57 protein-coding genes and 5 pseudogenes (1 of these 62 running past the window's edge) are annotated in these 57,671 nt (G+C 39.4%); 42 read left to right on the forward strand and 20 right to left on the reverse strand.

Annotated features, from left to right (window positions below; all coding sequences use genetic code 11):
- A partial coding sequence (locus H540_RS29380) for a zinc ribbon domain-containing protein (protein WP_155890996.1) occupies positions 1-482 on the forward strand: 482 nt, incomplete at its 5' end.
- Positions 483-564: 82 nt separating this feature from the next.
- On the opposite strand, the gene H540_RS0109820 is transcribed toward H540_RS29380, so the two are convergent.
- From H540_RS0109820 to H540_RS0109835, 4 genes are all read right to left on the reverse strand, one after another.
- Positions 565-810, reverse strand: coding sequence for a hypothetical protein (locus H540_RS0109820; protein WP_028400498.1), 246 nt, complete (start codon positions 808-810; stop codon positions 565-567).
- A gap of 42 nt (positions 811-852) precedes the next feature.
- The gene (locus H540_RS0109825; RefSeq protein WP_155890997.1) at positions 853-2,022 is read right to left on the reverse strand and encodes an LL-diaminopimelate aminotransferase; all 1,170 of its coding nucleotides are present in this window, start codon (positions 2,020-2,022) and stop codon (positions 853-855) included.
- Positions 2,023-2,091: 69 nt separating this feature from the next.
- A complete protein-coding gene (locus H540_RS0109830) occupies positions 2,092-3,300 on the reverse strand; it encodes an MFS transporter (protein WP_028400500.1) in 1,209 nt (402 codons plus the stop codon).
- A 40-nt stretch (positions 3,301-3,340) separates the two neighbouring features.
- Complete coding sequence (locus tag H540_RS0109835; protein WP_028400501.1) at positions 3,341-3,622, reverse strand: late competence development ComFB family protein; 282 nt, start codon at positions 3,620-3,622, stop codon at positions 3,341-3,343.
- A 216-nt stretch (positions 3,623-3,838) separates the two neighbouring features.
- On the opposite strand from H540_RS0109835, the gene H540_RS0109840 reads away from it, so the two are divergent.
- Together H540_RS0109840 and H540_RS0109845 are read left to right on the forward strand one after the other, a co-directional pair.
- Positions 3,839-6,349 (forward strand): U32 family peptidase, encoded by a 2,511-nt coding sequence (locus tag H540_RS0109840; protein WP_028400502.1) that lies wholly within the window; start codon positions 3,839-3,841, stop codon positions 6,347-6,349.
- Positions 6,350-6,476: 127 nt separating this feature from the next.
- Positions 6,477-7,538, forward strand: a complete 1,062-nt coding sequence (locus tag H540_RS0109845) for a tyrosine-type recombinase/integrase (protein ID WP_028400503.1) — start codon at positions 6,477-6,479, stop codon at positions 7,536-7,538.
- A gap of 365 nt (positions 7,539-7,903) precedes the next feature.
- On the opposite strand, the gene H540_RS0109850 is transcribed toward H540_RS0109845, so the two are convergent.
- A complete protein-coding gene (locus H540_RS0109850; protein ID WP_028400504.1) occupies positions 7,904-8,869 on the reverse strand; it encodes a M23 family metallopeptidase in 966 nt (321 codons plus the stop codon).
- Between the two features lie 905 nt (positions 8,870-9,774).
- Here H540_RS0109850 and H540_RS0109855 point away from each other — a divergent pair.
- The 4 genes from H540_RS0109855 to H540_RS34190 all read left to right on the forward strand — a co-directional run bounded on the left by H540_RS0109855 (position 9,775) and on the right by H540_RS34190 (position 13,385).
- Complete coding sequence (locus tag H540_RS0109855; protein ID WP_028400505.1) at positions 9,775-9,996, forward strand: helix-turn-helix transcriptional regulator; 222 nt, start codon at positions 9,775-9,777, stop codon at positions 9,994-9,996.
- Between the two features lie 72 nt (positions 9,997-10,068).
- A complete protein-coding gene (locus tag H540_RS31365; RefSeq protein WP_028400506.1) occupies positions 10,069-10,827 on the forward strand; it encodes an HNH endonuclease signature motif containing protein in 759 nt (252 codons plus the stop codon).
- Between the two features lie 281 nt (positions 10,828-11,108).
- Positions 11,109-11,813, forward strand: coding sequence for a sigma-70 RNA polymerase sigma factor region 4 domain-containing protein (locus H540_RS0109865; RefSeq protein ID WP_028400507.1), 705 nt, complete (start codon positions 11,109-11,111; stop codon positions 11,811-11,813).
- Positions 11,814-12,332: 519 nt separating this feature from the next.
- The gene (locus H540_RS34190; RefSeq protein ID WP_051317052.1) at positions 12,333-13,385 is read left to right on the forward strand and encodes a hypothetical protein; all 1,053 of its coding nucleotides are present in this window, start codon (positions 12,333-12,335) and stop codon (positions 13,383-13,385) included.
- 67 nt (positions 13,386-13,452) lie between these two features.
- Here the strand turns inward: H540_RS34190 and H540_RS34490 are convergent.
- Positions 13,453-13,665 (reverse strand): annotated as a pseudogene (locus H540_RS34490) (tyrosine-type recombinase/integrase); the annotation flags it as partial.
- A 113-nt stretch (positions 13,666-13,778) separates the two neighbouring features.
- On the opposite strand from H540_RS34490, the gene H540_RS0109875 reads away from it, so the two are divergent.
- A complete protein-coding gene (locus tag H540_RS0109875) occupies positions 13,779-14,267 on the forward strand; it encodes a YiiX/YebB-like N1pC/P60 family cysteine hydrolase (RefSeq protein WP_028400508.1) in 489 nt (162 codons plus the stop codon).
- Between the two features lie 345 nt (positions 14,268-14,612).
- Positions 14,613-15,185, forward strand: coding sequence for a recombinase family protein (locus H540_RS0109880; protein ID WP_245592208.1), 573 nt, complete (start codon positions 14,613-14,615; stop codon positions 15,183-15,185).
- Positions 15,186-15,754: 569 nt separating this feature from the next.
- Here the strand turns inward: H540_RS0109880 and H540_RS0109885 are convergent.
- Positions 15,755-16,693, reverse strand: coding sequence for a HEAT repeat domain-containing protein (locus tag H540_RS0109885; protein ID WP_028400510.1), 939 nt, complete (start codon positions 16,691-16,693; stop codon positions 15,755-15,757).
- Between the two features lie 320 nt (positions 16,694-17,013).
- On the opposite strand from H540_RS0109885, the gene H540_RS0109890 reads away from it, so the two are divergent.
- Positions 17,014-17,628 carry a recombinase family protein gene (locus H540_RS0109890; protein WP_028400511.1) on the forward strand — a complete coding sequence of 205 codons (615 nt, stop codon included), beginning with the start codon at positions 17,014-17,016 and terminating at the stop codon, positions 17,626-17,628.
- 984 nt (positions 17,629-18,612) lie between these two features.
- Here the strand turns inward: H540_RS0109890 and H540_RS0109895 are convergent.
- The gene (locus tag H540_RS0109895; protein ID WP_028400512.1) at positions 18,613-20,616 is read right to left on the reverse strand and encodes a hypothetical protein; all 2,004 of its coding nucleotides are present in this window, start codon (positions 20,614-20,616) and stop codon (positions 18,613-18,615) included.
- A gap of 803 nt (positions 20,617-21,419) precedes the next feature.
- The gene (locus tag H540_RS0109900; RefSeq protein ID WP_028400513.1) at positions 21,420-22,304 is read right to left on the reverse strand and encodes a tyrosine-type recombinase/integrase; all 885 of its coding nucleotides are present in this window, start codon (positions 22,302-22,304) and stop codon (positions 21,420-21,422) included.
- 878 nt (positions 22,305-23,182) lie between these two features.
- Between H540_RS0109900 and H540_RS0109905 the strand changes: the two genes are divergently transcribed.
- The gene (locus tag H540_RS0109905) at positions 23,183-24,349 is read left to right on the forward strand and encodes an LAGLIDADG family homing endonuclease (RefSeq protein WP_162144531.1); all 1,167 of its coding nucleotides are present in this window, start codon (positions 23,183-23,185) and stop codon (positions 24,347-24,349) included.
- A gap of 35 nt (positions 24,350-24,384) precedes the next feature.
- Here H540_RS0109905 and H540_RS32005 read toward each other — a convergent pair whose 3' ends face one another.
- The gene (locus H540_RS32005) at positions 24,385-24,534 is read right to left on the reverse strand and encodes a hypothetical protein (RefSeq protein WP_211241889.1); all 150 of its coding nucleotides are present in this window, start codon (positions 24,532-24,534) and stop codon (positions 24,385-24,387) included.
- Between the two features lie 765 nt (positions 24,535-25,299).
- Between H540_RS32005 and H540_RS33105 the strand changes: the two are divergent.
- Together H540_RS33105 and H540_RS35520 are read left to right on the forward strand one after the other, a co-directional pair.
- A pseudogene (locus H540_RS33105) lies at positions 25,300-25,386 on the forward strand (transposase); the annotation flags it as partial.
- Entirely contained in the window at positions 25,360-25,488 is a 129-nt protein-coding gene (locus H540_RS35520; RefSeq protein ID WP_425388096.1) for a hypothetical protein, read from the forward strand. The pseudogene H540_RS33105 and the gene H540_RS35520, both read left to right, overlap by 27 nt.
- A gap of 494 nt (positions 25,489-25,982) precedes the next feature.
- Here the strand turns inward: H540_RS35520 and H540_RS29395 are convergent, their stop codons facing one another.
- Positions 25,983-27,449 carry an exo-alpha-sialidase gene (locus H540_RS29395; RefSeq protein WP_245592209.1) on the reverse strand — a complete coding sequence of 489 codons (1,467 nt, stop codon included), beginning with the start codon at positions 27,447-27,449 and terminating at the stop codon, positions 25,983-25,985.
- Between the two features lie 1,193 nt (positions 27,450-28,642).
- Here H540_RS29395 and H540_RS0109920 point away from each other — a divergent pair.
- On the forward strand, positions 28,643-28,894 hold the full coding sequence (locus H540_RS0109920) for a hypothetical protein (protein ID WP_155890998.1): 252 nt from the start codon (positions 28,643-28,645) through the stop codon (positions 28,892-28,894).
- Positions 28,895-29,806: 912 nt separating this feature from the next.
- Here H540_RS0109920 and H540_RS32015 read toward each other — a convergent pair.
- The gene (locus H540_RS32015) at positions 29,807-30,157 is read right to left on the reverse strand and encodes a tyrosine-type recombinase/integrase (protein ID WP_081415090.1); all 351 of its coding nucleotides are present in this window, start codon (positions 30,155-30,157) and stop codon (positions 29,807-29,809) included.
- Positions 30,158-30,897: 740 nt separating this feature from the next.
- The gene (locus tag H540_RS0109935; protein ID WP_028400518.1) at positions 30,898-31,077 is read right to left on the reverse strand and encodes a small acid-soluble spore protein H; all 180 of its coding nucleotides are present in this window, start codon (positions 31,075-31,077) and stop codon (positions 30,898-30,900) included.
- A 230-nt stretch (positions 31,078-31,307) separates the two neighbouring features.
- Between H540_RS0109935 and H540_RS0109940 the strand changes: the two genes are divergently transcribed.
- Together H540_RS0109940 and H540_RS0109945 are read left to right on the forward strand one after the other, a co-directional pair.
- The gene (locus H540_RS0109940) at positions 31,308-31,496 is read left to right on the forward strand and encodes a hypothetical protein (RefSeq protein ID WP_028400519.1); all 189 of its coding nucleotides are present in this window, start codon (positions 31,308-31,310) and stop codon (positions 31,494-31,496) included.
- Between the two features lie 105 nt (positions 31,497-31,601).
- Positions 31,602-32,165, forward strand: a complete 564-nt coding sequence (locus H540_RS0109945; protein WP_028400520.1) for a mismatch-specific DNA-glycosylase — start codon at positions 31,602-31,604, stop codon at positions 32,163-32,165.
- 15 nt (positions 32,166-32,180) lie between these two features.
- On the opposite strand, the gene H540_RS0109950 is transcribed toward H540_RS0109945, so the two are convergent.
- On the reverse strand, positions 32,181-32,501 hold the full coding sequence (locus H540_RS0109950; RefSeq protein WP_028400521.1) for a hypothetical protein: 321 nt from the start codon (positions 32,499-32,501) through the stop codon (positions 32,181-32,183).
- Positions 32,502-32,917: 416 nt separating this feature from the next.
- Positions 32,918-33,757: an oxidoreductase gene (locus H540_RS0109955; protein WP_028400522.1), complete on the reverse strand. Its 840-nt coding sequence runs from the start codon at positions 33,755-33,757 to the stop codon at positions 32,918-32,920.
- Between the two features lie 69 nt (positions 33,758-33,826).
- Here H540_RS0109955 and H540_RS0109960 point away from each other — a divergent pair, with 69 nt between their 5' ends.
- The 4 genes and pseudogenes from H540_RS0109960 to H540_RS0109970 all read left to right on the forward strand — a co-directional run bounded on the left by H540_RS0109960 (position 33,827) and on the right by H540_RS0109970 (position 35,993).
- Positions 33,827-34,015, forward strand: coding sequence for a hypothetical protein (locus H540_RS0109960; RefSeq protein WP_028400523.1), 189 nt, complete (start codon positions 33,827-33,829; stop codon positions 34,013-34,015).
- Positions 34,016-34,054: 39 nt separating this feature from the next.
- A complete protein-coding gene (locus H540_RS0109965) occupies positions 34,055-34,882 on the forward strand; it encodes an alpha/beta hydrolase (RefSeq protein ID WP_028400524.1) in 828 nt (275 codons plus the stop codon).
- A 43-nt stretch (positions 34,883-34,925) separates the two neighbouring features.
- Positions 34,926-35,009: pseudogene (locus H540_RS34495) on the forward strand (chemotaxis protein); the annotation flags it as partial.
- Between the two features lie 315 nt (positions 35,010-35,324).
- Positions 35,325-35,993: a hypothetical protein gene (locus H540_RS0109970; protein WP_028400525.1), complete on the forward strand. Its 669-nt coding sequence runs from the start codon at positions 35,325-35,327 to the stop codon at positions 35,991-35,993.
- Between the two features lie 312 nt (positions 35,994-36,305).
- Here the strand turns inward: H540_RS0109970 and H540_RS0109975 are convergent, their stop codons facing one another.
- Together H540_RS0109975 and H540_RS32020 are read right to left on the reverse strand one after the other, a co-directional pair.
- Positions 36,306-37,595: an esterase/lipase family protein gene (locus tag H540_RS0109975; RefSeq protein WP_028400526.1), complete on the reverse strand. Its 1,290-nt coding sequence runs from the start codon at positions 37,593-37,595 to the stop codon at positions 36,306-36,308.
- 174 nt (positions 37,596-37,769) lie between these two features.
- A pseudogene (locus H540_RS32020) lies at positions 37,770-37,931 on the reverse strand (recombinase family protein); the annotation flags it as partial.
- Positions 37,932-38,203: 272 nt separating this feature from the next.
- Here H540_RS32020 and H540_RS0109980 point away from each other — a divergent pair.
- The 8 genes and pseudogenes from H540_RS0109980 (at position 38,204) to cypC (ending at position 43,653) form a co-directional block, all read left to right on the forward strand.
- The gene (locus tag H540_RS0109980; RefSeq protein WP_028400527.1) at positions 38,204-38,431 is read left to right on the forward strand and encodes a sulfurtransferase TusA family protein; all 228 of its coding nucleotides are present in this window, start codon (positions 38,204-38,206) and stop codon (positions 38,429-38,431) included.
- A 56-nt stretch (positions 38,432-38,487) separates the two neighbouring features.
- The gene (locus tag H540_RS0109985) at positions 38,488-38,970 is read left to right on the forward strand and encodes a DsrE/DsrF/DrsH-like family protein (protein ID WP_028400528.1); all 483 of its coding nucleotides are present in this window, start codon (positions 38,488-38,490) and stop codon (positions 38,968-38,970) included.
- 36 nt (positions 38,971-39,006) lie between these two features.
- Positions 39,007-39,210, forward strand: a pseudogene (locus tag H540_RS29400) (rhodanese-like domain-containing protein); the annotation flags it as partial.
- Positions 39,211-39,268: 58 nt separating this feature from the next.
- Positions 39,269-39,838 (forward strand): sulfurtransferase TusA family protein, encoded by a 570-nt coding sequence (locus tag H540_RS0109995; protein WP_028400529.1) that lies wholly within the window; start codon positions 39,269-39,271, stop codon positions 39,836-39,838.
- A 20-nt stretch (positions 39,839-39,858) separates the two neighbouring features.
- On the forward strand, positions 39,859-40,986 hold the full coding sequence (locus tag H540_RS0110000) for an MBL fold metallo-hydrolase (RefSeq protein ID WP_028400530.1): 1,128 nt from the start codon (positions 39,859-39,861) through the stop codon (positions 40,984-40,986).
- Positions 40,987-41,036: 50 nt separating this feature from the next.
- Complete coding sequence (locus tag H540_RS0110005; RefSeq protein WP_028400531.1) at positions 41,037-41,264, forward strand: sulfurtransferase TusA family protein; 228 nt, start codon at positions 41,037-41,039, stop codon at positions 41,262-41,264.
- A 56-nt stretch (positions 41,265-41,320) separates the two neighbouring features.
- Positions 41,321-42,097, forward strand: coding sequence for a sulfite exporter TauE/SafE family protein (locus tag H540_RS0110010; RefSeq protein WP_028400532.1), 777 nt, complete (start codon positions 41,321-41,323; stop codon positions 42,095-42,097).
- A gap of 296 nt (positions 42,098-42,393) precedes the next feature.
- Complete coding sequence (gene cypC / locus H540_RS0110015) at positions 42,394-43,653, forward strand: CYP152 family fatty-acid peroxygenase CypC (RefSeq protein WP_028400533.1); 1,260 nt, start codon at positions 42,394-42,396, stop codon at positions 43,651-43,653.
- A 196-nt stretch (positions 43,654-43,849) separates the two neighbouring features.
- On the opposite strand, the gene H540_RS0110020 is transcribed toward cypC, so the two are convergent.
- Positions 43,850-44,629 (reverse strand): DUF1836 domain-containing protein, encoded by a 780-nt coding sequence (locus H540_RS0110020; RefSeq protein WP_028400534.1) that lies wholly within the window; start codon positions 44,627-44,629, stop codon positions 43,850-43,852.
- Between the two features lie 344 nt (positions 44,630-44,973).
- Between H540_RS0110020 and H540_RS0110025 the strand changes: the two genes are divergently transcribed.
- A complete protein-coding gene (locus H540_RS0110025; protein ID WP_028400535.1) occupies positions 44,974-45,414 on the forward strand; it encodes a hypothetical protein in 441 nt (146 codons plus the stop codon).
- A complete protein-coding gene (locus tag H540_RS0110030; protein WP_028400536.1) occupies positions 45,402-45,704 on the forward strand; it encodes a YxcD family protein in 303 nt (100 codons plus the stop codon). Before H540_RS0110025 ends, H540_RS0110030 begins: the two co-directional genes overlap by 13 nt.
- A 40-nt stretch (positions 45,705-45,744) precedes the next feature.
- Here the strand turns inward: H540_RS0110030 and H540_RS31375 are convergent, their stop codons facing one another.
- A complete protein-coding gene (locus H540_RS31375) occupies positions 45,745-46,596 on the reverse strand; it encodes a helicase-related protein (protein ID WP_028400537.1) in 852 nt (283 codons plus the stop codon).
- Positions 46,597-47,316: a DEAD/DEAH box helicase gene (locus H540_RS31380; protein WP_028400538.1), complete on the reverse strand. Its 720-nt coding sequence runs from the start codon at positions 47,314-47,316 to the stop codon at positions 46,597-46,599.
- Between the two features lie 207 nt (positions 47,317-47,523).
- Here H540_RS31380 and recQ point away from each other — a divergent pair, with 207 nt between their 5' ends.
- The 12 genes from recQ to H540_RS0110095 form a co-directional block, all read left to right on the forward strand.
- Positions 47,524-49,653: a DNA helicase RecQ gene (gene recQ, locus H540_RS0110045; RefSeq protein WP_028400539.1), complete on the forward strand. Its 2,130-nt coding sequence runs from the start codon at positions 47,524-47,526 to the stop codon at positions 49,651-49,653.
- Between the two features lie 401 nt (positions 49,654-50,054).
- Positions 50,055-50,357, forward strand: a complete 303-nt coding sequence (locus H540_RS0110050; protein WP_028400540.1) for an urease subunit gamma — start codon at positions 50,055-50,057, stop codon at positions 50,355-50,357.
- 14 nt (positions 50,358-50,371) lie between these two features.
- The gene (locus H540_RS0110055; RefSeq protein WP_028400541.1) at positions 50,372-50,695 is read left to right on the forward strand and encodes an urease subunit beta; all 324 of its coding nucleotides are present in this window, start codon (positions 50,372-50,374) and stop codon (positions 50,693-50,695) included.
- A complete protein-coding gene (gene ureC / locus H540_RS0110060) occupies positions 50,692-52,401 on the forward strand; it encodes an urease subunit alpha (protein WP_028400542.1) in 1,710 nt (569 codons plus the stop codon). Before H540_RS0110055 ends, ureC begins: the two co-directional genes overlap by 4 nt.
- Before the next feature lie 11 nt (positions 52,402-52,412).
- Positions 52,413-52,859 carry an urease accessory protein UreE gene (gene ureE / locus H540_RS0110065; protein ID WP_028400543.1) on the forward strand — a complete coding sequence of 149 codons (447 nt, stop codon included), beginning with the start codon at positions 52,413-52,415 and terminating at the stop codon, positions 52,857-52,859.
- Positions 52,852-53,538 carry an urease accessory protein UreF gene (locus H540_RS0110070; protein WP_028400544.1) on the forward strand — a complete coding sequence of 229 codons (687 nt, stop codon included), beginning with the start codon at positions 52,852-52,854 and terminating at the stop codon, positions 53,536-53,538. Before ureE ends, H540_RS0110070 begins: the two co-directional genes overlap by 8 nt.
- Positions 53,539-53,604: 66 nt before the next feature.
- Positions 53,605-54,213, forward strand: coding sequence for an urease accessory protein UreG (ureG, locus tag H540_RS0110075; protein ID WP_028400545.1), 609 nt, complete (start codon positions 53,605-53,607; stop codon positions 54,211-54,213).
- Between the two features lie 3 nt (positions 54,214-54,216).
- Positions 54,217-55,032: an urease accessory protein UreD gene (locus H540_RS0110080; RefSeq protein WP_028400546.1), complete on the forward strand. Its 816-nt coding sequence runs from the start codon at positions 54,217-54,219 to the stop codon at positions 55,030-55,032.
- A gap of 17 nt (positions 55,033-55,049) precedes the next feature.
- Complete coding sequence (locus tag H540_RS35370) at positions 55,050-55,289, forward strand: HoxN/HupN/NixA family nickel/cobalt transporter (RefSeq protein WP_342666037.1); 240 nt, start codon at positions 55,050-55,052, stop codon at positions 55,287-55,289.
- Between the two features lie 17 nt (positions 55,290-55,306).
- Complete coding sequence (locus tag H540_RS35375; RefSeq protein ID WP_425388097.1) at positions 55,307-55,687, forward strand: hypothetical protein; 381 nt, start codon at positions 55,307-55,309, stop codon at positions 55,685-55,687.
- Between the two features lie 668 nt (positions 55,688-56,355).
- Positions 56,356-56,898 (forward strand): site-specific integrase, encoded by a 543-nt coding sequence (locus H540_RS0110090; RefSeq protein WP_028400547.1) that lies wholly within the window; start codon positions 56,356-56,358, stop codon positions 56,896-56,898.
- A gap of 191 nt (positions 56,899-57,089) precedes the next feature.
- Positions 57,090-57,671, forward strand: partial view of a dynamin family protein gene (locus tag H540_RS0110095; protein WP_028400548.1) — the 5' end (the start) only. The gene runs 2,196 nt beyond the window's last position; only the first 582 of its 2,778 coding nucleotides appear in the window; it begins with the start codon at positions 57,090-57,092; its stop codon lies beyond the right edge, outside the window.

Below are 57,671 nucleotides of genomic sequence, written 5' to 3' on the forward strand. Positions count from 1 at the left end.
AAAAGAAAGCGCAGACGTTTCATCTCCTTCATTGTATGACTAGAAAAGTGGTTGACTTGGCACTCCAACAAGGCGTCGAAACGATTGTGATTGGAGACATCACCGGGATTCGTGAAAAAGCAAATTTGGGAAAAGTAAACAATCAAACATTTCATGCCCTGCCGTTTCGCAAAATCATAGAGATGATTACTTATAAAGCAGAAGAAGTCGGAATATCGGTCAACTCAACTATTACAGAAGAGTATACATCGCAAACCTGTGCCTTTTGTAAACCCATACCGTCAAAAGAATACGCGAAAAAGAAGAATCGCAAACATAGAGGCCTCTATCACTGTGAGGATTGTAATGTCGTTGTGAACGCTGATGTAAATGGTGCGATAAACATAAGTAAAAAGTATCTGAACGTGCTTAGAGCACAATCAGTAGTGGTGTTGGGCACGCCAAAAGTGTATACGTTCAATGGACAACAGTTCATAGCGTAGAACCTGAAGCTCGCCATTTCAATGGCGATGTAGTTCACATCAATTGAATAATAAAAAAACCGTCATGTAGACATGACGGTTTTTAAATGGATTGGCTCTGAGCCATTTTTACGAACATCTCCATATTTTCAACTAAACCGCAAGCTGCGCATTGCACTCGATAATCAGGACCTTGGTACGGCATATGAAACGGTCCTGCGTTATCACTTGTATATTCTTCCTCAATGCTTCCTGATTGAGGATCTATTTTAACAGGACGTACATTTTGTTCAATTAAATTAAACCGCGTGCGATTTGTTTTGCAAGCCGGACAAAGCATAGGCTCCATGATACTCACCTCCATTTTTTAGGATGGCGATAATAGGGAGATTTATGCAAATATACCGCTGTTCTTCAAACGAACTACTGCTTCTTTTATTATTTTTTCATCTTGTACAAGTGCAATGCGCACAAAACCTTCTCCTGAAGGCCCGAAAGCCTGACCGGGCGTGACTACTACACTTGCTTTATCCATTAAAGCATATGCGAATTGAGTGGAAGTCCAGCCTGCCGGTATCTCTGCCCAAATAAACATGCCGCCTTCTGATTTTTGAACTTGCCAGCCGATGGAACATAATCCCTCTGCAAGCACATTTCTGCGGTGCTCATACATCATTCGGTTTTGTTCACAAAACGCTGCGCCATTACGTAAAGCAGCAATGGCTGCTTTTTGAATCGGAAGAAATACCCCGTAGTCGATGTTTGACTTAAAATGTTTTATGGTTTCAATAATGGATTCATTACCCGCTAAATAACCGATGCGGCAGCCAGCCAAATTAAAACTTTTGGAAAGCGAGTTAATTTCAACACCGATTTCCTTTGCGCCAGGAACAGACAGGAAGCTGATAGGCTTGTTATTATCAAAATATAGCTCTCCATATGCAAAGTCGTGAATTACGATGATATCATATCGTTTTGCGAATGCAATAACTTCATGGAAAAATGCTTCATCAGCCATAACAGGTACTGGATTGCCTGGAAAATTTAAAATCATAAGCTTCGTTTGCCGCGCTACGTGTTCCGGAATTTGGCTTAAATCAGGCAGGAATCCATTTTCTTTTGTTAAAGGCATAAAATAGGGTGTTGCGCCAGCCATAGCAATGCCGGTTGCATATGCCGTATATCCTGGGTCGGGAACAAGAATATAGTCACCTGGATCAGCAAATACCATAGGGAGATGGACAAGCCCATCCTGTGACCCCATTAACATAACAATTTCATGTAATGAATTTAAAGAAATTTTATAATTATTTTCATAATAAGAAGCAACAGCTTCATGAAACTCCTGCGTGCCGGTCAGTGTGTAGCCGTAGCACTCTTTTTGTACAGCTGCCTCGGTTAAACAGTCTACAACAAAATCGGGAGGAGGCATGTCAGGACTTCCAATGCTTAAATCAATCATGTCACAGCCGTGTTCTATTTTTCTCTTTTTGTAGGCGGCAAGCTCGCTGAAAATGGAAGGCTGAAACGCCTGCATCCGCTTGGATAATAGTTTGTTCAAGATGAATACTCCTCCATTCCTAAAAATATAACAGTTACATTTTTGTTACAATGACAGAGAAACCGTTGGTTACATAGATTGAGAATTATTTACTTCCGTAGTGTTTGCAGCACTTTTTTGTCTGAGAAGCGAAAATAGAAGGATGCATAATGAAACGACGCCAAAGATTAGAACCATATATTGCAATCCGATCGTATCCAGGAATAAGCCCGTTGTAAGGAGTACGATTTGGAACATGACACGTTCGAACATGTTGCGGAATGAGAATAATCGTCCGTGATAGCTTTTGGCAATTTTCGTTTGAAAAATCGTAGAAGCGACCGGGAAGAAACCGCCGACACTAAAACCGAATAAAGCAAACGAGAAGAGAGACATCCATTTCAAATCGCTGAAGAAAAGTGACAGATGCGCCCCGGCAATGAGAAAACCATAGAAATACATGAGCCTGTGCGGAGAAGCCGTTTTTGATACATACTTAATAATAAACGCACCTATCATAAAGGATACTCCTTCAACCGTATACAACAAACCTTTAATTGAAGGGTCATGCTGCAGTTCGCTGATATCAATTACCATAAGGTTAAAGCCGCCGATAAAGAGTAAGGGAATGATATAAAGCACTAATGCATTTGAAGCAATCGGCACTTCTTTTAAAATTTGAAACACTTCTGCGAAGCCGGCTCCCTTTGTTTGTTTTTTTGTATTTGTTTCTTTTGCTGTATCTTGGAAGTCTAATAGATAAGTAGACACGAGTAAAAGCGCATAGGCTATCATTGAAAAGGCATACAAGTATTCCAGACTCATGATGACGAGCAGCGCTCCACCGACGGACGTCCCTGCAATACGGCCAATCGTCGCAACGTTCATATGAATGCCGTTCATTTGCAGCAGCTCTTGATCTCTGACGATGAGCGGAATAACGGCCTGCAGAGCAGGGAAGTAAAATGCTGCAGAGATTTGGATGGAAATCATAAATAAAACCATGAACCAAATATTTTCAAAGTGTAAAGCTAAAAACATAAACACAACGCTTATAAGACGTCCAAAGCCAGAGTAAAGCAACACTTTCTTTTTCGAAGATTGGTCAATTATTCTTCCTGCAATCGGTCCAACCATTACACCGGCCAATAGCCCGACGAACATAATGAGTGACTTCATGAAATCAGAAGGAATGTGCTTCTGCATGAATTCCAGGTTTCCGATAATGCCAAGCCATAATCCAAGACCTGCGATGAGTTCTCCGGTTAGTACCGTCCAAACATTTTTGTTTTTCCACATGCAGCAAGCCCTCTTTATTTTAAGTATTTTATAATGTGTATTATTGGGTTTGTGACAAGTTGTGCCCTGGGTTGTGTCTTACCTGCATTGCTGCCAGCGCAATTTGATTTAAAATGTCCTGTTTCAGCTGCACGTTTGTATAGGAAGCCATAATCATCATTGCACCGCGGCGGGTCGATGAATACTTTGGAGGAATTCGATTTAAAGTTAATGCTAAGATATCGTTTATACATTCGTCACAGTCGCATTTTAACTTTTCATAGCCTCTGAATTCCTTAAATAATTCCATTACAATCGGTTCCATAATATTGGTTACCTTCATTATATATACCTCCAAACATCGGAATTGACCGTTGTAATATCGTTTTATTTTTTCATAAATTTACATTCCAATAATTTCAATTTAAAGGTTTTCTTTATACTATTGTCAAGGAATTTATGAAAATAGAAGATAAAAGGCTTTTTGACTGTTTGTCAATGAGCACGTTTATACTGTAATATAGGTTCATGAGTTTATTTTTGGGAAGGATTGAGATGCTTGAAAAGAATCACTAGAGATTCAATTGAACTGCTGGCGCCAGCAGGAAACTGGGAGTGCTTGCGGGCTGCAGTAGCAAACGGGGCAGACGCGGTGTTTTTTGGCGTGGAAAAATTCAACGCGCGCGTTCGGGCCAAAAACTTTCAAATGGAAGAACTGCCGCAAATTATGGCGTATTTGCATACATACAATGTAAGAGGCTATGTAACACTTAATATTTTAGTATTTGAAAACGAATTAGAAGATGCGCGCACTCTTGTGGAGGCATGCATCAGCGCTGGAGTAGATGCCTTAATCGTACAGGATGTGGGGCTCGTGCAGCTGATTCGCGACATTTCTCCTGATTTTCCGATTCATGGATCTACGCAAATGACGATTACATCGCCTGAAGCAGTTGAATTTTTCGACCCATATGACCTTGAAGTGGTTGTACTTGGGCGTGAAAATAATATAAAGCAAATTAAAACCATTGCAGGAAAAACAGATATGCCGCTTGAAGTGTTCGTTCACGGTGCGTTATGTGTATCGTATTCCGGACAATGCTTAACATCCGAAATGTGGGGCGGGCGTTCCGCAAACCGCGGTGAATGTGCGCAAGCATGCCGTTTGCCGTATGATTTAATGGTTGACGGCGAACGAAAAGAAATGGGGAATATCGCTTATTTACTGTCACCGAAAGATTTGGCGGCAATTGATCTCGTACCGGAGCTTATTGAGGCGGGTGTTTCTTCCTTTAAAATTGAAGGCCGCCTGAAATCGCCTGAGTATGTGGCAAACGTAGTAAGCAAGTATCGGAATGCAATTGATGAATATTTGGCTGGCAGGGATTATACACCTTCTAAAGAGGAGGTTCGCGAGCTTGAGCAAAGCTTTAGCCGCGGTCTTACACACGGCTTTTTAAAAGGAACGAACAATAAGCAGCTACTGGACGGAACGTACCCGAAAAGCCGGGGCGTGTTTGTAGGTACAGTAAAAAAAGTATTAAAAGATGCAGTGCTTTGCGAGTTGGAAGCGCCGCTGAAGCGCGGTGACGGTATTGTATTTGATGCGGGCCGGCCGGAAGAGAAAGAAGAGGGCGGACGCATCTATGATTTACGCCGAAAAGGCGCAAAAGTAGATGGCGAAGTCGTGAACGGACTGATTGAAATTGTACCGGGACGCTCCGATGTTAACCTAACGAAGGTGCATGTCGGAGATCGCATTTGGAAAACGAGCGATCAAGAGCTGTCCAGACGACTGCAAAAAACATTCGAAACAGAGCAAGCTCATCGTCTATTCCCGCTAACTGTACAAGCATACGGAAAAGCAGGAAAGCCGCTTGTTTCTGTATGGCAAGATGCTATAAACGGCAATACTGTAACGATTGAATCGCAAGAGATGCTTCAAGAAGCCATGAAACGCCCGCTTACGGATGTATATTTGCTGGAGCAATGGGGCCGTCTTGGCGGCACGATTTTTGAATTGACGAATCTTCACGCTAGTTTTAGCGGAGATGTGATTGTTCCTGTAAAAGAATTGAATCGGATGCGCCGGGAGGCAATTGAGCAGCTGCTCCAGCTCCGTCAAACGCCTTACCCATATGAAAAACGCGAAGTACAAGTGAAAGCGCCTCTTAAAGAGCAATCTGCAGAAGATACTGTACCTCAATTAATTGCACTGTGCCGTACGATGGAGCAAATAGAAGCAGCATGCAAAACGGATGCAGACTATATCTATGCAGATTTTGAATTTACAACAGATTATCCAAAAGCGGTACAAGCTGCCCGAGAAGGCGGCAAACCGATTGCGCTCGCAACGCCGCGTATTCATATGCCGGGTGAAAACGGCATTTTAAACAGCATCGTAAGAGCGAATCCGGATGCTATTCTAGTCAGAAGTCTTGGAGCAGTCCAATACTATACGAAGCAGCAGCAAAATATACCGCTAATCGGTGATTTTTCATTGAATATTGCAAACCATAAAGCGGTGGAATTATTTTTAAATCGTGGTTTAAGCCGCGTAACGCCTTCTTATGATTTAAATATTCAGCAAGTGATGGATATGCTCGAAGTATCCCAAACGGATAAGATGGAAATGGTTATTCACCAGCACTTGCCGATGTTCCACACAGAGCATTGTGTATACTGCACATTCTTAAGTGAAGGAACAGATTTTACAAACTGCGGCCGTCCATGTGAGGAACATCGCGTATCGCTTCAAGACCGAATCGGCATGCAGCATCCTGTTCGTGTTGACATTGGCTGCCGCAATACGGTATACAATGCAATTGAACAGTCCGGTGCGGAATATGTAACCCATTTCATGGATCATGGCATTCGTCATTATCGCGTCGAATTCTTAGAAGAAAGCGGCAAAAAAGTGCAGGAAGTGATGAAGCTGTACCGTGAAGCACTGGAAGGAAAGCGCAGCGGAACGAGCGTATGGCGCGCGCTGAAAGCGACAAATCAGCTTGGCGTAACGCGCGGGCAACTGGTTAAAAAAGAAAATGTGAGCCGGACAAACGCTCGCTAAACCATACGCTAAAAATTGGAACAAAGAACATGAAAACGTACGGGTATGGCTCATTCCGCTACGCAACATTCCGTAAGTGTACCAACAATTCTTGTGTGATTACAAAATCACGCAGGGAGGCAATAGCATGCCGAAGATTTCAACGAAGCTAACGCAAGACAAAATTCTGTTGCTGGAGTATTTTCAAGATTTTTTACATCATAAGAAGATGCAAAATTGCAAGGAGTCAACGCTGAATACTTACATTTCTCATTTCAATTATTTTCTGGAGTTCTTTGAAGAAGAATACAAGCGGGAAATGTATTTGGCTGATTTCAATGAAAAAGTATTAACTGAGCATATTGATTATTTACAAACTCGTCACGTTAAATTTGGCACACATCTCCATGTTCCAGACTGGAAAAAGCAAATTGGCGCACTATCTCCGAGAACAATCAATGACAGGATGGGGAGGTTGCAGACGTTTGCTCAATACTTGTTGCAACGAGGAATCATGAAGGATAATCCATTCCTAAACGTGCCGAAAATCTTGCAGGATAATCAGCAATCCGATGTTTTAACAAAACAGGAATTGGAACGGCTCTCTAAGCATATCGAAGAGAAAGCCAAAACAACCAAAGAATTTCACCATTTTAGAAGCTTGGTGTTGTTTCATGTCCTCGTAGACACAATGGGACGTATCAACATGGTATTAAATCTTAGAGAATCCGATTTCAGTTATGACGATAGAACGTTAGTATTTCGTGCAGAGTCATCGAAAAATCGTAGAACACATGTTATACCAATCACTTTGAAAACTGCACGTTTAGTACGAAAGCTGATTGATTACAACCAAGGTTTTTATGACAGGAAAGTGGATGAAAATATCTTTCTAGCTTTAACAGGGAGACGGTTGACACCTGATGTTTGGTTGAAACAGCTCAAGAAGTATGCGAAAGAAGTTGGTATCGGCAAGCGAGTATATTCTCATTTAATACGGAAATCTTCAGCCACTATTGCCTTACAGAACGGAATAGGAATAGAAGAATTGAGACGGATGCTTACACACTCGGATTTTTCTACAATTATGCGGTATGTGGAACTTAATTCCGATAATCTAAAGCAGGCTCAGGCGGAATACAGTGTATTTGCTGAAGTAGAACGAACAAACCGTTTGTTCAAAAGACCGAATCGTATTGATAAGTTTTAAATAAAATGACCACGCTCGTAACTGGGCGTGGTTTTGTTGTACCTGTAAGAAATATATCAAATGATGGTTAATTCGTGAAGCTGATCCGCGAGTAATAAGGAACACAACGATTAATCGATGCAGCTGAAGACTAGAACCGTGGTGGCAGCGGTTGTTCAGCCGTTCATAAGCGAAAGGAGCGCCAAAGACGGACGCTCTTTCTACTTTACATAATTAGTGTTATCGGAAGTTAGGTTTTGTAATATGAATATATAATATTGATTTGGCACGGTTTTTGAGGACTAAAATGGAGAAGGAAAGTAGAAAAAAAGAAGGGTGAGAAGTGATGGTAAATTCGGGGCAAAAACAGGCGGAAAACGTTCTGTTTACGTTTGGGGACTGCATGGTGATGGTGCACAGTCTGTGCAATGACCATCACTAGCTATTTGGCGACCTGGAAGACCTGGTACCCACTGACCATTTTGATTCCGACCAACGGTAGTGTTAGATACCATGTTGCCATTGTTATCAAAAAACCACCACTGATCTAAGGAGCATACCCAATCACCTCTAACCACTGTATTAACATTAGGATCTGAGGCAGGCAAATTTCGAAACTGTCGAGGTCGGTATTGGATGTTTCCTGAAGGGGTCCTTATAAACCCTGCCCAGACTCCATTACTATCGGTGAAGAACGAGTTGCCGCCGGCTCCTGGGAACCATCCTCGCTGTGGCACACCATTTTGGCAAAACATCCACTCGCCATTATTATTTAAGCTCCAGCCATTTGAACATGTTGGTGGAGATGGTGTAGTATCATTGACACCTTTCATCGTCCAGTCACAAGTCCCATTCTGATTAAGATCTGATCCCCGATAACCAGCATCAACACCAGGAACAGGGTTGGCTCTAGTAGGGTCAGGGATGTAGCTAGGGTTAGGTTTCCAGCGGGCAAAATGAACGTGAGGTCCGCTTGTAGGTCCTGAATTGTCCACATTGCCAATCTGATCGTTCATTTTTACTTTGGTGCCCACATTTATTGCGGGGAGAGGCATAACGTGTGCATACTCAGTGAAGTACCCCTCATCACTGTCACTTTTAACTACTATCATATGAGCCCAACAATTTGGATCTGGATTTATTGTTGATGAATTGGGAGTATTTATTTGACTAAAACAGTTGAAATTTCGGTTCACGGATACTACTGTGCCATCCTCTACAGCATAAACGGGTTCTCCCCATTCGATACCATCAGGTGCTAGATCTCTGGCACCCCAGTTATGACAGTCTTGTTTTATTCTAACTTGTCCTCTTTGAGGATTAAAGGGAGTACGTTGATATACATGAGGCATTATTATTCACTTCCTTTTTAGAGTAGAAAATCATTACAATTTATGAAAAAAAATTACGTATGCTTGTATGTTTGTCCATACTTGTCCAATATAAAAGAATGATGTATATCATATACATGTGAGGTTTACATAACATCTCATTATCGGAAGTCGCTATTTCACAGATTCATTGACGTATCAACCTTTCGTACAGAACGTAAGGCTACCGAATATTCATGTTTTCATACATCCGCATCATATCAATGATTTCACGTACCATATTTCTTATAGATTCAACATCAACGTGTATAAAATCCTGTATACACCCTGCGACATTGGGAGTCACATTACGTGGCTCTCTTTTTTTTTGTATTTTTTTTATTTTAACCCGTCCCCTAGAGCGTCCTAAGCACGGCTTTATTATATGAGAGCCATAGTAATCGAAAATTCTTTTGCTTTGTCTCGATACACTGACCGCTCAAGGGTCGGACTATCTAGATAGGGGAGAGGTTGATGGTAAGGCAATGGACGAAACTTTTTTCTAAAAAAGCGTCCCTTAGAGCGCTATCAGCACGGACTTATTAATTAGAGGGGGCAGAAAGGGGGGGCGGACATTTAGGAGGTGTGTCGACATGGTCGAGTTGGAACGAATTTCCTATATAGAAATTTCATTTTACCTATGACGCTGATCGTTTTGGGACGGATAACTCTGTATAGGATTTTATTTTCTCCGTTACTCTTGCCGGTTTGGGTCGGATTTATAAACGAGAGAGGATGATGATTGAAAAAAATTTAAAAGTTTTTTTGCGTTTAGCCGATACATTGACCGCTCAAGGGTCGGATTTATTCTGTGAGAAGGAATTTTTATTTTTACCTATGACGTTAGATGTTTTCTGTCGGATAACAAACTGAGGAGGTGAGAAAGCATGGTCACAGCAACAACAGTAAAAATCGTCAGGGCGTTTCTAAATGTTAGCCAAGGCGAAATGGCACAGCGAATGGGCGTAAGTGCCAGTCTGGTATCAGCAGTTGAAAATGGAACAAAACGGATCTCGCCAGAGTTCGCGAAACGCTTCAAACGGGCTGCAGGAATCACGGATGCCGTGTTAACGGATATCGCATATTTACAACACAAATTAGCGGAATGAGGTACGCTATACGCCTCTTTTTTTTAGACATCAAGTGCTAAAACTATACGAAATTATTGGAGGAAAATTAATATGGAAAATCAATTTCGCCATAACGAAGATGGCACAACATCAATTTTTTTAACTTATTTGGACGAGGAGTTTGAGACCACGATTAGCACTGAGAAATTTGAGGAAGTTTGTTCAATCGATAGGGACTTAGAAATGTGGTGGGAGTTTGACAGCCGGACTTATTACGTTGCTTATAAGAAAAAAGGGAAAGAGAAACGTATATATCTGCATCGTACTGTAACGCATTGCCCAGAAGATAAGCAAGTACATCATATAGACAGTGATGGCTTAAATAATACGGATGGAAATTTGCAGAACGTGACGCGGAAGGAGCATGATCAGGAGACTAAGAAGAAACCGAAAGAGCCGTTTATTGGTGATCCGAGTCTGGGCGTTGAGATGCATATGCTTAGTAATATAAAGAATAGCAAGCGTCCTTTTCGCCTAAAGGTTAATGGCATTCCGTTTAAATCAATTGGCATAAATGAGGAAGATTTTCTTCGAAAATGGATTGCTGAACAGATTATGAACGAGAATGCCTCGGATGAGCAAATCCATGCCTATTTGGTCAGGGCAGGTTATCGTGATTCAGACTTAATAGATGACATCATTACTTGGGTGCGTAAATATACGAGGGTTTATCATCCATCCAAGCTGAAACATCTGTATCGAAAAAAGAAAGCTGAGAAGAATGAAACGGATGAGAAGCAGCCACGGCAGAAAAAGGAAGTTGAGCTGTTTGAGCCGATACAGCTTGTAATCGATAGAGTGATTGAATGATTGATATTGATGGTGTCTCTGTTTCCTCGTGCCAGCGGTGAAGCGGAGAGCCGTCTATTGTCTTTATTCAGCAGTCCATGCGCTTACATTACGTTCTTATATCTCGTTATATATACCTTTAGTTACGTTATTTACTACGTCTATTCATCGTTGGCTCGGGTTGCTAAGTCTTAAAAGAGTGTTATCCCCGACCTTTACATATATTTATTCGTAATTTCAGAGACGATTGGCACACTTTTTTGAGAAAAATTTAAAAATATTTTTATGGGGGGAAATTCAACATGGTATTAACACTGGAGCAGTTAACTATAGAACAGGAGCAGATGTCTTTTACGGAGCGTAAACGGCAGGGATTATTGGAACGGAATCCGGAGAAAGCGGAATACATCTTGAAGGTTGAGAAAATGTGGGAGACGTTCGCCCTGGCATTTGATCGAGAAGACCGAGAGCAACGATTAGAAAAGCTGCTAATAGAATTTGGCTTTACGATTCAAACGAAAGCAGAGGCATTGGCGAACCGATGGAACAATAAGAAGATTCCCGTAGCCGATTTCGAACATGAATTTTGGATTACGGCATGGCTGCTTTGCGAGGAAAATTACAATCACTATACGGAGTTTTATTTGTATGAGACGCTGTTGTTAGCATTAGAGCGCAAGAGCGTTGATGTTGTACGAAAATATACCAATGTGAAAAGGCAAGCGGTAAATACGGATTCTCTTCCGTTATTAACCGAAGCTGATAATCTGTATCCGAGCGATGAAGACATCGAGAAGCAAGCTACCGATAGAATACTAGTTCAACAGCTTCTTAGCGATGAAACGTTGACCGCACAGGAACGAGGCATACTGGAAACGATGTATGAGCATTCGGACTCCAGTTATCGGAAAATCGGTGAGGAACTTGGTCTGCATCATGAACAGGTCAAACGTAATTTGGAACGGATCAGACGGAAACTGCGACACTATGAATATATTTTCGATTAATTGACGGGTGGGCGATTTACCCAGTCGTTCTATAACTGCTGATTAGCGTACTGTGTCGCAAAATACTATAGACGGGTGCTGTTTCGTAGCATGCATTAAACTATTATGCCAAATCGGCAGGTTGGTTAGCTGACGATGAAAACGCTTGGTGTCGCCTGTCTGGAAACGGCAGTCTCGAAAACCCTGAGGGGCATACTGTTTCGGTCATTGTATATTCAAAATGCTAGATGTATCAAGTGTTCTGACGATGTTGTTAGATGAATAGTCATGTAAATCACTTGACGTTATGACATTTGTCTTCGGTAGTTCGTGCTGTTCATATTAGATACCTGTCTGTAACAGTACAAGTATGCAGTAGATACAGAGTGATTGAATGAGGGGCAGGTGAGGTGCAAGTGTATCTGTCCTTTTATTTTGAAATGGATATGTATGCATATCTTGGTATTTGTAATAAAGAAAAGGTGATATGATATATTTGGTTAACTAAATGTGTATGTCATAATAAATTAGGAGGAAAAAATGAAACTTACTAGAAAAATCATTGGCTTTCGGTCTGGGAATCGTAAGAACAAAGTAATCGCTTTAATCGGCTACATTCTGTTTGTTTTTGGTCTTATTCCGCAAATATTGACTGCTCCAACAGCATGGGATTCATTCGTACATACGTTAGCGTGGATTTTACTTTTCTTATTTGTATTAATACCTATCGCAGATATCTTCTTGGTAAGACGCAAATTTTTCTTTTTTAACAGAAAATCATTCATTGGTAAGGTTATGGGTATCTTCGGTTATGTAGTGCTCGCTTTAATCGTTTGCTCGGTAGTTGGAGTTGGTATGGAATCTGCGACCGCAAAGCAGTTGGAAGCGAAGCAACAAGCAGAACAAGCAGCAAAGAACAAAGCGGAAGCGGATGCTAAGGTAAAAGCAGAAGCACAAGCTAAGGTAAAAGCAGAAGCACAAGCTAAGGCGAAAGCAGAAGCACGAGCTAAGGCGAAAGCAGAGGCAGATGCGAAAGCAAAAGCAGAGGCAGATGCGAAAGCAAAAGCAGAGGCAGATGCGAAAGCAAAAGCAGAGGCAGATGCGAAAGCAAAAGCAGAGGCAGATGCAAAAGCAAAAGCAGAGGCAGATGCAAAAGCAGAAGCAGCTACTCAAACACCGCCAGCGCAATCTACAACAGAATCTGCTACCGCACCGCAGCCATCTCAGCCTAAACAGGAGGAGCCTAAAGCGCAAGTAGCGGCTGTTCAACAACAACCTGCACCTGCTCCACCGAAGCAAGAAGAGCCAAAGCAGCAAGCAACAGTACAGATTTTAAGCGTATCAGATCCTGCACCACGAAACAGTACTGCAACTTTAAGAGCAAAAGTAAAACCAGGTGCTACAGCGTCTATTGCGGTTCATTACGAAAGCGGTGATAGTCATGCACAGGGACTTGAATCAAAGCAAGCTGATGCGAACGGTAACGTTTCGTGGTCATGGCATGTTGGAGGACGTACGACATTAGGATCAGTTCCGATTACAGTAACGTGTAATGGAGCAAGTGCCGAAACGCAATTTACAGTTGTTCACTAAAATAACCAGGTGAATAAGAAGGGTAGGAGCTTTGTAATATCTCCTACCTTTTTTCTTTTTAAACAAGCTATAAGACAAAACTGGGCAGACTGTCTTCGACTTGTTCCTCAGTAATACCGATGTATCTCAGCGTAATTTCAGGATGAGCATGATTCAGTATCTTCTGTAGTGTCGCAATATCCTTCGTTTGCTTGTAGTACTAGTAACCAAACGTTTTCCGCATCGTATGTGTGCCGATGCCATCGGGCGTATCGACCATTTCAGTTGCTAGCTGCTTAAAATAGGCGCTTTTCTTGCCTATTGTTGCTTTTAAATAAGCCTATCACCTAGAACGTATCTCCCTCTATTTACGTATTTTATAAAATCAAGACGAGAATAAAGGGGTAGTATATATTGGGTGATTTATATCTTCAACCAGGAGATATTGTTCTTAGAAAAGGGACAGGTTGGATAAGCCAAGGAATCGAACTTATTACACATTCTCAATTTAGTCACGCTGCATTAGTTTCCAATCCAGAGACGAAGCAGATTATTGAAGCGACGTTTGATGGTGTAATTAAAAGTAATATAGATGATTATACGGGCTATGCGTCTGTTTTTCGTTTGAAAACTATCACTAATGAACAAGCTGCAAACATTGTAAAGTACGCAGAACAGCAACTCGGTAAACCCTATGACTTTGAGGAACTTATAGATCAGTTTCTTAGATATGTATTCTATATTCCTAATAATGAGATAGAGAAAGGGAGGTTCATCTGCTCCACATTCGTAAATGCTGCATATGCAAGTCAGGGAATAAAATTGACTAACCAAAACCTGCCATCTCCTGAAGACATATACGAGTCTCCTCTGTTAACTAAAGTAGCTGAGATATATAAATAGGTTTTCCACTTAGTATGAAGCTAAGTGGTTTTTTATAGGAAATTCGTAAAGGTATTTCATAAATCTCTTATCGACACTGGTTAAATCTGCATTATACCGAACGGGATGTTTGCAAATGTATAAATTAGACTTTGTGGATGTTTGCTTATTCGGAGTACATTTATGTATGAGTAGTACACAAAATGCTCGTTTAATGTACTGTCCGACAGTTTGATAGATTGCCTGTGTTTTAACGATTAAAACGGTACATAAACACGTTCGTAAATCAAAGTACATAAATTAAGTTTATTTACCGTTTTATATACTTTATGATGAGTTCAAACGAACTTTCGAAGGAGGCAGTACATGATGTTATTAGGTTATGCTCGTGTTAGTACGGAGGAACAAAGTTTGAACCGCCAAGTCGACCAGTTACTAGAATGCGGAGTCGATAAGAAATATATCTTCTCGGATATGATGACAGGAACGAAAATGAAGGAACGAAAAGGACTACAGGATTTATTGGAGTACGCTCGGACAGGAGATACCATTGTCATTACGGAGTTAACACGTTTGGGACGCAGTATGAAGGATTTACTAAGCATTGTCGATGAGCTTCAGGAACGGGGAATCGAATTGAAAAGCTTGAAAGAGAACATTGATATGTCCACGGCTACTGGTAAAGCGATGTTTGGAATGTTAGCCGTAATGTCACAGTTAGAACGTGATTGGATCAGCGAGAGAACAAAGCAAGGATTAGCTTCTGCACGTTCCAGAGGACATAACGGAGGACGACCAAGAGCAGATGAACAAAAGATAAAGACCGCTTTGGCGATGTATGAGTCCAAACAGTTTTCATTTGTGGAGATAAGAGAGCAGACAGGTGTTGCGAAAACTACGATTTACAAGTACTTGAAAGAGCTGGAACAAAAAGGCTAATCGATTGCGGTTAGCTTTTTCTTTTATCGTTAGCTGTCATTATTTCGCTGATTCGTGTAACGAAAGGGGACGGGGGATGCCACCCTAGCACAAGATCGAGGGTACATTGTGAGCGCACTACGCCTGGTGATAGATGAACATGAACGTCAAATCTCGGAATCTTGATCCCAAACGAATCGTTCATCCGTGTACGAAAAGGCCGTCGCTTCAAACGACACCCTTGTCACGGTATCACGAGAGAAGGAGTACATCGATATCCGCCTATCGCCTGATGATGGACGAACGTGAACGCCAAATCTTGAAGTCCCGATGACTTCCCAAGTTAGGAACCCAGCCACCCCTGTTTCGTAATAGCGACCGGCCCGAAAAGCCAATTCCGTTTTTAAAATTTTTTTCGGATTCGGAAAACTTCGGGGACTGTTCAGTGATTAAGCGCCATCGGGATATTAAGATATGAATGGCGTTCAGACGAGGGGCGTATCTGCCGTCCTTGTCAGCCGTCTATATTGTATGACATGTATACAAATAGAATGCCCACGTCCATTAAAGACGTAGGCACGTATGTGATGTTAGTTAACGCTATTGGTTTCAGTCATAATATTCTCACGTAACCATTTTTTTTCCCTATTAAACAAGTAATCCTGTCTCTTGTCTATGATCCATCTAAATAACTTTTGAATGTGAGCATTTCCAGCTTTGTATCGGTTTAATATTTCGAGCGCATATATAAGTTCCGATTTAGGTAGCCATTCCGTCTTCCTCTTTCTTTTCAAGATTACTTTTACACGCTCGTACACTATGTCAATTACGCTCTCATCTCCATGCTTGTGAAGTGCTGACATAGCACAAAATTTTGCAGCAGCTGATTTATCCTGTAATGCCTCTAAGAAAACAGGGGTGAGGGTTGCGTCTCCGAGTTTTTCTAAGGCATATATAGAAGAACACTTCACGTCTCCTTTCGCATATTTAACTTGTTCGATAAGAGACGGAATCGCCTTATTCGAACCGACTTTAGATAGTGCTGCAGCGGCATACTCGAGATCGTAATGATCCTGAGAATGTTGTAGAACGCTAATCAATGCTTCTTCCGCAGCTGAAGTTTTACAACTTTCTAGTGCTTGAATTGCCGAGTGTCGTACTTGCCAGCGTTTATCATTTATGTACCTTAAAATGTGTGAACATTCTAGTACGTTTAAATCCTTAATCATATCTAGCATAAAAGACAGAACATATTTATCCGTCTCTTTCTCTAGTCGCTTTAGAAGGATATCAACGGCACGAGGATCATCTGTATTTTTTCCAATCTTACCTATTACAAAGTAAATGTTATTACGTACTTCCTTGTCTTTCGTTTTCATTAGTTCATCGTAAAGAAACGGAAGCAATTCACTACAGGTAAGTTCTTCGGCCTTTCGATGGGCAAGCCAGGAAGGATCATTGTCGCTGCTAGTATACTCACCCTTGTGTCCCATCTCTTGTATAATCTTGAGCAGATCGTCTTTAGTCATTTAACGTAAATTCCTTTCTTTTCATCATCTCATTATATGATAATCTATACTTTTATAGATTCAGCAATTTCTTATACAAAGTCCTGCATGTTCAAGGAAATTTCTCATAGTTCCTATAGTTATATTCGCAAAAGTATACTTAAACGAACACTTTGCGGATAGCGGTTAAATACGCATTCTATCGTTTTATTATTTGTTCGTAAAAGTCAGCAAAAGATTTTGCGAATGTTCGTTTATTTAATATACATTTACGGATGCTTTCGGTATACTGAAAACATGCTAAACAGATACATACCAGTAATCGAGAGGAGAACGGAAAGATGGAAAATCGTAAGTTCGGATACATCCGTGTAAGCGCAAAGGATCAGAACGAGGCACGTCAACTGCAAGCAATGAAAGAAGTCGGCATCAGCGACAGAGACATTTACATCGACAAACAAAGCGGAAGGGACTTCAATCGTGAACAATATCAACTGATGAAACATCATTTACGAGCAGGAGACGTTCTGTACATCCATTCCTTAGACCGATTCGGTAGAAACAAAGAGGAAATCTTGAACGAATGGACGGACATCACGAAGAATATTAAAGCAGACATTATTGTTTTGGACATGCCATTACTGGATACTACAAAATACCAAGACAGCTTAGGGACGTTCATTTCTGACTTGGTACTACAGATATTATCATGGTTAGCGGAAGAGGAACGCGAACGTATTAAGAAGCGTCAGAGAGAAGGTATTGACGTTGCGCTACGAAATGGTACGAGATTCGGCAGACCAAAGGTGGAGATAACAGACGCATTCATTGCGGTATATACAGAGTGGAAGGTAGAGCGGATCACGGCAACAGAGGCGATGAGAAGGGCGGACATGAAGCGCACAACGTTCTATAAGCTTGTAAAAGAATACGAGTCACAACATGCGAACCAATAACGGTTCGCTTTTCGTTTGTGGTTAGTACGTAGTAGCTGTCATTATTTCGCTGATCTCTGTAACGAAGGGGTGCCACCCTATCACGAGAGAAGGCCCATATGTTATATCGTCATACGCCTAATGATAAGAGAACATGGATGTCAAAGTTCGGAAACTCGATGAGCTGCCTCGATAAGTTAAGGACTTATCTTTCCTATTTAATAGACTTACAAATTATGGATTTAAACTATGGTGTTTTGTATCTTACGCTTACTTGAATGTATAGAGTCATTCTTCCTGTACGGCTCATTACGATTCTTCTCCGCTTTCTTTGTTACTGGTATCGAACTTTATATTTATTGATAATAGTTAAACGGTAACATAAAGAGATGGTGCAAATTCTTGTCGTTACTAGATATTCAATAAATGAAATGTTGTTATCATATAACCTTACTCTAACGGTAACAAACCTATTTTGAACATAGGGTTATTCATTGCCAATAACGTAGATTGAATCTACCTTTTTCAACATCTAGCAAGCAGAGGTACATTTTGTAACGCTGTTCGCCAGTAACCGATTGTTACGGATCATCCCCCCTCCCCACCGCCACCCTATCACAAGAAAGAGGGGGCATCGTCGCGGCGCCTTGCCTGATTGTAGACAAATATGAAAGCCAAACCCTGAACCTTCGGGGAGAGGATCCCCCAAATTAGAAACCTAATTTACAGTTTTTCACTATCAGTATCCGAGTTATAAACATATTTAACAAAGTCACAAAAAATCGATTTTCAAGCTGGAACTAACTTTAAAAAATCTCATTTAACTATTGTTTTTATGTGAATTTTGTCCACATATAAATTTGCTACAGTAGCGAATTTAAAAAAATAAGCAATAAAAATAAGCTCACCACCGGTTTAAGTGATGAACTCCACTTTTTTCCTCTAATGCCCACATGTAATTTTACTTATGCCTCACTGAGGATACCTCAATATATCTTTACTTTTTTAAGCATAAAAGTTATCAATAATTCTAAACGCTTTTTTCTTATGTAGGTATATTTGATTAACTGGTATTACCTCATCTTCAATTTCAGTGGCGAATTTTTGAAAGTCCATCTGCCAAGGATTATCTAAGAAGTTTAGCAATTTATTTGAGGTGAGTTTCCCTTGAAAAACCCCCTTCATTTTTGGTGGCATAAACTGTGTTGTCCTTCCATTTTGAAAAATAGTAGGCAATCTTTTATACAGTAAAGTGGTGAAAATTGTATAGTCAGTTATGATTACTCCATCTATATCTAACTTACTAGCTAACTTACACGAATAGATAACCATTCTATATATTTGTCTCGGCCTCCAATCGGATGTATAAGTACTCCCATGCTTATTGTTAAACTCATCAATTATGTAGTTTAGATTTGAACTGTAAAAATCACAGATTCTGTTAGTTTGTTCTATATCTCCAGGGATCTTCTGATTATAAAAATCGTATCTCTTTCTTTGTGTAAGGGGCTGAACCGTATGTTTACATTCACACAGAAATAAATCTTTTCCCAAAATAAAAGCAACATCACACTGGTATTCTTTACCTTTGATCTTTCTTTTAATACTTACTGCTGGAATTTTATTCGTATTCAAATCGTTAAGAATTCTATCTTCAAAGCAATAACCTTTAAAATCAAGATTCATATCTTCCTTAGCTGCCATCGAGATAAGTGCTAAAACGTCTTGAATCCTACTAGCTACTGATGGAATCGTTATTATTTTTTCACCAATTTCAATAAATGGGGAATCAAACCAATCTACAGAGTTCTTTTTAAACCTAAATTTATCGCAGATTATCTTTGCACTTTCTTCATCTATTCCATGCATAGTAAACAATTGAACCCACTTATCAACGGTTGATACATAAAGCCAATTATCGGGAATACTATGTTCAGGGAAAAGGTTAGTATTTAAAAATTTTCTATTATAATGTCTAACTACAGCGTATGCCCTTAGCCATTTTACAATTTCAATACCTTCAACTTTGTAATCCAGTTTTTCACTTGAAAAATATTCTAAATACTCGTTATATGAGGCCTCTTCTGATTTATCCAAAAAAGATTCTGGCGCTAATACCTTAGTTAGGGATAGCTCTTTTACGTCTCTATTTCTAGCATCATAGCTCCATATATTATGTTGTCTAAATGATTCAAACCTTTGAGCTTCGATAGTCTCATCTAAAAAGCTTTTTAGGCTTTTAGGCATTATTTCCACATTTTTCTCATCTCGTTCTAGAACTTCATAATTTCCAAATTTCCAGTCTTCAAATAAATCAAATAGAACAGTTCTTAGATCAATTAATTGAAAGTAATTAAATGATTTCTTGATATCGGATAAATCAATATCTCTATCATGTTCGCAATATTTAAATTCATTGTTATTGTAAAGATAACCATAAAAAATAAAAGCTTGGACGACTTTACTTGCTTGTTGAAAAAGGAGATCAATAACATCCGTAAATTGGTTAGCTGATAACTCCTTAATTCCAATTGTTTGACCGTTAATATTTCTTTGTATATCCATATTTCCGTAAAAATTTTTATTTTTTCCACCATTAAATTTAAGATCATTTAGTGCCCGTACATAGAACTCGAATGCTATAAGAAATGCAAAAAATTTGTTTTCGTCAGCAACCTGTGTCACTTCTTCAAACTGATCATTTGAATAAAAATCACGGAATAATTTATTCCACGTTTTTAACTCCTGATTATACTTATCAACAATGTGTCTCTTGTTTTCTGTTGATGCTTTTGAAGAGATTTTAGGAAGAATATCCAAATACTTGTTGTATGATTTTGAATTCGGATAAGCATTTACCCCAAAACCGTTACCTTTAAGAGCAATTAATATATCTTCTAGCATATATTTTTCAATAACAGAGTCAAACTTATAATTGTTTTTTCTATCATTTAAAACACTCATTAATTCATAAAAAACCCCACTTTTCAACGTTTCACCAGCTTTCATACAATTTTATTTAAGCGCCAGCATTAACCACAGAATATTAAACAAAATCGGACATGTTAGCTAATTAAACTAACATTAGTAGCCTTGACTTGTTTACCGAAAAAAGTAAGCAACACCCGTTGAAATCCAGTGAGTGATAATACCGGCATAGAAATGTAAGCTTCCACCTAATTATACTACCATTTAATCAGTATATAGGCGTTTATAATGGAAAAATCTTAAAGAAACATTAAAGTTGTTTAATTAAAAAATATGCTTTATTTTCTATAGAAACAGTCAATTGAACGTTGCTATTCACCAGTAAACGTCTGAAGGAGTTGAAACATTACAATGAGGTGACGGATCAGCACGGAGGGGGCTACCCTATCACAAGAAAGAGAGGTCATTGTCACAGCAGCTATGCCAAGCAGTTGGTGAACGTGGACACGAAACCCTAAACTTTGGAGAGCTATCCAACAATCATAAGAGGAAGTGGCTACGTTAATACATACGAATCTAGGTTATGACACCGATTGATACCTTGACATTACTGTACCGATAAAACATTATCAATACTATTAAGTTATGACACTATGGAGTGGTATCGATTAGCACATAGTCCGTTATTGTTTCACTGATCCGATGTTAATGCATGGACGAAGGGGGTTACCCTATCACGAGAGAGAGGGGTGCAGTGTCACAGCGATATGCCTGATTGTAGACGAACATGGATGTGAAACTCGAAACCTTTATACGTGAAGTACGGAATAAGGTAAATGATAGTTATAAACGAAAAAGACCCTTCGTAATGGAAGGGTGTGGTGTCACTCATACAGTTTGTCGAGAGTGGTGTATATGCTATTTAATTTGGGCTTTACATATTTTTGCGTTGTGTTCACAGAAGAATGACCCGCTAAATGTGCAGCGGTTACAAGGTCGATACCTTGATCCGTTACAAGGGCGGTTAAATAAGTGCGTCGTGCCATGGTTGGGTGAATGCCGTACTCTTTTAATGTGTACTGAATGTAACGGGTAGAAATTCTCCTATTAAGACGTGTAATAAAGAGGGCTTCATTTTCGTCATCACGGGATTTAAGATACTGTTCAATATACTGGGTAAACTTCTTCGCAATAGGGACTTCACGAGCCTTATTGCCTTTACCCTTATGAACTATAACAATACCACCATCGCCATGGTAACGTAAGTCAACGTCTTTAATATTAAGTGCTGCAACCTCAGCGACACGAAGTCCTGCACCAAACATTATTGCTAAGAGTGCCAATTTGCGTAAGTCTTCGTCCTTCTTAATCTGTGCTGTTGATTTGCAGCTCATTTCATGTTCAATTCTGCTAAACAACTTCTTTACTTCATCGTTAGATAAACACCTAGGCGAGGTAGCTGATTCCTGTTTCTTTGGATAGCGGATATTATTGACAATAGATAGGTCGTCTTTCATGTACTTTGCTAATGTTTTAATTTCGTAGTAAATTCTTTCTATTGTCGTAGCGGCATGGTCAAGACTTTCTAAGTATAAGATGTATTGTTGTACCTGTTTGCGGTTCACAATCCTGATATTGGAATCGCGTTTCTGTAGCCATTCGTCAAATCTACGTAGATCATTAATATACATTGTAACGGTGTTTTCGCTCTTGCCGCTTTCTGATAGACTAGCGGTTAACATATTGAAAAAGTCCTCATTGCTTTCCATATCTTAGACCTCTTTTCCGTAAATTTAGTTGTTTCAAAATTATGAAATGTTAATATTTTGTAATGCTAGTATACTGCACGAAAGAGAAGAAAAGAAATGTTTTGCGCAATTAATTATCTGATAAATTTTCGACATTGAAAGTAATTGCGGTGGAAGTATTGGAGTGTGCTTTATATACGAATGTCGATTAGAGTAGACGAAGGGAAACGAAAAATAAAGCGTATGGCTCAAAATTGTGTTCTGTTTGGAATTTCATTTCCTCAGAAAACTGACGGTACTCTCCGCTAGTTTATGAATGGCTGTAGGTTAACGAAAGGGAAGAGATCGAACGTAGAGCATATAACTTTCTATAAGTTAATAAAAGAATATGAGAAATAACGAAGCTAATCGAGTACGATTGGCTTTTTCTTTTGTCTACGACTGTCTCAAATACGTAACTTTCGTTGTTTCGTTGATCCGATGGCAACTAAGAGGTACGGGGGTTACCCTATCACAAGAGAAGGATCGACGTTAATATCGCATATTGCCTGATAATGGACGAACATGGACGCCAAATCTTGAAACTTTGGAAGGCATCAAACGAGTAGTCGTCATTGACTCATGGGAGTGTCCCTATATTGGGGAAAGCAACCAGTCGGGAAATAACAATCAACATCCAGGTTAATTACAAGACAGTTGACTTTTTTATTGTGCTACCAAATACTGTTTCAAACCCATAATTGTAGTGGGGTGTGCAGGTTTCGAATTAATTAAAGCGAAAAATAATATCTAAAGGTGTTTATAATCTAGGTATAAACTATTTTGATGAGCATTCTACTTATTATACTTCCATGTTAGTGTTTCTAAATATATTGGAGAGTGATGTTAGGGTGCAAAAATTGGCATTGCGAGAACGATTACCGAAAGAATTAGCATATGAAATGTACATAGAAAGGAATATGACTAAAAAGGAAATTGCTGAAATTTTTGGGGTTTCTTCTGCAACCGTTGAAAAGTTGTTGAGGGAATATGGATTTAGAAAAAAACAGCTTAAGGATAGAATTACTAAGGAAGAATTATTTGAACTGTATGTTGTAAAACATTTATCCACTTATGATATTGCAAAGATGTTTAATGTAACAAAAGGCACTGTTTTAAATCTTATGGACGAGTACAATATACCGAGAAGGAATGAAAAAGAGTCTCACTATAAATATTCTATTGAACATATTCATGGTGTGACAAAGGAATTACTTGAATATTTATATATTAAGCAGGAGTGGTCTATTCAAATGATTGCTGATGCATTGAGGCTAAGCTATTCATCTATATATAGATGCCTTAATGAATTTGGTATTCCTACTAGAGATTTATCTGCTGCTAATAAACTAAGATATAAACATGATCCTAACGTAAATATTGCCTTTTTTAAAAAGATGACGCCGGAACTTGCATATATACTAGGATTGTTGGCTACTGATGGAAGTGTCGGGGACAATGGAGAGATAGGAATTGGTTTAATAGATGAAGATGTAATTAATTGGGTAGCGAAGACAATTGGATATAATCGAAAAATATACATATTTCATGACGGCGATGAAAATCATAATGTACGCTACTGGATAAGATTTACAAGTAAAGAGGTAGCGGATTTACTAAGAAAATATGAGATTGTCCCAAGAAAAACTGACAAATTAAAGTTTCCTTCACTACCAAATAATATGCTCTGTCATTATATAAGAGGGGTTTTTGAAGGGGATGGGATGATAGTGCTAGGAGAAAGAAAAAGAAAAAGAGGGGAAGGTGTTACGTATAATCCTGAAGCAAATATTGTATCTGCGTCTATTGAGTTTATTGAAGGGGTAAAAAAGGTCATAGATGCTGTATTAAATATTGACTATAAAATAACGTGTAATAGTCGGGAGGGTCGTAAGGGTATTCTTTACGCTTATAGAATTTACAGTAATGATAATGTTCGCAAATTTGGAGAGTGGTTATACAGAGACGGAGTATTTGGTATGGAGCGTAAATATATGATATTTCGTACTCTTGGTTCTAATATTTGAATATATTTAACAAAAACGTCATCCGAAGATGACGCCTAACGTAGTATTTTTCGTTCCTTATTCAGCTTTCTAATAACGGTATTTAGCGGCGAAAACTTATCATGCTGATTAATCAGCGCCTGCTTCGATAAATGCGTATATCGCATCACCATACGTAAATCAGCGTGACCAAGCAGCATCTGCAAATGACGTATATCTTCTCCACCTACGTCTAAAAATTACTTGTCCAACGACATGGACATGTAGCGTTGCCATAATGCACATCAACAGGTGATCGTGTGAAGAGAATTTGTGAATTTCGGCGGCAGAACGTAAGAAAACGCTGAATTGACGCCATATCTCGTGAATCAGTTCGTAAATAAAACAAAAAGCACGACTCAAAGTCGTGTTCCTCTGGAGTGCCGGTTCGACCCCGGCCACCGGTATCATTTATTTACGAAAGAAAAACGAGAATGCTCGTCATATCAACGTTTTCGGCGTTCCTGCTTAGGTAGGGACGCTTTTTTTGGTTGCCCTGAAAACAGTCTACGAATAAGTTCAAATCTGACGCACCTGTTAATACGCAGTGGAGGTCGAACAAGTCGATGAGCAGGAGAAAAAACGTGTTGGATCAACGGGAAATACGGATTATGGAGGCAAAAGTTCAGATATACGTAGAGTCGTTTGCATCTGCGTTGGATTTATTTCTAAAGGACTGTGAGATACGAAATTTACGTCCCCACACTATTCGTTACTATCAGAATGAAATACATGCGTGTTTGAACCAACTATATATAACTGACTAGTTTCTTCATCTTCTGTGCTTTAAGTTATACTCGTCCGACCTACACGCTCAAGAAGGCAGATCCCAAGAAACAGCGTACGTTCCGACATCAAATTACCTTGATAAAAAAACTGCTGACCAACGACATGGTTCTTCTCTATCAAGATGAGACACATGTGCGAGCGTATTAGTATACCTTCCGCCGTACTCGCCGAATCTGAATCCAATTGAGAGACTGTGGAAATGGTTGAAACAACAGGTCATTGCCAACCGGTTTCATCCCACACAAGCATCCATTAAAGAAGCGGTACAAGGATTTTTATCAGACATCGCTGCCATTCCCCAAGCCGTGCTTCGCCGGCTTGGGCTGCATTAAGCCACATGTCGAAAAGACAAGTCAGTTATATATAGATCAGATAAGACGGGAATTCGTAGAGAAGACTAGGGAACGTTATGAAGACGAATAAAAGGGAGCCACCCCATCACAAGAGTGACCCAAAATGACATATAGCACTTGCCTAGTGATTTACGAATATTGACGTGAATCTTGAAATTTCGACGAGTTGACCTCACGAATCGTTAGCGTGTATCCCTGCATTTCAAATTAGAACTTTAGGCACTTCCTTCTTTACACGAACTAATTAGTGGAATTGGTTTTAAAAAATTTTTGGAATCTGAAATTTCGAAGGGTGTTTTAAGAGGGTTCAGGTTATATTTTAATTGATTAATTCTAAACGAGTAAAATACTTCCTGAAAGCAAACGTGGCCAAATCTGCATTATGAGCTGGAGACACTGTAAGGTAAAGCAATGGGTTGTCCTGCTGTTAGATACATCCATCATTAGATATTTGCAACGAAAATGACTATATCTCAATGCTTTCTCTTACGTTTATGGCTACGTTTCTGACTACGTTTCTGACTACGTTTAGAAGAGCGGTTGGAAGTTCGGCCGGTAGTCAGTCCAGTTAGTTCGAAGAAGACATCAGGGTTAATCTGTCCACGTAGAACATTTCGATTATCACCCCAAGAATGGAGCAGTGTATCGTCAGGACCTGTAACAATTTGATTATAATCACCCATATAGCAGATATTAACCCCAGGATCCTGAGGTGGTCTAGTAATGGCCACTGGAGAAGACGGATTACTGATCACTGATTCTAGACTTAAACCTTTAGTAACAGAGAATGTTTTCCTAAATATCCCGAATGTTCCATTGCCGACTCCACCAACTCCTGCTGGATCATTAAAGCGGTTATACTGAATATGCGCTCCTTTAGCGTTAGCAGCTACTGAAGGGAAAAATGCAAATGATGAATGGTCCTGTGTGACATTCAATGGTGGTGACCAAGTTGCACCTTGATTCTTGCTGAATGCCAGAAAGACATTAATGAAAGTCTGCCCATTGATAACTGTACCAGCATTCCATACAACATAAATCGTGCCATCAGGACCAATGGAAGCTTGAGGAAATTCAAGATTCCTGATATCCCTTTGTTGATCTACAAAAATTACTGCACGCTGAACGTCACATTGTACAACATTGTTTGCTGCTGCAGCGAAAGGCAGGGAAACTGCTACGTCCGTATTCAGTGGAAAAGTATTTCCTCCGTCTGTTGATTTGATCATTCGAATAGTCCTATTTGGCTGCCCCAATAGATTAAAGTCGTTTAATACTTGTTCATAAAACACATAAATAATCCCATGCTTGTCTACTACCACGTTAGCCCCTCGAACAAATGTATTGGCATTTGGAGGAGAAATGATATCCTTATCAGTAATCAAACCATTTAACGTAACACCGGTTGTATATTTTGAGAAACGAATTTTAGCATTACCACCTGTACTCGTAAAATCAGTCCACACAACATACAGTGCCTCGTTTCCTGGTCTATTTACATCAGGTCCTACTGTAATCCACTCTTTATCTTGAGTGAAGGTACCATCAACAGGGTTTTGTCCTCTTCCAACCACTTGGGGCGGATTCATCGTGATCTTTTTTGCGTTAACAACCCCAGTCGATACACTAATAACATCTTGCCTGTTGCCGTTGACAACTTCTTTCCCAATTTGACCATAATAGAATACACCATTTTTATCTACTGCGATAACAGGGTCACCGCTATTGACGCCACCTGGATTTAATGGTAGAGAACCGCCATCTGTCCAGTGTTCACCTAAATCAGCTGAAAAAGCAAATCCTGAAAAGCTGTTTGGGTTATTTGAATCATTAAACCCATAGAGAATGAAATCTTTAAAATGGGCTAGGCTTGTTTCACTTTGAGTTATGCGTGGAAAATTAGCGTCATCTAGAGCCTTGCTGTTAACTTGTTTTACCATATTTTAATATTTTTACCACCTTCCTTAGTATTTATTGACTTAGAAAATAGACGATAGTTTGGTAATAGAATTATCTTTCTCTAAAATCAATCTACTATATTGTATGAAGATGGCGAGAAATGGAAGAGACGCTTGTCCACGGTTATTAGCACATTTTTATTGTAGAATACATTCATATTGGTAATTTTGTATGGTTCTAACTTAATAGAAAGTAAGTAGTTCCGTAGTTTTAGAGTAGAAAGCAGGAGAGATTACCTCAACTGAGGAGATGAGTAGGACTGATTACGATGAGGACAGCGTTCAATAAGCTAGTAATAGAATATGAGATGAAACAGGCGAGCTGGTAACGGTTCGATTTTCGTTAATCCGTTTTCAGGAGTTAGCGCATACAGATCAGCGGATGGGAGCCACTCTATCACAAACAAAGGGGTGCCCGTTATATCGCATTATGCCTAATGATGGACGAACATGGACAAGGAATCTCGAACCCTTGACGGTCGAGCAAAGGAACGCCACCCCCGTCTTAACGAAATCTGTCCGTTTACATAGTCGAATTCGTTTTAAAAATTTTGCGGTAAATCGTAAACCTCGGGGGATGTACATCACTTTTCATAGTTGATATAATGTATGCCAACAGGTAATCGTGCGAATGAACTTTTTCGATATTAGCAGTCGAACGTAAGAAAACGTTGAATGGACGGCATATCTCGTAATTATTTCGTAAACTCATAGACGCGCACGACTCAAAATTGTGTTCTATTAGGAGTTTCATCTTTTCGGAAAACTGACGGCATTCTCCGCTAGTTTATGAATGGCTGTAGATTAACGAAAGGGAAGAGATTGAACGTAGAGCATATAACTTTCTATAAGTTAATAAAAGAATATGAGAAATAACGAAGCTAATCGAGTAAGATTGGCTTTTTCTTTTGTCGCAGCAAGCTGTAGTTTCACTGATTCGACGACAATGAGGGTGCTACCGTTCATAATTAGACAATGCATCTCTATTCCATTAGGTAAATTCTTACATTAAATATACAGAATCTTATAATCTGATAAATCTTTTTGTTTTAATATTTACATGTAAAACGAAAGGGGTGTTAGGTATGACTGTAAACGTAAGGTGAAAAGGAGAACGACTCTTTGTGGCTGGATGTGTAAGAGCGATATTACGTAGGGATACTTCTCGGAAACATATGTTAGTTCTAGATAATAATAATAAGTTGTACGTTACTGTTATGGAGCAACCGATTCAAAATGTTAAAGTGTGGGGGCAAGATGGTACCGAAGTGATGTATTTATGTATCATAGGGGAGGAACTAATTGAGGATTTTTACCGCAAAGCGATGGAAGACACAAACCCAAGAGAATGGGCGAGAGATGCTGTTGAATACGTGTTAGAACAAGGAAAGAGAACAGCTTCGTGGTTATACAAAATCCACGTTTAAATCGTAAGAAATATGTTAGAGATAACGGTGGAGGTTACTAAACTTTATAGAAATGTAAAAGAATACGAGGAGAAGTGAGGAGAAGTATCGAGCGAACTAATAGGTGGTTCGCTTTTTCTTTTATCTATGAACAACTGTATAACAGAGACGACATATAAGCAGCCCCTGCCACCCATAGACAAACAAAGCCCCCATGTGATGCCGACCTACGCCGAGCGATACATACAGATGGAAACGAAATCCCGAAACTTTAGCGAGTTGTCTGTAGTTTAAATGTTTATACCTGCCAATTTGCCAGCCATGACTTCACCAGCATTGAGGTACGAATAGGTACGGCAGGGGCTACCCTATCACAAGAGGAGACGTACATGTTATATCACAATACGCCTGATGATGGACTAACGTGTACGCCAAATTTCGAAATCACGATGACTTCCCAAGTTAGGAACCCAGCCACCCCTGTTTCGTAATAGATTTCCCTTTGAAAAGGGCTTCTCATTTGATAGCAATATGAGAAGATACAATAGTCTATAGTATATGCTTATCAGGTAACTTTGCTTTTACGAAAATATTCCGCTCCACCTTTGCCTTTAATTTTTGAGCTTTCGTTACTTCTACTTATTTTTAAGTTGATAATCGTTACTAGTGCAATTAGCCTGTGGATAACAAAAGATTTATCATTGTACTAAATATCACGCAGTGAATATCGCAAAAGCTACCGTAACCACTGATATAATAACGATTACTTTCGAAGGAGTCAGCCGATGGTGGAACGGATAGCACGTAAGATTCCGGTTCTTAAGATGTGGGTGCCAATTCCTAACAGGGGTGCTAGAACCGTCATTTTTAAGATTTTTTACGGTAAATTTCAGAACTTCAGTTACAGAAAAAAACGCCATCCGAAGATGACGTCTAACGTAATACCTTACGTTCCTTATTCAGCTTTCCTATTACAGCATTCAACGGTGAAAACTTATTATGCTGATTGATTAACGCTTGTTTAGATAGATGAGTATACCGTATTACCATACGCAGATCAGCGTGACCCAGCAACATCTGTAAGTGACGTGTATCCCCGCCTGCTTCTAGAAACATCGTAGCGCTCGTATGCTGAAACAGGTGGGGATGTACATTCTTCGTAATTCTTGCTCGCCTTGTATGTACCTTTATTCGTTTATGGAAATGGTTATGATTCATTAGCTTGCCGTAGTTGGTGACAAAGATGTCCTCCGTTTTAAACTCTTCAATTAGTTTCTTTTTTATATATTGAAACTATCCAACAAAATGTTGATTGCGTACAGGTACACCTGATATAATTTAAAACAATCACACAAGAAAACGTTGATACCATTGAATTTTTAGGAACGTTTAATACGCAATTACAGGAAAGCGCAGCGGAACGAGCGTATGGCGCGCGCTGAAAGCGACAAATCAGCTTGGCGTAACGCGCGGACAACTCGTTAAAAAAGAAAATGTGAGCCGGACAAACGCTCGCTAAACCATACGCTAAAAATTGGAACAAAGAACATGAAAACGTACGGGTATGGCTCATTCCGCGCTATTCGTATGATTGCTGAAATGAATAAGGAATCAATAACAATGACAGGAGGGTCTCTTAATTGAGGCTCTCCCTTTTTCGTATATTGGAGCGGATGATTGAACATGGGGTCAGCAAGGGATTTGAGTTAGAATTTTATATAGTTGCTCAAAAGATACTAAGGGAAATGTATCTAGCAAGGGTGCTGTAGTCATTGGGTATGGTCCTCTATATAAGACGGTTATGGAATTTAATTCTAAAAGAGAAAGAATCAAGGGAGGTACATACATAAGGATGAGAGAGGTGGTTACAGTAGGCTTGTTCGCTGTACAAAACATGCATCTAATTTAAGGCTCTGTTTAAAGAGTATTGTTGTTTTTCTTCTTAAAACAATTGACCTTAATTAAACATAAAAACACCACATTTAGTGTGGTGTTTAACCAAAAGTGAAGAAATACTTGACAAATTAATGTTCCATTAAGCTGGATACAGAAACACTTTGTTTATTATTTGGTTCATCAAGGGGATGGATTGTAGCTGTTCCTTTTTGTGCATCCACATGCTCAATGTAGATGGGTTTCCCATTACAGGTTACATTAGCCATAATTGGTGAAGAAGAAATTTCTTGTGCTCGTTGTGCATTCATTATAGCCACCTCCTTTTGATTTGCAACAGTTATAATATTTACTCTAAATTACTTAGATATACTTATCTTCTTTTTTATATATTGAAACCATCCAACAGCGAGCCGTATTGTGTTTATATTCCAAAGACGAATAAGAAAAAGAAAATCATATCCTAAGATCAAAACCCTTCTTTGATAAAAGAAGGGTTTTGACGTGATATATGTAATTATGAATAGGGGGAGGGAGAAGGATGAAGAAGAATCAATTTCATTGCTGTGCGACCTGTAAGCATTTCCGTGCGGTTAAAGAGGATTCGAAAATAAGCTATTTTTGTTCTCGATTGGGGTATGAAACAAAACCGGATTATGTATTCAATTGCTGGGATCCGAAAGAGCGTGTTAAGAGTTTGATGAAGAAAAGGGAGAGGGACAAGCAGTAAAAAACGCACAATTCTATAATTTCATGTAATGTATTTAAAATACTAAGAAAAAACTAACCATATAACTAATTTAATGAACATTATGTTACGTAAGGGAGATGCGAAATGAAGGAGTCTTTTGAAGAAAAATGGCTGCCTACTTATATTAAAAACGATTTAACAGTTTTGTTTTGCGGTATTAACCCAGGGCGTATATCCGCAACAAAAGGATATCATTATGCAAATCCAGCGAATTTATTTTGGCGCGGACTTTATGAAGGCGGGTTGACTCCCTATCAATTAAAACCAGAAGAAACGAAGAAGCTTTTAGAATGGGATTACGGTATTACCGATTTAGTTGCACGCCCTACTAGATCCTCTGCGGATTTAAATAAAACCGATTTTGCCAGCGGGACTGAGGATTTTCAAATTTTAGTCAGAACGTATAAGCCGAGAGTCATATGTTTTAATGGGGTAACGGCATTTCGGCATGCCGCAAAACAGCCGAAAGGGAAGGTAACTCTCGGTCTGCAGGCTGAGTGGTTTTTTGGAGACGATTCGTGGGAAGGCTGTTATGTATTTGTCATTCCCTCTACAAGCGGGGCTAACGCAAGCTTCACAAGAGAAGACCGTCTTGACATGTTTGGCCGACTTGGGGCATTTTTAAGAGAAAAAGGGTGGCTTGTATAAGCCGCCCCCGTACGATTATTCAGAAATGATTTCGTATTCTTCATCTGCCAATAACAAAATTTTTATTCTCTTTTCCTTTGTAATTACATCAATCACATCATAAGCGCCTAAGTCTTTTATTTTGCTGTTGGAAGCATTCAGCATGCCTTCTACAGAATCAATTAAGATATCTTCTTCCATGTAGGCAGACGGAATGGCCATTTCATCTGTCTGCAGTACACAAGTGTACATGCTATGTAACATTTCCTCAGTCGGATTTTCCTCTTTTACATCAATAACTTCTTTGACATCGTTCAAATGCTCTGCTTTTGGTTGATATACGCGGATTTTCACCATACTATATTCTCCTTTATAAATGATATACGCTTCATTATAACGCGATTATTTCCAAAAGTTCAAATGAACAGGGAAATAGAAGCAGGTTTGGAAAGAAAAATATATTGGAAGCATGAAATATTTACGTTACAATAAGTACAGTTCGCTGACAAATGTGCTCAGGAAATGAGTCAGGTCTGGAAGGAAGCAGCTCGCCAGCAGTACATTGTGCAGAGACAATCATATGATTTCTCAATCTTGTCCTAATCAGGACAAGATTTTATACACAAAATAATATAATTTCACGTACCATATTTATTTTAAATAAAAATTTTGTAGATAAATTCAATAAAACTTGTCGGTATTTATCATACTTTGCGCTTGCCGGGGAAATAAAGAACCGGGAAATGTATTGTATCCTGAAAATAATTTCTCTATTATTTTAATTGCTTCTGCACTAATCGTTCCCATAGTTGCCATGGTAAAAAATGCTTCATGAATATGGCGAACTTTACGCCTTTTCCTAATGAATAACGCAAAGAAGGACGGTCGTGTTCTGCAATCCACGCGATTTTTTGAGCGATTTCGCTTGGATTGCCAAGTATATGGCTGCCAGAAGCAAGATGGTCCTCTAATCTTTCCATATATTCATAATAGGGAGAATGGGGATGCAGTGATGCTTCTGAGACATGCTTACCTGTCGACCAAATATTTGTCTCATATGAGCCAGGTTCCACAAGCACAACATGAATTCCGAACGGCTGCACTTCCAGCCGCAAGCTTTCACTCCAGCCCTCTAAAGCATGTTTGGATGCAACATAAGGAGATAACCCAGGAAACGCAATTAATCCGCTAATGCTGCTTATATTAATAATATGACCGCTCCGCTGTTTTCTCATAATAGGAAGAACGATCTGTGCCACGGAAATGGCTCCAAATACATTCGTTTCAAATTGCTTTCGATAATCATCTATAGGAATTTCCTCCGTGAATCCCCCGACAGCAAATCCAGCATTATTTACAAGAACATCAACACGTCCTATTTTATTTATATGTGCTTTAAATTGTGCAAGAGATGCCTCGCACGCAACATCCAACTGATAAATTGTTATCTGCTTTGATAATCCGCATGTTTCTGCCTCGTTTAAAAGATGATGCCGTTTTTCTAAATTTCTCATCGTCGCAATAACATGAAAGCCTCGCCTTGCTAACTCCAAAGCGGTAAGAAACCCAAATCCGCTTGATGCACCAGTAATAACTGCGATTTTTTCGCGCATTTCTTTCCTCTCTTTCTATATGATCCGTTTATTTCATCATAATGCTTTTTTACTAGAAGTTCCTGCCCAATGCAGGTAAAATTATTATTACATGCAGCTGATTTTTTTGGTATTTCTGCATCGTTCGTAATGGAAGAAAAAAATTATTTATTCCGCACGAAAGTGTTAGTGGAAGAGCAAGAACAATTGGATATGGTCTGTATTGAAAATGCAGGTCATGTTTGTAATATAGATTGGCTTTATCCGGCAGTCGCATAGGCTGAAAACAGCATTGTATAGAAGAAAGGTGTTTTAAATTTGAGACGAATAATCAAATGGGCAGTATTAATCCCTGTATGTATAGGCTTATTCGCATGTACTGCAAACAAGAATACAGAAAATATTCATTATGCAAAAGCCGAAAAGCAAACACTAGATATATATACACCGAAGACAACCAAGAAAGAAAAACATCCCGTTCTCATTTACATTCATGGAGGAGGATGGACAAGCGGAGACAAGAGCAAGGTTGGTTCCAAGTCAGTGTTTTTTACAGAAAATGGATATATCTTCGTGTCTGTAAACTATCGGCTTCATCCTGATGTTCATTATGATGATATGGTTTACGATGTTGCCAAGGCAATTAAATGGGTTATGAATCATGCAAATGAGTATCAAATTGATAAATCGAAAATTAATGTAATGGGACATTCTGCAGGGGGACACTTGACGGGTTTAATTGCCACAGATGCAAGATATTTAAATAGTGTTGGTCTTGCACCGGCATCACTCAATTCTATTGTTATATTAGATGGACCTACGAATGTAAAGCAATTCGTCGAAGCGATACCGTCCTACAAAAAGGTATTTGGCACTGATGAAAAGGTGTGGACAGAAGCATCAGCGCTCACCTACATGAACAATCAAAATTTGCCGTCTGCTTATATGGTCACGCGCTGGGAAAATCCTTCTGTTTATAAATTTGCAGAAACCTTAAATAAAGCGAAAGGATCTGATTTTGTTTACCAAGTCAAGACCTTATCTCATAGTGATTTAAATAAGATGTTCGGTTCTCCGGACGCACCAAAAGAAGCGCAGGATATGACAAAAGCTGTTATGGCGTTTTTAAAAGAGAAAAACAAATAATCATGAAAGAGAGCTGGTTTGGCTCTCTTTCATTTCGTTAACAGCAGGAAATAAAGCACCGTTATGTGTTATTTCACACAGTCTGGGCTCTGTAATCGCAAGCAACTATTTTTACGATTTGCAATATTACTTTAAGAGTTTTATTTTACATAACACAGGTTGTCAACATTAATCATAAAACAGTTGATAAAATTCTTATTAGAAGTTACAATTTACGAGTTGAACACAGTAAGCATTTTGATTTTATTAGTATGTGTGTAGCGGTTTCCTTATTTTTTTATTAATTTACTGGATGCTTCATACAGGATTAGAAAGCGATGAAAAATTTGGAACTTATATCTGTGCAGGTCTTATGGGGTTGTTACATTCCAGTTGTCTAAAAACATTGCATTTAAGGATGTTCATGAGAATAAACCTTAGAACTTAAGGAGGTTTAATATAATTGAGTACAGAAATGCTTCAAGTAGTAGTAGTAATTGTAGTATATACAATAGTTGCTTTATTTCTACGTTTAAAATTTAAAATAAAATGGATATGGTCATTTCTACTTGCTGGGTGTGCTACCTTATTAATTCCATCAAGTATATTTGGATCGATGCCTTCAGGAGATACAGCGAGTACACAAAGTACACAAAGTACACAAGTAGTTTCGCAAGATCAAGCCCATATAACTGCCTCAAATGATCACAATAATAAAGAAGAGGTGACGCAACAACCCTCTTCAGGTATTAAAACGACGTTTCAATACGGAGCTTCCCTAGAAGAGGTAGAACAAAAGTTAGGAACTCCTGTTAAACAAGAAAAAAATTTTTGGCGGTATCATCTTGTAAAATTCAAAACAGAATCCTATTTGTTTGATACAAAAAACAAGGTTGCTGGAATGCTTATCACGTCTCCTTCTATTCCTATTTACGATGTCAATCTTGGAATGAACGAAGCTGAAATAAGCGCCCATTTAGGAAAGCCGATTGAGTCTCGTTTTGATACTACAGAGTCAAACGTACATTCAAAAATATATATTACAACATATAAACATGACGGAAATATTATTAATTTTGTTTCCCAAACAAAAAATAGTAAAAATCTATATGCTGTAATTCTTCAAGAATAAAAATCTAACTAAATAAGAAAAGAAAGACAGTATTTTTGTTCGCTTTTTATCAGACCGTGCATATGTATAGTGCCTAAGAAAGATCAGAGCTCTCATTACACAGCTTTATAGTAACAAAAAGGGGCCTGTGCGAAAATTGAAGTATCGCCACATGTCCATCAAGTTAAAGTTTTATAGCACCCCCAGAACGAAAATTTTGAGTACTCTGACACAAAGATGCTCATTTTATCGCTTTGGGGTTTCTTTATTTTCTTAGTTGATGGTTATGGGACAACATTCCAAATACAAAAAGAGCCATTAGTTGGAAATCGGTTAGTCACATTGAGATAAAAATCCGTCCAACACCCATTGATGCGCATCCGGATGATAAAGCAGTTCCAAATGATTAAGAGGCAAGACATCTTTTCGCTTGACTTGATTGGGGGAAGTAGCAATTCCATCGGTAAAAAGGACACTATCTACAAAGACAAGCCCATCGCTTTGGGCATCTCGCTCCCCACGTACGCCATTAAAATAAGGTTTATTACCCGCCAGTATATGGACTTCGATCTCGCTGTCAATCGGTGAAGACAGTAGTTTCTCCATCAAATGATCTCCTTCCCGAATCGCAGCATCGATGCCCCTTGAATGAAAAAACATATTTTGTCCGCCATCGTATAAGGTTTTCGACTGCATCTCAATGGGGTACTTATCGTCCCAGCGATACAGGAGCTGACAGGAACCTGGAAACCCGCCACCATCACGATAAATACTTTGCTTCGTCGTATCAATGTAAGAACCATAATACATGATGGAATCACACGCAATCGGCGCACTAATCCCCAACTTAATAACAGACAAATTAGGGAAGAGATGGCGGAAGGGAAAATCCAATCCTCGGTTAGGTGTCCCCAGCATCACATACCGTTCCACTTCCCCTTGATATTGCGCATCCCAGGAACTACAGAGTCCTGCCAAATAGATCCATACAGGCACTCCTCCTTTACTATGAGCTATCAAATCGATTTTATCCGTCTTTACTACTTCCTTAATTCGTCGAATGATGTTCGACAATTGAATCGCTTGCTGCCAGTTATCCCCATGAGGATGAGCAAAGCTAACCGCAAATACATCTCTTCCTGAAGAGGATAACGAATAGAGTAGCCCTTTTTCCATAGACGATTCACACCAGGACAGGTTTGCATGATGTCCGGCACCATGGACAAGTAAAACTGGATTTTGAAGTGTTTTCCTTGATGCAGGCAAATAATGAAGAAGTACATAATAGGAAGCCGGTTGCGAGGATCCAAAATGCCGAACGATCTCTTCATCCTTACATTCAATTTCGGGAATGAAATTCTCTTGTGCTAACCGGTCTTGATACCCTCTAATTCGTTCCGTCCAACCCCAGTATCTACTGTCATGATATCTTTCCATCACCTGATAAGGAAGATTAGTTCGGGTTGAAGTCATTGGAGGTAAGTGTAGTATAGATTCATTTTTGGTCATATCTGGAGCAGGGATATCAGAATTAAGCGGTTCAAATTCCATATCCGTCTTTTCCTCCTGTCCTACGGGCAGCCATTTTTTTATTTTTTCTTTTATCTTTTGCCAAAAGGACACTCATTCCACCCCTTGTTTGAAGTTGCAAATACTACTCTAAGGAGTGTCTACATATCAAGCAGTATTAACAGACTCCATGAATTTTTAAACTACTTTCAAGTGAAAAAAATGGTAAATCCATATTTCAGATATCAAATTCCGATTATTCCACAATCTGGCCCTTTAATGGAATAATGGATTATCCTCTGATAAATCAAGCCAAGTATCCTTGAGTGTTTTCAAATTTGTTTTTTTACTTCGTATGTAATCGATTAGTTCAAATAAATCTTGTGTACTACGAGTGATACGAGTTAAATTTGTAACATAAATGATGGCACCTTCCTGTAATTCCCCTAACGAATTATGTCCTCCCAGTTGACATAATTCGTGTTATTGGTAGTTAATTTGTAGAAAAACACGCTAATGTAACATGTTAGAGATGATGGCGTTCTTTCCACCTGACCCTCTATTCCCACATCCAAGTTATGAAGTTCGGGTTACTGCTCCACCTACTCCTATTGTTCCACCTGACCCTGTATTGGTCAATAGTTTTGGTTAGGGTTGACGAACTTAATATTTTATAATAATATACCCATATAGGTATACGGAAAGAGTGGGAGGACAATGCGATGAAAATTGATAAAGTGGTAAACGCAAAAGGATTAGCATGCCCGATGCCAATTGTAAAAACGAAAAAAGCAATGGATGAATTAACATCTGGTCAGATTTTAGAAGTACAAACAACAGATAAAGGTGCAAAAAGTGATTTAACAGCTTGGGCAAAATCAACGGGGCACGTACTAGTGGATTTTAAAGAAGATAATGATGTATTCGTGTTCTGGATTCAAAAAGGTTAAATTTTTTTACCACCTCATATACCCATATGGGTATATGAGAGTAAGGAGGATGCAGCATGTCTGAACAAAAGAAAAAAACAACAATTGTATTATTTAGTGGAGATTACGATAAGGCAATGGCAGCTTACATTATTGCAAATGGAGCGGCAGCTTATGATCATGAGGTTACAATTTTTCATACCTTTTGGGGATTAAATGCTTTACGCAAAGATGAATTGGTACATGTGAAAAAGGGATTCCTTGAAAATCTGTTCGGTAAAATGATGCCTCAAGGTGCAGATAAAATGGGCTTATCGAAAATGAATTTTGCTGGAATGGGACCAAAAATGATTAAACATGTCATAAAAAAGCATAATGCTATGACGCTTCCTCAGCTAATTGAGATGGCACAGGAACAGGGAGTAAAGCTAGTTGCGTGTACCATGACGATGGATTTACTTGGGCTACAAAAGGAAGAATTATTACACGACATTGAATATGCCGGTGTAGCAGCTTACCTAGGGGATGCAGAAAACGGAAATGTAAACTTGTTTATCTAGGTAGAACAGAGGAACAATTATATAAATAAAATTGAAAATTGTATTAATAATTTTAAAAATATTCCCCTGCATGAACTCAAACAACGGGCAAATGAACTTTCAAAAGAAAAGGAAGTCATGTTAATTTGTCAAAGTGGAATGAGAAGCAGTAAAGCAAGCAAATTGTTAAAAAAACTTGGTTTTAAACATATTACGAATGTCAAAGGCGGCATGATGGATTGGAATGGTCCAGTAGAATAATTTTTTGATTTTTTATACCCATATAGGTATTTAAAGGACTAGAGGAGGAAGAAAAAATATGATTCAAACAAATGTTGTAGTAGATGCGAAAGGATCGGCATGCCCGATGCCAATCATAAAAACAAAAAAGGCAATGAATGATTTAGAACCGGGACAAGTATTAGAAGTGCAAGCAACTGATAAAGGTTCAACAGCAGATATTCAAGCTTGGGCCCAAAGTACAGGTAATCAATATGTGGGAACAGTAGAAGAAGGAGATGTTTTAAAGCATTATCTTCGTAAGGCAAGCGGAGAAGACAAAGAGGTAAAGAAACATCCAAACGTTATTACAAATGAAGAATTACAAAAGAAGATGGAAGAAAATAAAAACATCCTTGTACTGGATGTTCGCGAATCGGCAGAATTCGCCTTCAGCCATATTCCAAACGCTACATCTATTCCATTAGGAGAATTAGAAAAACATATAGAGGAATTGAACAAAGAGGATGAAATTTATGTGGTTTGCCGTACAGGAAATCGGAGTGATTTAGCAGCACAAAAGTTAACAAAAGCGGGTTTCAAACATGTCGTGAATGTTGTGCCAGGTATGAGCGAGTGGAATGACTCGACAGAAAAATCAGTCAACTAATAGATTGGAGGAGTAAAAAGATGACTGTACATGTAATGACAGCTAAAGAGGTAACAAAAAGAGTAGTAAATAAAGAAGAATTATTTGTTTTAGATGTTCGTAATGAAAGTGATTTTAATGATTGGAAAATTGAAGGGGAAAATTTCGAATACTTAAATGTACCCTATTTTGAATTGCTTGATGGAGTCGAAGGAATCATGGCTCAAATCCCAACAGATAAAGACATTCTGGTAGTGTGTGCAAAAGAAGGCTCATCGATTATGGTGGCTGATATGTTATCAGGAGAAGGACTTACTGTTTCCTACCTAAAAGGTGGAATGAAAACATGGAGTGAATATCTAGAGCCAGTTAAGATTGGGGATTTAAGAGATGGTGGTGAAATTTACCAATTCATTCGAATTGGTAAAGGATGTTTATCTTACATGGTTATGTCTGATGGAGAAGCTGCAATTATAGATGCAACACGTATGACGGATGTATATATTGATTTTGCCAAAAACATGGGAGTAACGATAAAACACGTATTTGATACACATCTTCATGCTGATCACATTTCAGGTGGAAGAAAAATTGCTGAAATGACGAACGCGACGTATTGGTTACCACCAAAGGATGCAACAGAAGTTACATTTAACTATCAACCGTTAGAGGAAGGCAATGACGTAACGATTGGTAGTACAACCATTACGATTCATCCAGTATATTCACCTGGTCATACCATTGGTTCAACTTCATTTGTAGTTGATGAAACATTTTTACTTTCAGGTGACATCTTATTCATTGATTCCATTGGAAGACCGGACTTGGCAGGTATGGCAGAAGATTGGGTCGGTGATTTACGAGAAACGCTGTATAACCGATACAGAGCATTATCCGACGAGTTAATTGTGTTGCCAGCTCACTTTATGATTATTGAGGAATTGAATGATGACGGTAGTGTATCAGAAAAATTAGGTACGCTATTTTCAAACAATCATGGTTTGAACATTGAGAATGAAACGGAATTTAGAAAATTAGTAACAGAAAACTTACCACCACAACCAAACTCATACCAAGAAATTCGTGAAACAAATATGGGGAAAATCAATCCGGATGAAGAAAAACAACGCGAAATGGAAATTGGTCCAAATCGTTGTGCGGTTCGATAAATGTTTATCAAGAGTATAGTTTATTCTTTACAACTTAGGAGAGATGGATTATGAAAGCAGATATGTTATTAGATGCAAAAGGATTAGCATGTCCAATGCCAATTGTCAAAACAAAAAAGGCGATGAATGAGTTAATGTCTGGCCAAGTGCTGGAAATTCATGCGACTGATAAAGGTACCAAGAATGATTTAAGTGCTTGGGTAAAATCAACTGGTCATGAATTATTAACCCATAGCGAAGAAAATGAAGTACTTAAGTTTTGGGTGAAAAAGAGATAAGAAAAGAAGGGGACAGATCTTAGTACCCTTCCTTCTTTTAAGGGGGAGTACCGGAGATGGATTTTGGATTTATAATTACGATTTTCTCGCTTGGATTTTTAGGTTCTTTTATTTCTGGTATGGTCGGTATTGGAGGCGCAATTATTAACTATCCGATGTTGCTTTTTGTCCCTCCTTTATTAGGGTATGCTGCCTTTACATCTCATGAGGTTTCTGGTATTGGTGCGGTTCAAGTATTATTTGCTGCCATGAGTGGAATATTGGTGTACCGTAAAGGGAAATACTTAAACAAAATACTTACGTTATACATGGGGATCAGTGTCTTACTTGGCAGTTTTATCGGTGCATATGGTTCAAGAGGAATTCCGGAAACAGGAATCAATATCGTATATGGGATACTTGCTCTAGCAGCTGTTATTCTAATGTTTGTTCCGAAGAAGGGATTAGACGATATTCCGTTAGATCAAGTAAAGTTTAATAAATGGCTGGCTGCGGCTCTTGCTCTGATTGTAGGAATTGGGGCAGGGATTGTTGGGGCTGCAGGAGGATTTCTTTTAGTGCCAATTATGATGGTCATATTAAAAATTCCAACAAGAATGACGATTGCTACTTCTTTAGCAATTACATTTATTTCATCAATTGGTGTCACAATTGGTAAGGTTACAACGGAACAAATTGTATTTTTGCCAGCTGTAATCGTGGTAGTATCGAGTCTAATCGCGTCTCCTTTAGGAGCGAAGGCTGGTCAACGGATAAATACAAAAATATTACAATGGATTTTGGCAACATTAATTGTAGCAACATCTATTAAGATCTGGTCGAACATTTTTTGATTATGCATCTTATTATTAATTATCTTTTGAAAAGGAATCGATTTAGATTCCTTTTTAATTATGTAAGGGTTACATAACATTATCGGAAATATTACCTTGATGGCGATGGGGCGCTATCCCTTATTATGCTAAAGGGCGGGGTAAATCAATAAGAAGAATTAAAAAAGTCGATTTTTATACAGGAAACTGGCTTTTTTAGACTGAAATCTGTTTAGGGGTCCAAGTTCTTTCGAGACTAAAAAGGAAAAAACTTACAAATAATAAGGCCATTACTATGAAAAATGGAGATGGATTATATGGCAAATACAAATCAGATGCCTCGGGAAGAAGGAAAAGATCCTAGCTTGTGTTTTATGAAAGAAGGATATATGTACATTTTGAACAGACGTCACAGTTTTAATTCTGATATTTTCGAGACCAGTTTGTTTGGAAAGAAAGCGATCTGTATGGGAGGAAAGGAAGCTGCGGAAGTTTTTTATGACACTGAGAAATTCAAAAGGAAAGATGCAGCACCAAACCGGGTTGTGCAAACATTGTTTGGCAAGAATGGTGTTCAGGCGTTAGATGGACAGACCCATAAACATCGCAAGGAAATGTTTATGTCGATTATGTCTCCTGGCGAACTTGAAAAACTAACCGACATTACAAAAAAACAGTGGGAGATAGCAGTGGATAAATGGGAACAGATGGATAAGGTTATTCTTTATGAAGAAGCGAAGGAAATTATGTGCAGGACAGCCTGCCAGTGGGCAGGTGTACCGGTACAAGAAAACGAAGTTAAGAGGCTGACAAAAAATTTGGGAGCGATGTTCGAGTCGGCAACTGCAGCTGGCCTAAATCATTGGCTCGGGAGACATGCACGGAATTACGAAGAAATATGGATCGAAGAACTCATTGATAAGGTTCGTGATGGGAAAGTGAATCCCCCTGAACATACCGCATTACACAGATTTGCCTGGTATCGCGATCTGGAAGGGAATCTTCTGGATGCCGAGACCGCTGCTGTAGAAGTGCTCAATATTTTGAGACCGATTGTGGCGATTGCTGTATTCATCAATTTCATTGCGCTGGCAGTGCACCATTATCCGGAAGAAAGGGAGAAACTTAAAGCCGGCGATGAAAAGTATGCTCAGATGTTTGTCCAGGAAGTTCGCCGTTTTTATCCATTTTTCCCGTTTGTCGTAGCGCTGGTAAAAAAAGATTTCACCTGGAAAGGCTATGAATTTGAAGAAGGCACGTTAACCTTGCTGGATCTTTATGGCACAAATCATGACCCTGAAATTTGGAAAAATCCTGATGTGTTCAGTCCTGATCGGTTTGCCAAATGGGAAGGAAGCCCTTTTAGCTTCATTCCGCAGGGTGGTGGTGATTACTTTATGGGACATCGCTGTGCTGGGGAGTGGGTCACTATTGAAGTTATGAAAGTGAGTCTTGATTATCTAGCGAATCGAATGGATTATGAAGTTCCCGACCAGGATTTAAGTTTCAGCATGGCTAGCATGCCAAGTATTCCCCATAGTAAAGTAGTGATCAAAAATGTTAAACAGAGGATATAATTTATTTCTACTCTACTCAATTATTGTGAGTAATTAGCTTATTGGTGCTAAAGTTCAATAAGTGCGAGACGGCTTCAACACAGCCTTTGATCTTCCACAATCGGGGGCTTTAGTTTAAGAACGGACAATAAAAATAAGCAAACTTTTTTATAAAAGTTGCATACATATACAAAAAAGGAGCAGCGAATGCTCCTTTTCATATTTCAGAGGGAATCGTTAAGTTCTGCAAAAATAAAGTAGCGGATAAATAGCGCTTTGCCATCATTTGAAAATAAGCAGTATGGACGGATAATGCAGCAATTACAATTATGTTGCGTATCGCTTCCTGCTGATTTTGTTTGATATTCGGAAAGGCTGCGGCAAGTTTGGCAGCTTTTTGTTCAATCGTTTTTTCAATCAGTTCAATTGTGTCAGCTGCTCTTGTATCAGTGCAGCACTGTGCACCTTGTTTGTTGAGCTCTTCAAATAAAGACGAGTAGGCTGCATATAGACGAACAGGATTGATCAGATCATCATCGAGGTTTGCAGGGTCGTTGACGATCAGCTGTAACAGCTTGCGAATGGATTCAAAATCAAGCGCTGTTTTTAAATCCTCTACTATAAATAACAATGCGGTTTGTTCGATAGAATATTTCTTTCCTTTTTGCGGAGAACCGATCATTTCCTTAATATCTCGCTTTACCCAATTCTGAAGAGCGGTGATAGAGAAATTCGTGTTTTCGATTTGACTGCCAAGGGAGGAGATTTCATTCAAGGAGAAACCCATATCGAGCTCGTTTGTTTTCATCAATTTTTCCAAAATAGGAGAAAGTGAGGTTGTAACAAAAGCATGGACTGTTTTCCCGTTTTCAATATCCTCTTTATGCACCTTCACCCAAGCTTCTTGCATAATAGTAAGAGGTTGTTTTGTATTCCAGCCTTTTAATGAAAGGAGGAGATCAGCCATTTCTTTTCGGGTAAGCTGAAAAGTTATCATTGTAATTATCCTCCAACGGATGAGATAAGTTCTTATGAACTTATCTTAGTAGTTGTGTATTTAAAAGTCAATTGAGCCTTTTTGAACCACTCCTACTTAGCATAGCTTGAAGTGGGGTGGTTCATAGCGGCACACGGAGCATAATTGACTAGAAGCAAATATAGGAACCTATTATTATAATAATACTTGATTTTTAAACAATAAGTTCATATAATAGGTTCATAAGAACTTGAAATTAATTTCTTTTTACGACTCTAAAGTAGAGGTGGACAAGCTTAAGGATGTAAAAACCACATGAATTGTATCAGCAAATAAACTAACTTTATAGAAGGAGACTTTCAGACATGCGTAAAAAAATAATGACCATTATTACTGCTTTTACATTAACATTTGCAGCATTAAGTTTCATTTCAGTAGAGCACGCTGCAGCGAAAGGATATAAATCAGGCAAGCGATCTTATACGCCTAGCCAAAATCAAACGGTTACACCAAATAAGAGCGAAAACTCTAATATCAAGCAAACTACCCCTGACACAAAGCCGTCTGTTTCAGCGAAACCCGCTTCCAAAAGTAAAGTAGGAAGCTTCGCAAAAGGATTATTGCTTGGCGGTCTTGGCGGCTTATTAATGGGAAGCTTGTTCGCAAGCCTTGGTCCAATTGGATCTGTGTTAGCGTTTATGGTTAACATGTTATTATTTGTCGGAATCATCATGATGATTCGTAAGATATTTAAATCCTACAAAAAACAACGTCAGCGTGAGGCGCATGAAGCATGGAGACGATAAAAATTCCAGAGCAAGAAATCATAAATGCCCTATGTGTATACGCTGCCGATAAAAAACAAGTATCACCAGCGGACGTACTTGTGGAATTGATGTATGACGATGATTACGGATATTCCGCAGAGGTAGAAGTGAACGGCTGCACGCAGATTCTCATTCAAGCCAACCTGATTGAAGCGCTTCGTCTATGGCTTGACGAACGGGGCGTCGATCCATTTTCCGCTCGTTTGCAGCTTGAGCTGAGTGACAAGGAAGGGATTATTGCATTTGCTAGTGTAGGTTCGACCTATTAAACGAAAAAGAAGAGCTGATTAACAGCTCTTCTTTTTTTATTTAATATTCGTAAAAATACTGATCCTGGTAACAGGAATTGCACATGCTGTGAGGGTAGTCCCATGATAATTTTTTGTTGCAATATTTACATTTTTTAATATGAAGAGCAAGATTGCTTTGTAAATAATCTTGAATGTGCCCAGAAGCAATTTGACGTTCTTTTTCCCATATAAATGTTTCTTTTCGAAGGTGCAAGGAATACAGAAATAACAAGTGCAGCCCAATCTTTTTGTAATTGAGCTCTAATTGATGAAGCTCATTGCCCGAAAGGACAGGCTCCGGAAGTGCTTTATGATTGGCTATAGCACGAAGAGTTTCCCTCCATTGCTGCTGCAGTTCTGTTTCTTGGTAGGAAAAGGGCATGGAGATATATCGGTAGAGATCAGGAAGGCTGAATTTTTCCGCAACAGGAGTTCCTTTAATTAATCCATATAAAGCTCTTTCTTGTGTTAATTTTGCTTTAAACATACCTTTGGGGGGCGTATAGTTTTTCCAAATTTGAAAGAAGCCTGCTAAATCTTTCGAAAAGCGGGCATACTCCGCTAAAATTTGCACGGTAGGTTTAATGGTTAGATGATGAATGGGCGGGTCTTCTGCAGATAATGCTTGTTCAAGCTGTTTAGGGCTCTGAACTGTCGAGGAAACTAGACCAATGTTATATAAACCTTTACGGCCGGCACGTCCGCCGATTTGCTTTATTTCTTGATTGGTTAGGAATCTTCTTCTTGTGCCGTCAAACTTCGTCATTTCAAGAAATACAACGCGCTTAATCGGTAAATTTAATCCCATTCCAATCGCATCAGTGCTGACGATTACTTGCGTTCGGCCTTCTAAAAAATTATTGATTTGCAATTACCTCGTTTCAGGCGGCATACTGCCATATACCACACTGGCTTTATGTCCTTGCTGCTCCAAAAATGCAGCGGTTTGGAGTACGCGATTGCGCGAAAAAACGATAAGTGCATCGCCAGTCTGCGTATCTTTAAGTCTAAAACGTTTTTTCTCTACGCAAAGAGGTACTGATCTTTCATATTCTTTCACTTGCACATGTTTTCCTTTAAGCAAATGTAACAGCAGATTTACTGCAGACGATGCTGAAATAATATGAACCTCTCGAGCTTTAATTTTAGTAATAGCCTGGTACCATGAAAATCCTCTGTCACGGTCTGCAATGAGCTGCGCTTCGTCAATGACAGCAATTTCATAAGCTCGTTCTAAGTTTGCAACTTCTATTGTGCAAGATGTAATGCGGGCACCGTTCACAAAGCGTTCTTCTTCACCCGTTTTTAGGTGACAGGCAGCCCTTTCTTCGTTTAGTGTGTGAAAAATTTCCAAAGCAAGAAGACGGAGAGGTGCCATGTAAAGACCGTTATCTGTTTCTTTCAATCTCTGCAAGGCTTGATACGTTTTTCCTGAGTTTGTCGGTCCTGTATGCAGGATATACAGGGTATTTTCTGATGAGGGAGTGAAGGAGAAGGTTGTTTGGAATAAAGATTCCATCAGTTGCTGTTCTTGGTTTTCACGATGTATATCTAGTTCTGAATCAGGGGAAAACATTCGTGCTTTTCTCATATAAGCTCCTTTCTGCTGTTTATGGCATTTACATTTTAAAGGGAGAGGCGGTAAATACATCTATCATATTAACAGATGTTTGCTGAGTCATTGTAAAACATCTGTTAATATTAGATTTCATATACGGTGCAGCTCTTATGAGAATCTTACAGGAACTCTCTTCACAATGATGTTATAATAAGTGTTGTATGAAAGGAGGAGGACAACTTGTTCACACAAGCCAAAAACTATCTGCAGCAATACTTCGGTTACGAATCGTTTCGCACCGGCCAAGAAGAAATTATTAAACGTGTATTATCAGGCCAAAACACTGCAGGCATTATGCCGACTGGAGGCGGTAAATCAATTTGTTACCAAATCCCCGCGCTTATACTTCCCGGGATAACCCTCGTGATTTCTCCCCTTATATCTCTTATGAAAGATCAGGTGGATGCGCTGTGGCAGGTGGGGATTCCTGCCACATTTTTAAACAGCACTTTATCAGCACAAGAAGTAAGGCAGCGTTTATCCGATCTACAGTACGGTGAGTACAAAATTCTGTATATAGCGCCAGAGCGCATGGACTCTCCGCAATTTATGGAACAGCTGCAAAGCTTGCCTGTTTCCTTAGTAGCTGTAGACGAGGCGCATTGTATCTCGCAATGGGGGCATGATTTTCGTCCAAGCTATTTAAGAATTCATAGTCTATTAGAGCAGTTTCCCAAGAAACCGGCTGTGATAGCGTTGACAGCTACAGCAACTCCCCAAGTAAGAGAAGATATTTGTTTTTTGCTGGATATTCCAGCAGAAAGCGCTATTGTGACAGGGTTTGAGAGAACGAATTTGTCATTTAAAATGGTAAAGGGACAAAATCGTCTGGAATATCTAAAGCAGTATGTTATGAGAAACAAAAACGAGGCGGGCATTATTTATGCTGCGACACGAAAAGAAGTGGACCATTTATATGAATACTTACAAAAGCAAGGCATACAAACAGGACGATATCACGCAGGAATGAGCGATCATGAACGTTCTGCGCAGCAGGACTTGTTCTTGCAGGATGATATAACTGTAATGGTCGCAACAAACGCCTTTGGTATGGGAATTGACAAATCCAACGTTCGGTATGTTATTCATTATCAGCTCCCGAAAAATATGGAGAGCTATTATCAAGAAGCGGGCAGAGCCGGGCGTGACGGTTTAGATAGCGAATGTATTCTGCTCTTTACAGCGCAGGACATTCAAGTTCAAAGATATTTAATCGAGCAATCCCATCATGAAGCTCGAAAGAACCAAGAATTGCAAAAGCTTAATCAAATGAAAGACTACTGCTATACGGAAGGCTGCCTGCAGGCTTTCATTCTGCAATATTTCGGAGAAGAGCATCCAACTCCATGCGGCCGCTGCAGCAATTGTGCAGATGATCGTGTTTCGGTTGACGTTACAAGAGAAGCGCAAATGGTATTATCTTGTATGATTCGCATGGGAGAAAGATTCGGAAAGACAATTATTAGCCAAGTACTTACAGGTTCTTCAAACAAAAAAGTGCTGGATATGAGGTTTCATGAACTTTCCACATACGGTATTTTAAAGCAGAAATCTGCAAAAGACGTGATGGATTTTATTGATTTTCTGACATCGGAACAGTATATCGGTATTACAGGCGGGCAATATCCAGTTCTGTACGTGGCGAATAAAGGGAAAGAAGTGCTGCTTGGAAAAGAGCACGTCATGCGCAAGGAACAAATTGAAGTAATTCAAGTTGCAGCAAACGACGAATTATTTGAAAGACTGCGGGAGCTGAGAAAAGAAATTGCCTCCGAAGAGAATGTGCCGCCATTCGTTATTTTCTCTGATCAAACGCTGCGGGATATGTGCGTGAAGCTTCCGCAAACAGCAGAAGTACTGCTTAATGTAAAAGGAGTGGGTCTGCAAAAGCAGCAGCGCTACGGCGAGCGTTTTACGAGTCTCATTCACGCATACGTACAAGAACATCCAGATTTGGACCCCCCTACAGAAATTAAGGTGCCAAAGCAAAAAGAACGGAAAGAAGCGTCTCATCTCGTAACATATGAGCTGTATAAGCAAGGATATTCTTTACAAGAAATCGCCAAAGAACGCGACTTATCTCTTATCACGATTGAGAATCATATTTTGCAGTGCGGGTCTGAAGGGCTTGAAGTAATCTGGGAAAAGATTATTGTCCCGCAATATGAAGCTGCAATCGAAGAGGTTATAGCGCAAATTGGATCTGAGCGTTTAAAGCCTATTAAAGAACAGCTTTCTGATGAGGTAAGTTACTTTATGATTAAGGCTGTAATCGTTAGAAATGAACTAAGAAAAAAGCAGTATATGTAAAAAGGGGCAATGCGTCACAATTGGCGCGTTGCCCTTTTGGTTTTCTGACGCTGTCAATAGGATATCCTCGGTTAAATTCCACGTTGAAAGGCATTCGGTATGTCCCACTTTTTTGTCAACGCTTTCATCAATTTCAATAGAAATAAAGAGAAAATAGGTTGTAATTATCAGAAAATTGTATATAATTAACCCTAAAGGTATATGTTAGAAAATATTACATAATATGTTAGGTTTGTGAGGGGGCATAAAAGTAGAAAAGCTTCCCGCTGGCTTTAGCATTTGAATGCGCCGAACACTACTATGTTTTAGATCAGGGGGAAATTGCAGCAAAAGGACAAGCTTCATCCATAAGTAAGGAAGATGCGAAGGGATATCTAATTTTATAGGAAAGGAGAATCAGAATGCGACTCACAGCACGAGAGCAAGAAAAGTTGCTTATCGTTGTAGCGGCAGATTTAGCGCGCCGGCGCAAGGACAGGGGCGTGAAACTCAATTATCCGGAAGCAATTGCGCTGCTTACATATGAAATATTGGAAGGAGCAAGAGATGGGAGGTCTGTCACCGATCTCATGCGTTACGGCACTTCCATTTTAACAAGAGAAGATGTTATGGAAGGAATAGCTGACATGATACCGGACATTCAAGTTGAAGCTACCTTTCCAGACGGAACAAAGCTTGTGACAGTCCACGAACCTATTCAATAACTGGGGGAATTATATTGATACCGGGTGAATACCGCTTACAAGCAGCGCCTATTCTTTGTAACGCTGATAGAAAAGCCGAAACATTATTTGTTGTGAATCGAGGAGACAGACCGATACAGGTGGGCTCGCATTTTCACTTTTACGAAATAAACAATGCGCTTGAATTCGAGCGAAAGCTGGCATACGGTATGCGTTTAAATATACCAGCAGGAACAGCTGTTCGCTTTGAGCCGGGGGATGAAAAAGAAGTGAAGCTCGTTCCGTTTTCGGGAATGCGGCACGTTTATGGTTTGAATCAAAAAGTAAACGGACCGTTAGATAAGGAGGAGGGAGAATGAGTTTTCGTATGTCACGACAGCAATATGCAGACATGTTCGGTCCGACAACTGGGGACTCTGTTCGTCTTGCGGATACGGAGTTATTTATTGAAATCGAAAAAGACTATACCGTGTACGGCGATGAGGTGAAATTCGGCGGCGGAAAGGTCATTCGGGACGGTATGGGACAGCATCCGCTTGCGAAGCGGGAGGAAGCAATGGATCTCGTTCTTACAAATGCAATTATCGTAGATTATACCGGAATCTATAAAGCGGATATCGGCATAAAAGACGGTCATATCGCAGCAATAGGCAAGGCTGGAAATCCGCTGTTGATGGACGGTGTGAATATTACAATCGGCGCTGCTACAGAGATCATTGCGGCGGAAGGAATGATTGTAACTGCCGGAGGAGTGGATTGTCATATTCATTTCATATGTCCGCAGCAAATCGAAACAGCGCTCTCTTCCGGTGTTACCACCATGATTGGAGGAGGAACGGGACCAGCGACTGGCACAAATGCTACAACATGTACGCCTGGAGAGTGGAATATACACCGCATGCTCGAAGCGGCAGAAGCATTTCCTATGAATCTCGGTTTTTTAGGAAAGGGAAATACTTCTTCAAAGGATGCTCTTGCAGAGCAAATCGCGGCAGGGGCTATAGGCCTAAAGCTTCATGAGGATTGGGGAACGACTGCGGCAGCCATCGATACGTGCTTGCAAGTTGCTGACCAATATGATGTTCAAGTTGCCATACATACAGATACCTTAAATGAAGGAGGATTTGTCGAAGATACACTGGCAGCTATAAACGGGCGTATCATCCATACTTATCATACGGAAGGAGCGGGGGGCGGACACGCGCCGGATATTATTAAAGCCGCAAGCTTTTCGAACATTTTACCGTCTTCCACGAATCCGACACGTCCTTATACAGTGAATACACTCGATGAGCATTTAGATATGCTTATGGTTTGCCACCACTTAGATCCTGCCGTTCCTGAGGATATCGCTTTTGCAGATTCGCGTATACGAAAAGAAACAATCGCAGCAGAGGATATTCTTCATGATTTAGGTGTTTTCAGCATGATAAGCTCTGATTCACAGGCAATGGGGCGTGTAGGGGAAGTCATTTCCCGCACTTGGCAAACTGCAGACAAGATGAAAAAGCAAAGGGGGCGATTATCTGAAGAAAGAGGGAATGGGGATAATTTTCGCGTAAAACGCTATATAGCAAAATATACGATCAATCCTGCTATTACTCACGGCATCTCCCGATTTGTAGGGTCGGTAGAAGTCGGCAAGCTTGCGGATTTAGTTGTATGGGATCCTGCGTTTTTTGGAGTGAAGCCTGATCTTATATTAAAAGGCGGCATGATTGCACACAGCATTATGGGAGATCCAAATGCATCTATCCCAACACCGCAGCCTGTGTTGTACCGTCCGATGTTTGCAAGCTTTGGAAAAGCATTATCTCAAACATCCATTACTTTTATTTCACAAGCTGCCTTTGAAGGGCGTGTGCCAAAAAGGCTCGGTTTGCAAAAAATGATACAGCCTGTCAGCGGTATCCGAACATTGAGCAAAGATCAAATGATTTATAACGGTGAAATGCCCCATATAGATGTTGACCCGCAAACATATGAGGTGAAGGTGGATGGGACGCTGATTACGTGCGAGCCGGTCGATGTTGTACCGATGGCGCAACGATATTTCTTATTTTGAGGTGAGAATATATGATTATTGAAAAGGTAATGGGAAACATTGAAACATCCGATAATTTAGCTCCTCACAGTGAAAGAGTATACCTAGAAAGCGGCGATCTCGTAAAGCGTATCCAGCGCGTAACAACAGATCACGGCAGGGAAATCGGGATTCGTCTGCGCACGGCGACTGATTTGAAAGATGGAGATATTCTATACATGGATGACAAAAACATGATTGTCATCAGTGTATTGGCAGATGATTTATTAGTCATTTGTCCGCAATCCATCCAACAGATGGGTGAGATTGCGCATCAGCTCGGAAATAGGCACCTTCCTGCTCAATTTGAAAGAAATGAAATGCTTGTTCAATATGATTATTTAGTGGAGGAGCTTCTTCAACAAACAGGTATTCCATACCGAAGAGAAGAGAGAAAGGTGAAGCAAGCCTTCCGTCATATTGGTCATAGTCATGACTAATCAACTGCTGTCTTTGCTGCAAATATGCGACTCGAACTTTCCGTCAGGAGCATTTTCTCATTCGTTCGGTCTGGAAACTTATATATATGAACAAAAAATTCATGATCCCAAAACGTTTACACATGCTTTAGGAACATATGTGAAAACCCAGCTTACTTATACCGACGGCTTGGCCTGCCGTCTTGTCTATGAATATATGCAACATGATTGTACAGAGAAATTATGGGAGCTGGACGTCGTATTATCTTCTCTTTCTTTGGCAAAAGAAACAAGGGAAGGAAACCGCCGAATTGGCGAACGTATGGTGAAGCTGTGCAACCAACTTTATGATTGTCCAATATTGATGGAATATGAACAATTCATTAGAAGAAAAGAGCTGTCAGGGCATGCGGCAATAGCCTTTATGTTGATTTGTAATGAACTGGGTATACATTGGGAAAAAGCAATTGCAGCTTATTTATACGCTGCCGTACAATCGCTTGTACAAAATGCTGTCCGGGCTATTCCGCTCGGGCAAACGGATGGGCAAAGGCTGCTCGTTTCTATGCACCCTCTTGTCCAAGAGACAGTCGAAATGATCCGGCATGCAAGCGAGGGTGAGTTAGGCATGAATGCACCAGGGTTAGAAATAGCACAAATGCGGCATGAACAATTGCCTGTCAGATTGTTTATGTCGTAAGTGAAACTTCTTATAAAACGATGAAGAAGGGAGGGAGGCTTCCTGATTATGGGAAGTCGACTTGATATGGAACCTGTTCGTATCGGAATCGGAGGTCCGGTTGGTGCCGGAAAAACAATGCTTGTAGAAAAACTGACGAGAGCCATGCATAAGGAGCTGAGTATGGCGGTTGTGACGAATGATATTTATACAAAGGAAGATGCTTTGTTTTTAATTCGAAACAGTGTATTGCAGGAAGAGCGTATTATTGGCGTGGAAACAGGAGGATGTCCTCACACGGCAATTCGAGAAGATGCTTCTATGAATTTTTCAGCTATCGATGAGCTGAAAGAGCTTCATCCGGACTTAGATATTATTTTTGTAGAAAGCGGAGGTGATAATTTAGCCGCTACTTTCAGTCCGGAGCTTGTGGATTTCTCCATCTATATCATAGACGTGGCGCAGGGAGAGAAGATCCCTCGCAAGGGAGGGCAAGGCATGATCAAATCGGATTTGTTCATTATAAACAAAACCGACCTCGCACCGTATGTCGGCGCAAGTCTGGAGGTAATGGAACGCGATACAAAAGCGGCGCGCGGCAATAAACCTTTCTTCTTTACGAATTTAAAGGATGGAACCGGTTTGGACGAAGTGGTGCAATGGATTAAAAAACAAGTGCTGCTTGTCGGGCTGTAAGATATGAATTGGACAGGAGCACTGCATATACAAGCGGCCGTAAAAAGAGAGCGTACCATTTTAACAGATCGTCAATTTCAAGGGGCATTTAAAATTACACGGCCGGTCTATTTGGATGCCTCGCATCCGACTGTGTATTGTATACATGTTGGAGGCGGATATGTAGACGGAGATCGCTATCATACGAATATTGCTTTGGAAGAAAGTGCCGAATTGACAGTAACAACGCAATCTTCTACTAAAGTATACAAAACTCCACGCGAACCAGTCTGTCAGTATACTACTATTTCTTTGAAAAGCGGAAGTGTTCTTGAATATTTACCCGATCCTTTAATCGCGTATGAAGGAGCGCGTTTTTTGCAGGAAACCACAGTTCATATGGAAAAAGGCGCAAGCTTGATATACAGCGATATTATAACACCCGGATGGGCAAAGAGCAGGAAGTATTTTCGCTATGATTGGATTCGTTCCAAGCTGAAAATTTATGAAGAGGGAAAGCTGCAGTTATTCGATCATTTATTTTTAAAACCGCACGATCAGGATGTATCTTCTATTCTGCAAATGGAAGGATATACGCACTTCGGCTCCTTGCTGATTTTGCATCCGGATTTTTCGCAGCTTTGGATGAACGAATTAGAAGAGATACTGACAGAATACGCCCATCAAGTTCGAGTTGGTATGTCTGCAACCAAAATAAAAGGAGCAGTAATTCGGATTTTGGCACATAACACACCTGTCATTGAACACATTTTTCAGGCATGCATCGATTTCATCCGAAGCAAACGAATGCAGTCACCGCTATGCCTGCGGAAATACTAGAGCGGGGAGGATTATGTATGATACAAGATAACCTTTTATCCATATTATTGTTAGGGTTTGTTTTAGGGATCAAGCACGCAACTGAACCGGATCATATGATTGCCGTTTCGACAATTGCCAGCAGAACGAGAAAGCTTTCCTTAGCTTCTTTAACCGGCATATTTTGGGGATTAGGACATACAGTTGTCCTGTTTCTGGTGGGGATGGTTGTTATCTTGCTGAAGCGGCAGATTTCAGAACATACGCCCTCTCATTAGAATTTTTTGTGGGCATTATGCTTATTTTCTTAGGTGTTTCAGGATTCCGTTCCACTATCCACGTTCATTCTCATCAGCGAGAAACTAAAAAATTCCATATCAAGTCCTTCATCATTGGCGCAATTCACGGATTGGCAGGAAGTGCGGCGATGGTTCTTCTCGCCTTAACAACCGTAACAAGCACAATCGCTGCATTAAGTTTTATTCTCATTTTCGGAGCAGGAACCATTCTTGGCATGCTGTTATTTACAACAGTTCTTGGATTGCCGTTTGTCTGGTTTGTATCTGGGCGAACATTTCAAACGTTTGCGGCAAGAGCCGCCGCTGTCCTCAGCGTGGTATACGGGATTTATTATATGTACGAAATTACGTTTGTAGATGGCTTATTCCAAATATAAACAAACAGTCTTGTTGTACATAACAGGACTGCTTGTTTCAATATATTACATTAATTTCGGTATCATTTATTAGGCCCATGGCTTTTGGATCGTTATGAACGCAGCCAGTTCCTTGCTTGGTTTACATAATATTTTTATCGGAAAGAAAATGAATGCTCAGAATCCTTATATTTTGACGATAACTACAAAACCAATACGTAAACACTCAAAAATCATTATTCATCACTGTGAGGATTTTGAAGCTTTTGATAGTGTTGGAGGAAAAAGGAAGTGAAAACAACCTGTTATGCGTGCATTCTAAAATATTTTCCTTTCACTTTCGAGAAGAAACATGTAAAATATACCATGAAACAAAAGATATATTTTGTTTCATTATGAAAATGAAATGAAAGCTTGTAAAATAAGAAAAAATGAATATATGGAAAATACATGAATGAAACATATTGCGTTTATGTTTCATCCAATAAAAGTAAATAAAAGGAGTGTATATGGAGAAAAAATTATACGCAGCGTATGTTTCTTTAACAGACGGAGAGCACATATATTTAATAGAGAAATACGGCGAACGGGAATTGCATAAACGGATTTTGGAATTAAATAAGAAAAAAACGATTCACGCTGAGAAGAGAAGTATCAAGTCTGATTACCGCGCCATTATTAGCGAAGGAATGAAGGTCGTTGAACCGATTCGCGATAAATATATGATCGAACAGATGAAGACGGTGTTAAGGCAGCAGTCTGAACGAAATTGGTTTTTATTCGTAATGGGCATTAACACAGGTCTCCGTATTTCAGATTTGCTGAAGCTTAGAGTAAGAGATGTACGCAATCAAACACATATTGAGCTAAAGGAAGAAAAAACGAAAAAGTTCAAACGCTTTCTATTAAACTTAGATTTGCGCAGAACTGTTTTGGAGTATACAAGATTTATGGAGGACGAAGAATATTTATTTCCTTCTAACAAAACTGATTTGCCGCTGCAGCGTGTACAGGCTTATAAAATTTTAAAATCAGCTGCGAAAGAGATCGGTTTGGAAAATATCGGCTCTCACACATGCAGAAAAACGTTCGGATATTGGCATTATCAGATGTATCAGGACATTGCTTTATTGCAAAATATCTTAAATCATTCTCATCCAAGTATTACGTTAAAGTATATAGGCATCAATCAAGAAATGATGGATAAGAGTTTGGAGAATTTCAGTTTATAACAGGAAATTAATAATAAAAACATAACTATACATACGTTTGTTTTTAAATTGAAATCAAATTGAAATCTTTTTTGTGAAATTTTCCTGCTAAAATAATAGAATAGTCGATGAAAACTAATGTTTATGTGTCGAAACATATAGAATCTTAAGAGTGTATAAAAAATATTTAGAAATATATAGTGGGTGAGAATATGACTTTAGAGAAACTATTGATTGATAAAACGTTTTATGAAACATTTATGAGCGAGCATGAAACGAATCACCCTATTCAAGTGTTAGGGGAAGCGTATTTTAACGAGACAGAATTAGAATCAGAAAACCTGTCTAACATTCGATTTGGACAAGGTGAGATGTATTATCGTTATAAAGATTACGAAGCTGCTATCTTTAAATGGGAAAAGATTAAAGGAGAACTCGAGCCTTGGGCGCAAAAAAATATTGCAGATTCCTATTTTCAATTAGGTCTCTTATCAAAAGCGGAAGAGATTTATACTTCTGTGACAACAGAATCTGCGGCTCTTACGGCAGAAATTGCTTTACAGTTGTTTTCGCTGTATTTGGAACAAGAACGTATTGATCATGCATTCCGCGTTATTAAAGAGGCAGTATCACTGAATCCGGATTATCCGAACGTTACGCCCCTGGCACGCACGTTCTACGAAGAGCAAAATGATTGGGAAAGCGCGATTGAACTTGCTGTAAACGAGGTAATCCGCACAGAATCTCCTTCATGGATACATATTTTAAACAGTTATATTAACAGAGGGCTTACA

This window comes from Ectobacillus panaciterrae DSM 19096, from assembly GCF_000430785.1.
GTDB lineage: Bacteria > Bacillota > Bacilli > Bacillales > Bacillaceae_G > Ectobacillus > Ectobacillus panaciterrae.

Coding starts and splice junctions, on each gene's coding strand:
- H540_RS34190 (WP_051317052.1), top strand. CDS start 12,333: ATGAAACTTACTAGAAAAATCATTGGCTTTCGGTCTGGGAATCGTAAG.
- H540_RS0110070 (WP_028400544.1), top strand. CDS start 52,852: ATGACTAATCAACTGCTGTCTTTGCTGCAAATATGCGACTCGAACTTT.
- H540_RS0109920 (WP_155890998.1), top strand. CDS start 28,643: ATGTTAGTTCTAGATAATAATAATAAGTTGTACGTTACTGTTATGGAG.
- H540_RS0110010 (WP_028400532.1), top strand. CDS start 41,321: ATGGATTTTGGATTTATAATTACGATTTTCTCGCTTGGATTTTTAGGT.
- H540_RS0110080 (WP_028400546.1), top strand. CDS start 54,217: ATGAATTGGACAGGAGCACTGCATATACAAGCGGCCGTAAAAAGAGAG.
- H540_RS35370 (WP_342666037.1), top strand. CDS start 55,050: ATGATACAAGATAACCTTTTATCCATATTATTGTTAGGGTTTGTTTTA.
- H540_RS0110000 (WP_028400530.1), top strand. CDS start 39,859: ATGACTGTACATGTAATGACAGCTAAAGAGGTAACAAAAAGAGTAGTA.
- H540_RS0109820 (WP_028400498.1), bottom strand. CDS start 810: ATGGAGCCTATGCTTTGTCCGGCTTGCAAAACAAATCGCACGCGGTTT.
- H540_RS0110005 (WP_028400531.1), top strand. CDS start 41,037: ATGAAAGCAGATATGTTATTAGATGCAAAAGGATTAGCATGTCCAATG.
- H540_RS0109980 (WP_028400527.1), top strand. CDS start 38,204: ATGAAAATTGATAAAGTGGTAAACGCAAAAGGATTAGCATGCCCGATG.
- H540_RS0109985 (WP_028400528.1), top strand. CDS start 38,488: ATGTCTGAACAAAAGAAAAAAACAACAATTGTATTATTTAGTGGAGAT.
- H540_RS35375 (WP_425388097.1), top strand. CDS start 55,307: ATGCTTATTTTCTTAGGTGTTTCAGGATTCCGTTCCACTATCCACGTT.
- H540_RS0109865 (WP_028400507.1), top strand. CDS start 11,109: ATGGTATTAACACTGGAGCAGTTAACTATAGAACAGGAGCAGATGTCT.
- H540_RS0109880 (WP_245592208.1), top strand. CDS start 14,613: ATGATGTTATTAGGTTATGCTCGTGTTAGTACGGAGGAACAAAGTTTG.
- H540_RS0109885 (WP_028400510.1), bottom strand. CDS start 16,693: ATGACTAAAGACGATCTGCTCAAGATTATACAAGAGATGGGACACAAG.
- cypC (WP_028400533.1), top strand. CDS start 42,394: ATGGCAAATACAAATCAGATGCCTCGGGAAGAAGGAAAAGATCCTAGC.
- H540_RS0109935 (WP_028400518.1), bottom strand. CDS start 31,077: ATGAATGCACAACGAGCACAAGAAATTTCTTCTTCACCAATTATGGCT.
- H540_RS0109950 (WP_028400521.1), bottom strand. CDS start 32,501: ATGGTGAAAATCCGCGTATATCAACCAAAAGCAGAGCATTTGAACGAT.
- H540_RS0109835 (WP_028400501.1), bottom strand. CDS start 3,622: ATGAAGGTAACCAATATTATGGAACCGATTGTAATGGAATTATTTAAG.
- H540_RS0109830 (WP_028400500.1), bottom strand. CDS start 3,300: ATGTGGAAAAACAAAAATGTTTGGACGGTACTAACCGGAGAACTCATC.
- H540_RS0109845 (WP_028400503.1), top strand. CDS start 6,477: ATGCCGAAGATTTCAACGAAGCTAACGCAAGACAAAATTCTGTTGCTG.
- H540_RS0109945 (WP_028400520.1), top strand. CDS start 31,602: ATGAAGGAGTCTTTTGAAGAAAAATGGCTGCCTACTTATATTAAAAAC.
- H540_RS31365 (WP_028400506.1), top strand. CDS start 10,069: ATGGAAAATCAATTTCGCCATAACGAAGATGGCACAACATCAATTTTT.
- H540_RS0109900 (WP_028400513.1), bottom strand. CDS start 22,304: ATGGAAAGCAATGAGGACTTTTTCAATATGTTAACCGCTAGTCTATCA.
- H540_RS0110090 (WP_028400547.1), top strand. CDS start 56,356: ATGAAGGTCGTTGAACCGATTCGCGATAAATATATGATCGAACAGATG.
- H540_RS0109850 (WP_028400504.1), bottom strand. CDS start 8,869: ATGCCTCATGTATATCAACGTACTCCCTTTAATCCTCAAAGAGGACAA.
- H540_RS0109995 (WP_028400529.1), top strand. CDS start 39,269: ATGATTCAAACAAATGTTGTAGTAGATGCGAAAGGATCGGCATGCCCG.
- H540_RS0110050 (WP_028400540.1), top strand. CDS start 50,055: ATGCGACTCACAGCACGAGAGCAAGAAAAGTTGCTTATCGTTGTAGCG.
- H540_RS29395 (WP_245592209.1), bottom strand. CDS start 27,449: ATGGTAAAACAAGTTAACAGCAAGGCTCTAGATGACGCTAATTTTCCA.
- H540_RS0110030 (WP_028400536.1), top strand. CDS start 45,402: ATGGAGACGATAAAAATTCCAGAGCAAGAAATCATAAATGCCCTATGT.
- H540_RS0110025 (WP_028400535.1), top strand. CDS start 44,974: ATGCGTAAAAAAATAATGACCATTATTACTGCTTTTACATTAACATTT.
- H540_RS0109855 (WP_028400505.1), top strand. CDS start 9,775: ATGGTCACAGCAACAACAGTAAAAATCGTCAGGGCGTTTCTAAATGTT.
- ureC (WP_028400542.1), top strand. CDS start 50,692: ATGAGTTTTCGTATGTCACGACAGCAATATGCAGACATGTTCGGTCCG.
- H540_RS31380 (WP_028400538.1), bottom strand. CDS start 47,316: ATGAGAAAAGCACGAATGTTTTCCCCTGATTCAGAACTAGATATACAT.
- H540_RS0109960 (WP_028400523.1), top strand. CDS start 33,827: ATGCAGGTAAAATTATTATTACATGCAGCTGATTTTTTTGGTATTTCT.
- H540_RS0110020 (WP_028400534.1), bottom strand. CDS start 44,629: ATGATAACTTTTCAGCTTACCCGAAAAGAAATGGCTGATCTCCTCCTT.
- H540_RS0109890 (WP_028400511.1), top strand. CDS start 17,014: ATGGAAAATCGTAAGTTCGGATACATCCGTGTAAGCGCAAAGGATCAG.
- H540_RS0109895 (WP_028400512.1), bottom strand. CDS start 20,616: ATGAAAGCTGGTGAAACGTTGAAAAGTGGGGTTTTTTATGAATTAATG.
- ureG (WP_028400545.1), top strand. CDS start 53,605: ATGGAACCTGTTCGTATCGGAATCGGAGGTCCGGTTGGTGCCGGAAAA.
- ureE (WP_028400543.1), top strand. CDS start 52,413: ATGATTATTGAAAAGGTAATGGGAAACATTGAAACATCCGATAATTTA.
- H540_RS0109940 (WP_028400519.1), top strand. CDS start 31,308: ATGAAGAAGAATCAATTTCATTGCTGTGCGACCTGTAAGCATTTCCGT.
- H540_RS0109955 (WP_028400522.1), bottom strand. CDS start 33,757: ATGCGCGAAAAAATCGCAGTTATTACTGGTGCATCAAGCGGATTTGGG.